43 protein-coding genes and 8 pseudogenes (1 of these 51 running past the window's edge) are annotated in these 57,671 nt (G+C 70.3%); 26 read left to right on the top strand and 25 right to left on the bottom strand.

The features are described 5' to 3' along the window. On the bottom strand, window positions 1–1,349 hold the 5' portion of the coding sequence (locus tag OTB20_RS22955; protein WP_267820197.1) for a nucleobase:cation symporter-2 family protein. The gene continues 73 nt to the left of window position 1, outside the view; only the first 1,349 of its 1,422 coding nucleotides appear in the window; it begins with the start codon at window positions 1,347–1,349; the stop codon falls past the left edge of the window. Between the two features lie 906 nt (window positions 1,350–2,255). On the opposite strand from OTB20_RS22955, the gene OTB20_RS22950 reads away from it, so the two are divergent. The 3 genes from OTB20_RS22950 to OTB20_RS22940 all read left to right on the top strand — a co-directional run bounded on the left by OTB20_RS22950 (window position 2,256) and on the right by OTB20_RS22940 (window position 5,618). Continuing rightward, complete coding sequence (locus OTB20_RS22950) at window positions 2,256–3,533, top strand: Nramp family divalent metal transporter (protein ID WP_267820196.1); 1,278 nt, start codon at window positions 2,256–2,258, stop codon at window positions 3,531–3,533. Window positions 3,534–3,903: 370 nt separating this feature from the next. Next, the gene (locus OTB20_RS22945) at window positions 3,904–4,947 is read left to right on the top strand and encodes a sporulation protein (protein WP_267820195.1); all 1,044 of its coding nucleotides are present in this window, start codon (window positions 3,904–3,906) and stop codon (window positions 4,945–4,947) included. A gap of 266 nt (window positions 4,948–5,213) precedes the next feature. Further along, window positions 5,214–5,618, top strand: a complete 405-nt coding sequence (locus OTB20_RS22940) for an STAS domain-containing protein (protein WP_267820193.1) — start codon at window positions 5,214–5,216, stop codon at window positions 5,616–5,618. Window positions 5,619–5,911: 293 nt separating this feature from the next. On the opposite strand, the gene OTB20_RS22935 is transcribed toward OTB20_RS22940, so the two are convergent. From OTB20_RS22935 to OTB20_RS22925, 3 genes are all read right to left on the bottom strand, one after another. Further along, window positions 5,912–6,637 carry a peptidylprolyl isomerase gene (locus tag OTB20_RS22935; RefSeq protein ID WP_267820191.1) on the bottom strand — a complete coding sequence of 242 codons (726 nt, stop codon included), beginning with the start codon at window positions 6,635–6,637 and terminating at the stop codon, window positions 5,912–5,914. A gap of 494 nt (window positions 6,638–7,131) precedes the next feature. Next, window positions 7,132–7,986 carry an ABC transporter permease gene (locus OTB20_RS22930; protein ID WP_267820189.1) on the bottom strand — a complete coding sequence of 285 codons (855 nt, stop codon included), beginning with the start codon at window positions 7,984–7,986 and terminating at the stop codon, window positions 7,132–7,134. Beyond that, on the bottom strand, window positions 7,983–8,903 hold the full coding sequence (locus OTB20_RS22925; RefSeq protein ID WP_267820188.1) for an ATP-binding cassette domain-containing protein: 921 nt from the start codon (window positions 8,901–8,903) through the stop codon (window positions 7,983–7,985). Before OTB20_RS22925 ends, OTB20_RS22930 begins: the two co-directional genes overlap by 4 nt. Before the next feature lie 207 nt (window positions 8,904–9,110). Here OTB20_RS22925 and OTB20_RS22920 point away from each other — a divergent pair, with 207 nt between their 5' ends. The 3 genes from OTB20_RS22920 (at window position 9,111) to OTB20_RS22910 (ending at window position 11,702) form a co-directional block, all read left to right on the top strand. Continuing rightward, window positions 9,111–10,289, top strand: coding sequence for a sensor histidine kinase (locus OTB20_RS22920; protein WP_267820187.1), 1,179 nt, complete (start codon window positions 9,111–9,113; stop codon window positions 10,287–10,289). Continuing rightward, the gene (locus OTB20_RS22915; protein ID WP_267820185.1) at window positions 10,286–10,948 is read left to right on the top strand and encodes a response regulator; all 663 of its coding nucleotides are present in this window, start codon (window positions 10,286–10,288) and stop codon (window positions 10,946–10,948) included. The genes OTB20_RS22920 and OTB20_RS22915 overlap by 4 nt, the downstream gene beginning before the upstream one ends. A gap of 271 nt (window positions 10,949–11,219) precedes the next feature. Beyond that, complete coding sequence (locus OTB20_RS22910; protein ID WP_267820183.1) at window positions 11,220–11,702, top strand: GNAT family N-acetyltransferase; 483 nt, start codon at window positions 11,220–11,222, stop codon at window positions 11,700–11,702. Window positions 11,703–11,845: 143 nt separating this feature from the next. Here the strand turns inward: OTB20_RS22910 and OTB20_RS22905 are convergent. Together OTB20_RS22905 and OTB20_RS22900 are read right to left on the bottom strand one after the other, a co-directional pair. Then, a pseudogene (locus tag OTB20_RS22905) lies at window positions 11,846–12,043 on the bottom strand (hypothetical protein); the annotation flags it as partial. 36 nt (window positions 12,044–12,079) lie between these two features. Next, on the bottom strand, window positions 12,080–12,691 hold the full coding sequence (locus tag OTB20_RS22900) for a MepB family protein (RefSeq protein ID WP_267820181.1): 612 nt from the start codon (window positions 12,689–12,691) through the stop codon (window positions 12,080–12,082). Between the two features lie 122 nt (window positions 12,692–12,813). Here OTB20_RS22900 and OTB20_RS22895 point away from each other — a divergent pair, with 122 nt between their 5' ends. Together OTB20_RS22895 and OTB20_RS22890 are read left to right on the top strand one after the other, a co-directional pair. Further along, complete coding sequence (locus OTB20_RS22895) at window positions 12,814–13,455, top strand: IS982 family transposase (RefSeq protein ID WP_267820179.1); 642 nt, start codon at window positions 12,814–12,816, stop codon at window positions 13,453–13,455. Between the two features lie 257 nt (window positions 13,456–13,712). Then, the gene (locus tag OTB20_RS22890) at window positions 13,713–15,203 is read left to right on the top strand and encodes a dienelactone hydrolase family protein (RefSeq protein ID WP_267820178.1); all 1,491 of its coding nucleotides are present in this window, start codon (window positions 13,713–13,715) and stop codon (window positions 15,201–15,203) included. A gap of 429 nt (window positions 15,204–15,632) precedes the next feature. Here the strand turns inward: OTB20_RS22890 and OTB20_RS22885 are convergent, their stop codons facing one another. Together OTB20_RS22885 and OTB20_RS22880 are read right to left on the bottom strand one after the other, a co-directional pair. Then, window positions 15,633–16,064 carry a VOC family protein gene (locus tag OTB20_RS22885; protein WP_267820177.1) on the bottom strand — a complete coding sequence of 144 codons (432 nt, stop codon included), beginning with the start codon at window positions 16,062–16,064 and terminating at the stop codon, window positions 15,633–15,635. Window positions 16,065–16,203: 139 nt separating this feature from the next. Further along, window positions 16,204–17,181, bottom strand: coding sequence for an ArsR/SmtB family transcription factor (locus tag OTB20_RS22880; protein ID WP_267820175.1), 978 nt, complete (start codon window positions 17,179–17,181; stop codon window positions 16,204–16,206). A 110-nt stretch (window positions 17,182–17,291) separates the two neighbouring features. On the opposite strand from OTB20_RS22880, the gene OTB20_RS22875 reads away from it, so the two are divergent. Beyond that, entirely contained in the window at window positions 17,292–17,705 is a 414-nt protein-coding gene (locus OTB20_RS22875; RefSeq protein ID WP_267820173.1) for a hypothetical protein, read from the top strand. Between the two features lie 68 nt (window positions 17,706–17,773). On the opposite strand, the pseudogene OTB20_RS42845 reads toward OTB20_RS22875, so the two are convergent. Continuing rightward, a pseudogene (locus OTB20_RS42845) lies at window positions 17,774–18,152 on the bottom strand (hypothetical protein); the annotation flags it as partial. A 201-nt stretch (window positions 18,153–18,353) separates the two neighbouring features. Between OTB20_RS42845 and OTB20_RS22865 the strand changes: the two are divergent. From OTB20_RS22865 to OTB20_RS22850, 4 genes are all read left to right on the top strand, one after another. Continuing rightward, entirely contained in the window at window positions 18,354–24,626 is a 6,273-nt protein-coding gene (locus OTB20_RS22865; protein WP_267820171.1) for a DNRLRE domain-containing protein, read from the top strand. A 207-nt stretch (window positions 24,627–24,833) separates the two neighbouring features. Next, on the top strand, window positions 24,834–25,091 hold the full coding sequence (locus OTB20_RS22860; protein ID WP_267820169.1) for a hypothetical protein: 258 nt from the start codon (window positions 24,834–24,836) through the stop codon (window positions 25,089–25,091). Between the two features lie 295 nt (window positions 25,092–25,386). Continuing rightward, the gene (locus tag OTB20_RS22855; RefSeq protein WP_267820167.1) at window positions 25,387–26,883 is read left to right on the top strand and encodes an MFS transporter; all 1,497 of its coding nucleotides are present in this window, start codon (window positions 25,387–25,389) and stop codon (window positions 26,881–26,883) included. Window positions 26,884–28,336: 1,453 nt separating this feature from the next. Further along, window positions 28,337–28,543, top strand: coding sequence for a hypothetical protein (locus tag OTB20_RS22850; protein ID WP_267820166.1), 207 nt, complete (start codon window positions 28,337–28,339; stop codon window positions 28,541–28,543). 71 nt (window positions 28,544–28,614) lie between these two features. Here the strand turns inward: OTB20_RS22850 and OTB20_RS22845 are convergent, their stop codons facing one another. Next, entirely contained in the window at window positions 28,615–29,073 is a 459-nt protein-coding gene (locus tag OTB20_RS22845; protein WP_267820164.1) for an LIC_13387 family protein, read from the bottom strand. Between the two features lie 872 nt (window positions 29,074–29,945). On the opposite strand from OTB20_RS22845, the gene OTB20_RS22840 reads away from it, so the two are divergent. Beyond that, entirely contained in the window at window positions 29,946–30,080 is a 135-nt protein-coding gene (locus tag OTB20_RS22840; protein ID WP_267820162.1) for a hypothetical protein, read from the top strand. Window positions 30,081–30,250: 170 nt separating this feature from the next. Here OTB20_RS22840 and OTB20_RS22835 read toward each other — a convergent pair. Further along, window positions 30,251–31,482, bottom strand: a pseudogene (locus OTB20_RS22835) (carboxylesterase family protein); the annotation flags it as partial. 482 nt (window positions 31,483–31,964) lie between these two features. Further along, on the bottom strand, window positions 31,965–32,276 hold the full coding sequence (locus OTB20_RS42485; protein ID WP_324290407.1) for a hypothetical protein: 312 nt from the start codon (window positions 32,274–32,276) through the stop codon (window positions 31,965–31,967). Between OTB20_RS42485 and tpg the strand changes: the two are divergent. Beyond that, a pseudogene (tpg, locus tag OTB20_RS22825) lies at window positions 32,208–32,605 on the top strand (telomere-protecting terminal protein Tpg). The gene OTB20_RS42485 and the pseudogene tpg sit on opposite strands and share 69 nt — an antisense overlap. A gap of 125 nt (window positions 32,606–32,730) precedes the next feature. Here tpg and OTB20_RS22820 read toward each other — a convergent pair. After that, window positions 32,731–33,471 carry a class I SAM-dependent methyltransferase gene (locus OTB20_RS22820; protein WP_267820160.1) on the bottom strand — a complete coding sequence of 247 codons (741 nt, stop codon included), beginning with the start codon at window positions 33,469–33,471 and terminating at the stop codon, window positions 32,731–32,733. Window positions 33,472–33,872: 401 nt separating this feature from the next. Here OTB20_RS22820 and OTB20_RS22815 point away from each other — a divergent pair, with 401 nt between their 5' ends. The 3 genes and pseudogenes from OTB20_RS22815 (at window position 33,873) to OTB20_RS22805 (ending at window position 35,305) form a co-directional block, all read left to right on the top strand. Further along, window positions 33,873–34,373, top strand: coding sequence for a hypothetical protein (locus OTB20_RS22815; protein WP_267820158.1), 501 nt, complete (start codon window positions 33,873–33,875; stop codon window positions 34,371–34,373). Window positions 34,374–34,730: 357 nt separating this feature from the next. Beyond that, window positions 34,731–35,052 (top strand): annotated as a pseudogene (locus tag OTB20_RS22810) (transposase); the annotation flags it as partial. Between the two features lie 64 nt (window positions 35,053–35,116). After that, entirely contained in the window at window positions 35,117–35,305 is a 189-nt protein-coding gene (locus OTB20_RS22805; protein ID WP_267820156.1) for an AAA family ATPase, read from the top strand. A 669-nt stretch (window positions 35,306–35,974) separates the two neighbouring features. Here OTB20_RS22805 and OTB20_RS22800 read toward each other — a convergent pair. Both OTB20_RS22800 and OTB20_RS22795 read right to left on the bottom strand, forming a co-directional pair. After that, window positions 35,975–36,262: a chaplin gene (locus OTB20_RS22800; RefSeq protein ID WP_267820154.1), complete on the bottom strand. Its 288-nt coding sequence runs from the start codon at window positions 36,260–36,262 to the stop codon at window positions 35,975–35,977. A 154-nt stretch (window positions 36,263–36,416) separates the two neighbouring features. Continuing rightward, window positions 36,417–36,644: pseudogene (locus tag OTB20_RS22795) on the bottom strand (leucine zipper domain-containing protein); the annotation flags it as partial. Between the two features lie 126 nt (window positions 36,645–36,770). Here OTB20_RS22795 and OTB20_RS22790 point away from each other — a divergent pair. Further along, the gene (locus OTB20_RS22790; RefSeq protein WP_267820153.1) at window positions 36,771–37,418 is read left to right on the top strand and encodes a hypothetical protein; all 648 of its coding nucleotides are present in this window, start codon (window positions 36,771–36,773) and stop codon (window positions 37,416–37,418) included. 185 nt (window positions 37,419–37,603) lie between these two features. Then, window positions 37,604–37,874: pseudogene (locus tag OTB20_RS42840) on the top strand (IS5/IS1182 family transposase); the annotation flags it as partial. Here OTB20_RS42840 and OTB20_RS42835 read toward each other — a convergent pair. From OTB20_RS42835 to OTB20_RS22750, 7 genes are all read right to left on the bottom strand, one after another. Further along, window positions 37,814–38,200 (bottom strand): reverse transcriptase/maturase family protein, encoded by a 387-nt coding sequence (locus OTB20_RS42835; RefSeq protein WP_420716470.1) that lies wholly within the window; start codon window positions 38,198–38,200, stop codon window positions 37,814–37,816. The pseudogene OTB20_RS42840 and the gene OTB20_RS42835 sit on opposite strands and share 61 nt — an antisense overlap. Before the next feature lie 492 nt (window positions 38,201–38,692). Continuing rightward, window positions 38,693–41,263 carry an ABC transporter permease gene (locus tag OTB20_RS22775; RefSeq protein ID WP_267820151.1) on the bottom strand — a complete coding sequence of 857 codons (2,571 nt, stop codon included), beginning with the start codon at window positions 41,261–41,263 and terminating at the stop codon, window positions 38,693–38,695. Further along, window positions 41,260–42,042 carry an ABC transporter ATP-binding protein gene (locus OTB20_RS22770; protein WP_267820149.1) on the bottom strand — a complete coding sequence of 261 codons (783 nt, stop codon included), beginning with the start codon at window positions 42,040–42,042 and terminating at the stop codon, window positions 41,260–41,262. The genes OTB20_RS22775 and OTB20_RS22770 overlap by 4 nt, the downstream gene beginning before the upstream one ends. Continuing rightward, window positions 42,039–42,329, bottom strand: a complete 291-nt coding sequence (locus OTB20_RS22765) for an SHOCT domain-containing protein (protein WP_267820147.1) — start codon at window positions 42,327–42,329, stop codon at window positions 42,039–42,041. Before OTB20_RS22765 ends, OTB20_RS22770 begins: the two co-directional genes overlap by 4 nt. Before the next feature lie 147 nt (window positions 42,330–42,476). Next, window positions 42,477–43,142 carry a response regulator gene (locus OTB20_RS22760; protein ID WP_267820145.1) on the bottom strand — a complete coding sequence of 222 codons (666 nt, stop codon included), beginning with the start codon at window positions 43,140–43,142 and terminating at the stop codon, window positions 42,477–42,479. A gap of 8 nt (window positions 43,143–43,150) precedes the next feature. Beyond that, window positions 43,151–44,344, bottom strand: coding sequence for a sensor histidine kinase (locus tag OTB20_RS22755; protein WP_267820143.1), 1,194 nt, complete (start codon window positions 44,342–44,344; stop codon window positions 43,151–43,153). 233 nt (window positions 44,345–44,577) lie between these two features. Beyond that, entirely contained in the window at window positions 44,578–44,781 is a 204-nt protein-coding gene (locus OTB20_RS22750; protein ID WP_215030177.1) for a cold-shock protein, read from the bottom strand. A gap of 527 nt (window positions 44,782–45,308) precedes the next feature. Between OTB20_RS22750 and OTB20_RS22745 the strand changes: the two genes are divergently transcribed. Beyond that, complete coding sequence (locus tag OTB20_RS22745; protein ID WP_267820139.1) at window positions 45,309–47,429, top strand: SpoIIE family protein phosphatase; 2,121 nt, start codon at window positions 45,309–45,311, stop codon at window positions 47,427–47,429. 181 nt (window positions 47,430–47,610) lie between these two features. On the opposite strand, the gene OTB20_RS22740 is transcribed toward OTB20_RS22745, so the two are convergent. From OTB20_RS22740 to OTB20_RS22730, 3 genes are all read right to left on the bottom strand, one after another. Further along, window positions 47,611–48,033, bottom strand: coding sequence for an STAS domain-containing protein (locus OTB20_RS22740; RefSeq protein WP_267820137.1), 423 nt, complete (start codon window positions 48,031–48,033; stop codon window positions 47,611–47,613). A 673-nt stretch (window positions 48,034–48,706) separates the two neighbouring features. Further along, a complete protein-coding gene (locus OTB20_RS22735) occupies window positions 48,707–51,628 on the bottom strand; it encodes a tetratricopeptide repeat protein (protein ID WP_267820135.1) in 2,922 nt (973 codons plus the stop codon). Then, window positions 51,625–52,068, bottom strand: coding sequence for a hypothetical protein (locus tag OTB20_RS22730; RefSeq protein ID WP_267820133.1), 444 nt, complete (start codon window positions 52,066–52,068; stop codon window positions 51,625–51,627). The genes OTB20_RS22735 and OTB20_RS22730 overlap by 4 nt, the downstream gene beginning before the upstream one ends. Before the next feature lie 97 nt (window positions 52,069–52,165). Here OTB20_RS22730 and OTB20_RS22725 point away from each other — a divergent pair, with 97 nt between their 5' ends. The 5 genes and pseudogenes from OTB20_RS22725 to OTB20_RS22705 all read left to right on the top strand — a co-directional run bounded on the left by OTB20_RS22725 (window position 52,166) and on the right by OTB20_RS22705 (window position 57,633). Continuing rightward, window positions 52,166–53,527, top strand: coding sequence for a hypothetical protein (locus OTB20_RS22725; protein WP_267820131.1), 1,362 nt, complete (start codon window positions 52,166–52,168; stop codon window positions 53,525–53,527). Between the two features lie 250 nt (window positions 53,528–53,777). Continuing rightward, window positions 53,778–54,176, top strand: a pseudogene (locus tag OTB20_RS22720) (Scr1 family TA system antitoxin-like transcriptional regulator); the annotation flags it as partial. Window positions 54,177–54,399: 223 nt separating this feature from the next. Beyond that, window positions 54,400–56,391 (top strand): amino acid transporter, encoded by a 1,992-nt coding sequence (locus tag OTB20_RS22715; protein ID WP_267820129.1) that lies wholly within the window; start codon window positions 54,400–54,402, stop codon window positions 56,389–56,391. A 183-nt stretch (window positions 56,392–56,574) separates the two neighbouring features. Next, window positions 56,575–56,718, top strand: a complete 144-nt coding sequence (locus OTB20_RS22710) for a hypothetical protein (protein WP_267820127.1) — start codon at window positions 56,575–56,577, stop codon at window positions 56,716–56,718. A 129-nt stretch (window positions 56,719–56,847) separates the two neighbouring features. Next, window positions 56,848–57,633, top strand: a complete 786-nt coding sequence (locus tag OTB20_RS22705; protein ID WP_267820125.1) for an SDR family oxidoreductase — start codon at window positions 56,848–56,850, stop codon at window positions 57,631–57,633. The last annotated feature ends 38 nt before the right edge of the window (window positions 57,634–57,671 follow it).

The raw sequence follows: 57,671 nt of genomic DNA, 5'->3' as shown, positions 1-57,671 counted from the left end.
GCCCCGCGAGCGGCGGAGGCGTGGAAGAAGAGGTTCAGCAGTATGGCCGCGAGGCTGCCGAGCGTGATTCCGCTGCCGAGGACTGCGCGCACCTCGGTGGGCATGCGGTCGAAGAAGGGGCCGACGACGGTAGGCAGCATGGCGGCGCCGATGCTGACGGCCAGGATCAGGGCGTTGCGCTCATCGCGGAGGTCGGCCTTGGAGAGGATCTGGATGCCGACCGTGGCGATCATTCCGAACATCGCGACGGCCGCGCCGCCGAGCACGGGGTGCGGGACGGCGGCCACCACCGCGCCGGCCTTGGGTATCAGGCCCAGGAGGATCATGAAGAAGCCGGCCGCGACCACGACGAACCGGCTTGTGATCCGGGTGATCCGGACCAGTCCGATGTTCTCCGCGAAGGCAACGTACGGGAAGGAGTTGAAGATTCCGCCGAGTACGGTGGCCACGCCGTCGGCGCGCAGCGCCCGGCCGACCGTGTCGCCGTCCACCTCCCGGCCGGTGATCTCGCCCATGGCGTACACGTCCCCGGTGGTCTCCACCATGGTGATGAGCATGACGACGACCATCGCCAGCATCGGGAAGACGGAGAACTGGGGCATGCCGTAGTGGAACGGGGTGCTGACGCCGATCCAGTGCGCTTCGCCGGCCAGTCGGAAGTCGACGTCGCCGAGCAGCCAGGCGACCGCGGTACCTCCCACCAACCCGACGAGGACCGCGATGCTGCGCACGAAGGGAGGGCCGAAGCGGGTGAGCAGCAGGATGGACAGCAGGGTCCCGCCGGCGTATGCGAGGTTGCCCGGGTCCCCGTAGCTGGGACTGCCGACCAGGTCGGAGCCGCCGCCGACGTCCTGGAGCGCCACGGGGATCAGCACGATGCCGATGACCGTGAGGAGGGTACCGGTGACGATGGGAGGGAAGTACTTGGCCAGTCGCCCGACGAACGGGGCGAGGAGGTAGGTCGCGATGCCGCCGGTGATCACGGCTCCGTACACGACCAGCAGGCCGGCGGTGCCGCCGCCCGCGCCCTGGCCGATGGCGATCATCGGAGAGACAGCGGTGAAGGTCGCCCCCTGGACGAGCGGGAGGCGGGCGCCGATCCGCCAGAAGCCCCAGGCCTGGATGACGGTGGCGATGCCCGCCGTGACCAGGTCGGCGTTGATCAGGTAGATGAGTTCCTGCGGTGAGAGTCCGAGACTGTTGCCCAGGATGATGGGCACCAGGACAGCGCCGGCGTAGAACGCCAGGACGTGCTGGAAGCCGTAGAGGGTCAGCTTGGAGAGGGGGAGAACCTCGTCCACGGGATGCTGGCCGGCCGGGGTTCTTCGGCGCGAGGTCAGTGGTGCCATCTCTGCCTTGCCTTCGAGGTAGGTGAATGAGAGTGGGGATGCGACGGCGGGTCGCGAAGGGGGCCTCGGGGTGGGGGTGTCCGGGCGGCCGCGCGGATCAGGCGGCGCACGCACCGGCCGGCGGCACGGGGTTGCCGGTGCACGTCCAGACGCTGAGGCGGAACGGGGCCGACGGGCGGCCCGATCAGCACAGATACTCTCGGACCAGCCGCTGTTACGCAAGTATGAAAGCCATGTTTTTCGTTGTAGAACCAGGAGGTAACTTATGAATCCATGGCAGATGGCGTGACTGGCTGCGGATTTCGTTGCCTGTGTGGCCCGTTCGCCGGACGGCGGCCGGGGCCCTGGAGCCCTGGTGGCCGGCGTCCTCCTGCGCTCGCCTTCGATTCGCGTGCGTCGTGTTCCACCACCTGCCCTGGGTGGGCACCGGCGAGAACGCGCAGGACCGAGCGCCGTAGTTGGCGTACCCCGCAAACTGCGGGGTCTGACCGGTCCTGCGTGATGCCTACGCCATCCGCAGGACAGTGCCAGACGCCGAGCGGTTGCACCCCCCGCCGCCACTTCCTCCGCCGCTGGCGTTCCCGTCGGCACTTCCCCCGCTCCCTTGGATCAGGTGGACCTCGGCCGCGAGTGGGTCCACCCCGCCGGCCCGGTCGAGCGGCTGGACACCTGGGTGGCGCGTCAACTCCTGGCCGGCTGCCGGGCCGCAATGGACTGCCGCAATTCCCTCGCCCTCGGCGCCCGGGGGACCGGGTGGAGGGAGTCGGCGATCAGCGCAGACCGATGCCCTGGGCAGGGCGTCCCGGGGCGGCGCCGCGCACGGCGACTGCGCAGGCCCTCTTGCGCGAGGTCCGCCGAGCCGCTTCGGTAACCAGGTCACGCAGAGCGAACGGGAAGGTGACTGGGATGGCGGACGCTACTCAGGTCGGGACCGAACAGAGCGGCAAGCCGCCGACGAGGAAGGCGAGTTGGCGGCACATCGGACCGGGAATCGTTGTTGCCGCGACCGGTGTCGGCGCCGGCGACCTCGTCGCCACGCTCATCGCGGGCAGCAAGTTCGGCTACACCCTGCTGTGGGCGGCGGTGATCGGCTGCCTGGTCAAGATCTCGCTCGCCGAGGCCGCAGGCCGCTGGCACCTCGCCACCAGCCGCACCCTCTTCGACGGCTGGCGCAGCCTCGGCTCCTGGACCACCGTCTACTTCGCGGGATACGTAGTCGTCTGGGGCTTCGTCTACGGCGCCGCCGCGATGTCCTCCAGCGCCCTCCCGCTGGCCGCGCTCTTCCCGGACACGATGAACCTCAAGGGCTGGGCCGTCCTGTGCGGCCTGGTGGGGCTGGTCTTCGTATGGTTCAACCGGTACGCCGTCTTCGAGAAGGTCATGACGGTCATGGTCGGCGCCATGTTCCTGGTGACCGTGTACCTCGCGATCCGGGTCACGCCCCACCTCGGTGACGCCTTCGCCGGCCTCGCGCCCGTACTTCCGGAAGGTTCGCTGATCTACACGCTCGGGCTGATCGGCGGTGTCGGGGGCACCATCACGCTCGCCGCGTATGGCTACTGGGTCAACGCCAAGGGCTGGACGGATGCGGGCTGGATGAAGGTGATGCGCCTCGACAACCGCGTCGCCTACATCACCACCGGCGTCTTCGTCGTGGCCATGCTCTTCGTCGGCGCCGAGGTGCTGCACTCGTCGGGGCTGGCGATCGCGAAGGGAGACAAAGGCCTGCTCGATCTGAGCGGCATCCTGAAAGACCGCTACGGCACGGTGACTTCCAAGCTCTTCCTGGTCGGCTTCTTCGCCACGTCCTTCACTTCACTGATCGGCGTCTGGCACGGGGTGAGCCTGATGTTCGCCGACTTCATGACGAAGTACCGGCCGTCCCTGACCCCGGCCGGGACGAGTCGTGAGAAGTCACTGCCTTTCCGGGCGTACCTGCTCTGGCTCACTTTCCCGCCGATGACCCTGCTCTTCCTGGACCAGCCCTTCGGTCTCGTCATCGCGTACGGGGTCATCGGCGCCTTCTTCATGCCGTTCCTGGCCCTGACGCTGCTGTGGCTCCTCAACTCCTCGCGCACACCGGCCGACTGGCGCAACGGCTTGCTGAGCAACGTGATGCTGGCGGGGGCAGGGCTGCTCTTCGTACTGCTGTGCCTGCAGCAGGTGCGGGAGCTGCCCTGGTGAGAGCGCGTCGCCGATTCCGGACCGGGCGTCAACCCCGCAGCGGGCACTCTCAGATGTCAGGGCGCGGAGCCGATGATCCCGGCGATCGGGGTGGCGGGAGCTGCGGGTGCAGCCGACCTTGCGCCGTGTCCTGTTCCGCACCCGAGGTCATGACCGGTGAGCTGGGGTGCTGGGGGAGGAGGCGGGCAGACGCTTCCGAGATACCACCCTCGACCAGCTCCTGGCAAAGCGCTGGGCCAATGCCTGGGGCGGCCGGTCACCGTCACCGAGACGGCCATGAGCGCGGTGTCCGCACCGGCCTCTGGTCTCGGATTGGATTTCCCCCGAGACCCGGGCGTCGCACTGCGAGCCGCGGCCGAGCACTGGAGCCGTGGGCCGTCGTACCTTCCTGCAAGGCAGCTCGTGGTTCGCCATCGGCGCCTATGCCGTCCCCACCACCCGGTGGCTCGCTGTCCCCGACGACACCGGCCCCGCCCCCCGCATCAGCCACCCCGGCGCGCGCCGGGTCGGCCGCGCCGACCTGGCTGAACTGTGGGATGCCTCCCAGGAGGCCCGCGGCTGGGACTCCAAATTCGGCGGCGGGAACTGGAAAGCGGGCGCGGTCTCGGACTGTCTGCGCCACAAAGCCGTACCTTTGCTGCGAGGCACCTACACCGAACAGGTCGGACGCGACCTGTTCACCGCCGTCTCCGAACTCGCACGCGTCGCCGCTTGGTCCGCTTTCGACATGGGTCACCACCAGGCCGCTCAACGTGGCTTCGGCCAGTCCCTGCGCCTGGCCCGGGCCGCAGGCAGCATGGAGGCGGGCGCCTACACGCTGGCCACAATGAGCCTTCAGGCCACCCTGCGCGGCTACCAACAGGACGCCGTCGACATGGCTCAGGGCGCTTACGACCGCGCCCGGCACATCGCCGCCCCCCGCGTTCTGGCGTTCATCGAGCTCGCCGAGGCCCGGGCCCACGGCAAGGCCGCTGACACCCGCGCGGCGGCCACCGCGCTCGCAGCCTGCGAGGCACACCTCGGAGCAGTCCGATTTGGTTGCCGCGACCCCGAGTGGATCGCCTACCTCACCCACGGCCGGATCAGCGCCGACGGCACCGAAATCCACAGAGACCTCGGCAAACCCGCCGCAGTGCTGCGCTGGGACGCCGAGGCCGCGGTGATGCCATCCGGGGTGTTCCCCCGGGCTGTCGGCATCCGTGCCGCGGTGGTCGCCTCCGCCCACCTAGGAGCACGAGAGCTCGAACTCGGCCTCACCATGGGCGACCGCGCCGTCACCATCCTGAGCCAGGTCCGCTCCACCCGCGCCCACGACTACCTGTGCTCCCTCAACCACGAACTGACCCCATGGGCCTCAGAACCACGGGTCAACGACTTCCTGCACCGCTCCGGCCCAGTTCTCGCCGCCGCCTGAGCCGGCGGCGCGCACGGGCGGCCGGCCCTCAGCGACTCCTTCGGATTCGGCGGCCACAACGCCGCCCTTGCTCTCCGCCGCGCTGCCTGACGGCCCGGCCGGGCGTAGCCGGGGAAGACGCCCTGGCCTCTGTGCACATCTCTGGAACCGCCCACCATCAGAGCGAGCTGTTGAAGTGTCAGCGAGCCCCGCGCCCTCTCTCAGGAAGTCCGCGCCAGTATGGGGAGCCCCGAGGGCCTTCCTGCCCCGGGCGGGAGGAGAACGCATTGATCACTACGAACGTCCAGCGCTACGGCAGAGTCCTGGTCGCCGTCACCGGGACACTCGACGAGGACGCGGGCACCTTGCTCCAGCGGGCGCTGGACGGCGTCACCGCCGACGAGCGGGACCTCACGGTCGACGTGCACGGCATGGTGTCCATGGACTCAGGCGGCCTGCTCCACCTCCTGGCCCTGCACCGGCGTGCAGCAAACCTGGGCCTGCGCGTCCTGGTCGTCGGCTGGCAGGCCCAACCCCAGCAGCTCATGGCCGACATCGCGGGCATCCGCGGACGTGGCGCGGCCACCGGCGAACGGTACCCCGTGGCGGGCTTCCGCCGACTGGTCGAGGAACGCGCGCAGCGCACACGAGACCTCTCGGAATTCACTGACGGCTGGTTGCCCTGCGGCTAACGGCGCACGCGCGGTCCCGAACCAGGCTCTGGTTCGGGACCGGTGTACCTCGGCGGCTCTGGCTATGGGGTGAGGTCCAGGACCCGGACAGACTGGCCTTCCCACCGCTCAGGAGCGGTGGCGGCCACCACCGCACCGTCGGGGCGGTCTGCCGTCGGCTGCGCCGCGTGCCGGCTGTGGGCGGCCGCCGGCGAGCGCGACGGACCGGTGGCCGGGCGGGCGTGAGCGGGACGGATTGCCGGGGGCGGCCGTAGGCACGCACGCTCGTCGAGGACGTACCGACATCGCGGTCGTCAATGCCGGCAGGACGGCCGGACGCGGATCAGCTCGGTCCGCAGTACAGGCGGGCCGTCGACCGGCGCGGGGTCCTCCGCGGTGGGCTCGATACCTCCGGCGGCGACTTTGTCGAGTGTCGTCAGGCCATCGGCGCCGACCGTGCCGAACACCGTGTAGTTCGGTCGCAGCGCGGAGTCGCCGTAGACGACGAAGAACTGTGAGCCGTTTGTGTCCGGACCGGCGTTGGCCATCGCCAGCAAGCCACGGCCGTAGAGGCGGCGCGCGCCGGTCGGATCTGTCGGTGCCGGCGGCAGGTCCACCGGCAGCTCGTCCTTGTACTTGTATCCCGGCCCGCCCTCACCTGTGCCGGTCGGGTCGCCGCACTGCAGGACCTTCAGCGTCGGATACGCCGTCAGACGGTGGCACACCGTACGGTCGTAGAACCCATGCCGCGCCAGGTGCAGGAAACTCTGGACCGTGCACGGCGCCTTGGCGCGGTCCAAGCGCAGCGGGAGCGGGCCCTGGCTGGTCGGAACTGCCAAATCAACCGTGCCACGACTGGGGGTGCGCCGCGGGTCAGGCGGCAGCGGAACAGGGCGTGCCGGCGGCTCGTCCGGGGTTTGGGTGTACTGGCAAGGGCCGTGCGTGCTGCGCGACGGAGCGCCGTCGGAGGCGGTGGCGGCGCTCCCCCCGGACACGACTAACGCCACGGCCGCGAATGCGCTGATCAGTGCTCGGTTCATCCTGTGCCCTCCCGATGATCGCCAGGTTTCGGAGCGGTCGCAGTCTAGGGCGTGGGTCGGTCGGCGGGAACGGATAACGAAAGGAGGCCTCGATCAACGTTCGGGCGGCGGCCTGTACGGCGGCCGTCAGCGCTCGCTCGACTTACCCGGACGACTCCAGGGCGCCGAGGGTCGCGGCTCCGTCGATCAGGGACGCCAGCTGGAAGGCGAGGATCTCAGGGACGGCCGCTCGGGGCGGTGAGGGACACGGGCGGCAAGCCTTCGTCGAAGCCCTCTCAAACAGACGTTGGGCGACGTCCTCGTCCAGGCCATCGTGCTCCCGCTCCTCAGGCAGCCAGGCCCGCAGCGGCTGCGTTCAGGACCAGACCGAGCGCGCTGAGCTGACCGCCCGTCAGGGCCTGTCGAAGCTTCTGACAGCAACACCGGTTTCCTGGTCCGTTCCTACTCGGCCCCCCGTTCCTCCGGGGCGCGATATGCCCGTCTCGGAGGAACGTTCACACGTCGCGGTGCCGCACGACGACCACAGCGAGTACGACCGCGATCAGCGGCCAGAGCGCGTACACGGCCCAGGAGCCGGGGACGGTGGCGCTGTAGGCGAGCGAATGGGGATCCGGTGCCCAGTTCTGGACGAGACGCTTCCAGGCCGTGACTGGCATCGCATGGCTCATGGCGGCGGACCAATGTGCGCTCTGCGAGAAGACCGGCGGCAGCATCACCAGGGTAAAGGCGCTGGTGACCATAGTAGTGGCGCTGTGCCTGATCAGAGCCCCGAAGCCGAGGCCGATCAGTGCGCAGACCGGGGCCAGCAGGGCGGACGCCACCAGCGCCCGGAGCACTCCGGGATGGGTGAGCGGAACCCCGGCCTGCTGCCTGTTCAGGAGGGCTTGGGAGACCAGGAAGCAACCGGTGGAGATGACCGTGCCGACTGCGGTCCAGAGTGCGGCTGTGACGACCGCCTTGGCCAGCACCACCGCGCCACGGGCGGGGACGGCCACGGTGGTGGTGCGAATCAGGCCGCTGCTGTACTCGCTCACGACGGTGAGGGCGCCGACGCTGCCGGCGACGAGCATCAGTGTCATGTATCCGGGCGGGGGGAACGCGTCGAACACATGGAATCCCTGGTCGGCCCTCGCCGCCGCGCTCATCGTCCGGAGGTTGTTGATTTCCGCCAGTGCCGCTACAGCGGCGGACCCGATGACGAACAGAGTGGTGAGTGCGAGGGTCCACGGGGTGGAGCGCAGGGACCGTATTTTGATCCATTCGGAAACGAGCAGGTTGCGGAATCGGGCGGGCGGCTCGGCGGCAGTCACGGCCGAGATGGTCGGGGTGGCCGAGGAGAGTGTGGTCATCGGGGTTGTCCTGCCTGGTATTCGACGCTGTCGGCGGTGAGTTCCATGAAGGCCTCCTCCAGTGAGGCGGTTCGGGTGGTCAGCTCGTTCAGCAGGATCCGGTTTTCGAAGGCGAGCGCTGCGATCCGGTCCGCCGGCAGCCCGGTCACGGCGAGTTTCCCGGAGCCCGCCGAGCCCTCCGGCTCAACCGACGCCCCCGCGGCGGTCAGTACCGCCGTCAGCTCGGTGGCCTGCCGCGTGCCCACCACGACGCCGAGGCGGGTGCTGCGTGCCGCGAAGTCCCCTACCGACTCGGCGGCGATGAGCCGGCCCCGGCCGATGACGACGAGCTGGTCGGCGGTGTTTTCCATCTCCGACATGAGGTGGCTGGAGAGAAAGACCGTACGGCCCTCGGCCGCGAGGCGCCGGAAGAGGCGGCGCATCCAGAGCACACCTTCGGGGTCCATGCCGTTGACCGGCTCGTCGAACATCAGCACCGGCGGGTCGCCGAGCAGCGCGGTGGCGATCCCGAGCCGCTGCTTCATGCCGAGCGAGAAGCCGCCGATGCGGCGGGGCGCGGCCTCGGCCAGGCCCACCTCGCGCAGCACCTCGTCCACCCTGCGCGGGGAGATCCCGTTGCTATGGGCCAGGGCGGACAAGTGGGCCGCGGCGGTGCGTCCGCCGTGGACCTGGCCCGCGTCGAGGAGGGCGCCGACGTGCCGCAGTCCGCGCGGGTGGCTGCGGAAGGGGACGCCGCTGACGGTGGCGGCACCGCCGGTGGGCGCGTCCAGGCCGAGGATCATTCGCAGGGTGGTGGTCTTGCCTGCTCCGTTGGGGCCGAGGAATCCGGTGACCTGGCCCGGTCGCACGGCGAAGGACAACTGGTCGACGGCGGTCTTGCCACCGTAGCGCTTGGTGAGTTCGTTGACTTCGATCACAGGGACAACCCTGCCGGGAGGGACCCGCCCGGTCATGGGGCCTCGGGTGGCAATCGTGCGACCGCGTTCGCCTGTGGGCGTACGTCCGCGGGCGGATCCCGCAGGGGCGGTGGCTGGATAGCCTCGCGGGATGGACGTCATACCGAGCACCCCGTTGCACGCGCGCCTCGCACAGCGCGGTCTCTCGCTTGAGAGGTCGCACCACTGATGACGAGAACGAAGATCATGGCCTGGGTCGGAGGCGCCGTATATCTCCTCGCGGTGGGTCTGCTCATAGGAGGTGCGCCGCGGGCTTCGGGCACGGTCCACGGTATCGGGACATTGCTTGCCGCGAGTCTGCTCGTCGGTGTGCTGCGAAGCTCGCCGCTCCTGGCCCTGTCCCTAGCGCTCTTCGGGTCCACCGCCGTGGTGGTGGGTGTCCCCAGCTCCGCCCATGCGAACCTGTCGGCTTCGTACCAGGGCCAGTTCTTGTCGTATCTGGCCGTGGACGTGGTCCTGGGCTACATCGTCGCCACCTGCGCGCGGCGCGCTTCAACCGTCGCTGGGGCCGGATCCCTCCTCGTCCAGCTTCTGGTCATCGGTGGCTACTCGCACGGGGACAACGTGACCGTCAACCTCCTGATCGCCCTCCTGGCGATGGCCGCGGCCTGCATGGTCGGACTGCTGAGCCGCGAGCGCCGCGAGCACGCGGTGGCGCTGCGCTCACAAGAGGTGTCCGAGGCCGTGATCGCCGAACGGCTACGGATCGCACGGGAGTTGCACGACATGGTCGCGCACAGCATCGGCATCATCGCCATCCAGGCCGGGGCCGCGAGCCAAGTCATCCGGACCCGGCCCGTGGAGGCCGGTGAGGCACTGCGGGCCATCGAGGCCACCAGTAGGCAGACCCTGTCGGGCCTTCGGCGCACCTTGGTGGCACTGCGTCAGGCAGACCCAGGTGCGGCGACCGCGCGGGGGCCGGCAGCCCTCACGCCCTCGCCGGGTCTGGCGGACATCGAGCGGCTGGCGGCGGCGACGGCAGACGCAGGGGTACATGTGGATGTGCGCCGCACCGGGGAAGAGCGCCCCTTGCCGGCCGACATCGACCTGTCCGCGTTCCGTATCGTTCAGGAGGCGCTGACCAACGTGATCCGCCACGCGGGCACCGGACGCTGCCAGGTGCTCATCGAATACGGGGACGAGGAGCTGTGCGTGGAGGTCGTCGACGACGGGCGCGGTGCCACCGAGAACGGCTCGGGCCACGGCTTCGGCCTCGTGGGCATGCAGGAGCGGGTTGCCCTGCTGTACGGCGACCTCAGCGCCGGGCCGCGCCCAGAGGGGGGTTTCCGGGTGAGGGCCCGGCTGCCGCTGCCCGACCCCGTCAGAGTTCCGGTGGAGGCCCGATGACCGCCGGTCCTGTACGCGTCGTACTCGCCGACGACCAGCCACTGGTGCGGTCCGGCCTGCGCCTGGTCATGGCCGATCACCCCGACCTGGAGGTCGTCGGCGAAGCCGCAACCGGCGCCGAGGCGGTCCAACTGGTCAGGGACATCGGCCCCGACGTCGTGGTGATGGACATCCGGATGCCCGGCATGGACGGGATCGAGGCCACTCGCCTGATCACCGCCGGCCCGACCGCGACGCGCGTCCTCGTCCTGACCACGTTCGACGAGGACGACTACGTCTACGGCGCGCTGCGGGCCGGTGCGAGCGGCTTCGTGGTCAAGGACATGGCGCTGAACGACATCCTCGCGGCGATCCGCGTGGTCGCCGGCGGCGATGCGCTGATCGCGCCGGGGGTTACCCGCCGGCTGATCGCCGACTTCGTCGGGTGCCCCCCGCAGCGCTCCCCGCGGCCGGTCGCGGGCATCACCGAGCGGGAACGGGAAGTCCTGACTCTCATCGGGCGCGGCCGGACGAACACCGAGATCGCGCAGGACCTCTTCATCACGGTGGCCACCGCCAAGTCTCACGTGTCACGCCTGCTCACCAAACTGGGCGCCCGGGACCGGGTCCAGCTCGTGATCACCGCCTATGAGATGGGGCTCGTCACGCTGCCCGGCTGAACAAGCGCCATGGCTTCGGCCAGGGCCGGAACCGTGGCGCTTGCTGCCTCCCTCTGCGGAGTGCGCGGGCCGGGACCGTCGCCCGGACGGACAGGTCCAGACTGAGGCGGCCGTTCATGTCCAGCTCGAACCGGCCGTACGGATTCACAAGGGGCAGATGCCGCCGACACCGTCCGCCTCCGGGGTGCAGACAACACTCGCGCGGTGTAGGAATCGGCGCCCGAAAACTAGTCACTCCCGTCTTTCCCCCAAGGTCGTTAGGGTCGGGCCTATGGCTTCCACAGATGTCTTCCTGCGTCCCGTGCACCCCAGCGATCTGCCTGTGTTCTTCCGGCACATGAGCGACCCCGAGTCGAATCAGATGGCCGCCTTCACCTCCGAGGACCCGACGGACCGGCCCAACTTCGACGCGCACTGGAAGCGCATCCTCGCCTCGCCCGATGTCGTCACCCGCACCGTGCTCGCGGACGGCGACGTGGTCGGACACGCGGCCGTGTACGGCGAGCCGGGCGAGCGGGAGGTCACGTACTTCATCGATCGCTACTACTGGGGACGGGGCATCGCGACCGCAGCGCTGCGGGGGCTGCTCGCCGAGGTCCCCGAACGCCCCCTGCTCGCCCGCGCGGCCGCGGACAATACCGGATCGGTGCGGGTCCTGGAGAAGTGCGGCTTCAAGGTCGTCGGCGAGGACCGGGGCTTCGCGAACGCGCGGGGAGCGGAGATCGACGAGCTGGTGCTCCGGTTGGAAGGATAATCTTCCCCACCCCCCGTTAGGCGTACGCCTTCTCGTCGGCCGCCACGGACCAGGCTCTGGTTGGGGCCGATGTACCTCGAGGGCAGCCGAGCCCGGCTGGTCCCTCTACGCCCCGGCCTGCGCGCTCGTCGAAGCCCTGGACCTCACGCCGTGACCAGAGCCCCGGCCGGGCAACGGGCCGGCCTTCCGCCGATCCACCGCGCGTCCAGTTCATCGTCGAGCTCGCTCTGCCCGGCCGCGGTGGGCGCGTATCCGTTCCAGGCCCGCAGTGCGGCCTGCGCCCACTCGGCACGCCCGGCACGCTCGGCCGGGGTCGGCATCGTCTCGGCCAGCCGGGCTAGACGAGTCATTCCGATGTGATCGGTGGTCGTAGGTGATCAGCGATCGCGTGAGGGGCCGGCCGGTCTTGTCGTTGTGCCAGCGCCGTCCTGCGGGTGGTAGAGCTCTTGGGCGCAGGCCAGGTCGATAGGCCCGTCCTGGTGCAAGTGCAGGAAGAAGTCCAGCTGCCACGCCTGCGCACTGCCGGCCTGACGGTTGGTGGTGGTCACCCAGGGCGGGTAGACGCGGAAGGCTCGTTTCCCACCGGAGCCGTTTGCTGACACGACACCGTGTTGGCGGAGCGCGTCCATGGGAAAGACGAACTGGCCGAGGTGGTGATGGTCGCGGGTACTGATGACAAAGAGGTCGACGGGGTCGGTGGCGTCGAAGGGCTGGATGGGCCCGGCCGGGGACCTCTTCCAGACGGTGACGAATTGGCCGACCTTGGTGGGGGTCGTCTTGGCTGCGCGGAACCGGATGGAGAGGCCGTCAAGGGTGAATTCATGGGCGGCGTAAGCGGCACCCTCGGCTTCGGGCACTGGCTGCGAGCAGGTGAACCCGCAGGGGTCGTAGACGAGCGCCTTCGCCGCAATGAGATCTCCGTGGGCCGGGGCGGTGTCCGACCACGGTTTGGGGTGGAGACCGGATGAGTGCTCGCGGTTCGTCGTCATTCGTCCACCCTGTCACGGGTGCTTAACGCAGTCGGCTCGACTTGGGGGCATCGCTCTCGTCGAGGTGATCAGAATGCTGACGGTGTGTCCGGGAACGCAGGCAGGGCGTCCGAGATCGTTGTGTGACGAACAACCTGGACGCCCTGTTGGCAGCGCTTTACGTGAAGATGGACGACGAGATCGGAGGAACCCGACGGCTGGGCCGCCCACCACGGTCGACGGACTCCGAGCTGGTCACGCTTGCCGTTGCTCAAGCGATGCCCGGTTTCACCTCGGAGTCGCGGTGGCTTCGGTTCGTGGACTCCCGCCTGGGTGCGCTGTTCCCGTACGTGCCAAAGCAGCCGGGCTGGAACAAGCGGCTGAGGGCCGCTCTGCCGCTGGTCAAGAAGGTGATACGGGTGCTGGCCGTCGATACGGGCTTCTGGTTCGACACCACTGGATTGCTGATGATCTCGGACAAAGGCTTCGCCTCCAAGGAGTTCGAGGCCGACCCGGCCTTGCGGGGTGCCGAGTTGCTGAGGCCGTCGTTCAAGCGCGAGAAAAAGCGCAAGGATGAGAGTCTCCTGAAGTCGGTGCGGCAGCTGACCGAGTCGGTCGACGACACCCTCAAGGGCCGGCTCGACCTGGAACGACATGGAGGGCGGACCTCCGAAGGCCCAGCCGTCCGAGTGGCCCAGCGCATCTTCGCGACGGCCGCCGCGATCTGGCACAACCACAAGACAGGTCAGCCCATCACTCGGTCCTTGATCGCCTACGACCACTGATCACATCGGAATGACTCGTCTAGATCGCGCCGGGCACAACCACATGTGGACACCCCTCCACGAACTAACGCGGAGCAGCACCAGGTACGACCGCAGGAGGAGCCCCGCTACCTTTCGCGGTGACAAAGCGGTCTTCACCTCGCGTGCTCGATTGCGACTCCGGTTGCACGGGCAAGACGCCTGGATGCGACTCTGGTCGTACAAGGGACATGCCTCGGATTGCGACTTCGGTCGCATGCGATCGCGACCGGGAACCGATGTGGCATCGGGTTCCCCGCCCCGAGGATGGCCGGGTGACCGAGATCATCGCGGGGCTGTACATGTCCCCTCTGGAGTTTTTTGCCTTGCTGGGTGGCGTCGCACTGGTGGTGGCGCGCTGGCTTCCACCTGCTGTCCGCCCACGCGTCACGATCGCGGCGGGGGTGGTCTTCGTACTGTCCGCGATCGTGCTGAGTGTGGTGGGGATCCGCTGGCAGATGCTGCCGGTACTGGCAGGCGCTGCCGTCGCGTTGCCGTTCGCCCTCTCTCCCCTGCTGCGACGCCGTACCGGCCGGCCGGCGTGGCGGGCCCGATGGTGGCTGGCGATGCCGGGGTCAGTGGCATGCGTCGGCCTGCTTGCCACGGCTCCGGTGGCCGCCTGGGCCTTTCCTGTACCCGTGTTCCCCGAGCCGTCCGGCCGTTTCGCGGTCGGCGCCCGCGTGGAGCAGTGGACCGACCCACGCCGCCCTGAGAACTTCACCGCCGATCCGCACGACCGGCGCACGGTCGTTGTCCAGCTCTGGTATCCCGCGCAGAAGAGCCCCGCAGGCGCGCAGCGGGCCCAGTACCTCGGACGCACGGAGCACGAGGCTCGTACCGTTTCCGATGCTCTCGCCCGCCAAGTTGGCTTGCCTGGCTTCCTGGTCGACGGCGTCCCGCGTGCTCACACCCATTCGGTCTTCAACGCCCCGGTGGCCGGCGGGGGCGAACGGTTCCCGGTCGTACTGTTCTCTCCCGGGTCGGGCGGAGTGCGTACCCAAAACACCGCCTGGGCGGAGGAACTGGCCAGCCACGGCTATGTGGTCGCCGCCCTCGACCACCCGTACGACTCCGCCGTCGTCGTCCTCGCCGACGGCAGAACGATCCATACCGAGATCGCCTCCACCGGAGACCGGGACAAGGACGAGAGGCTGGCGGTTGACTGGACGGCCGTTCGGGCCGCCGACCTCGGCTTCGTCCTCACCCAGCTGGACCATCTGGACCGGGGTGAGATGACCGGCCCGCTGACCGGACGTCTGGACACCAGTCGGGTCGCGGTCACCGGCCATTCCATGGGTGGCGCCGCCGCTCTGCAGGCAGCCCGGCAGGACCACCGGTTCGACGCCGTCATCGATCTGGACGGCTACCCCCACGGCCCCACCTCCCCGTCCCTCCACCAGCCGACACTCGCGCTCACCCAGGCCATCACCCCCGGAACCGACCCGCACTACATACCCCGCCTCACCGAGTCCCTGAAGCTCAGCACCGCGGCGAGCTACCGGCTCACCATCCCCGGCGCCGCACACCTCACCTTCATGGACGGCCCCCTGTACCTGCCGCCTGTGCCCTCGATCGTCGGCTCCCTGGGCCGAACCGAGGGCCCGCATGTCGTCGCAGCAACCACTCTCGCCTTCCTGGACACCACCCTGCGGCACAAACCCGGTGACCTGGCTCGCGTTCTGTCTGCCTACGGCGACCTCAGCGTCTACGACCCGGACAACAGCCGGTGATCAGCTGTGTCACGGCAACGCCGTCCTGGAAGCCGAGTCCTGTTAGCCCCGCAACCCCCGCCGGTTCGGTGGCCGGGGGCGCGGGACTGCAGCCCAGAGGAATGTGGCCGTCACCGAAGCAGACCGGGCTGCTGCCGTCATCAGCTGCCGGAAACAGCCTGAGGGGTCAGGCCAGGGCGCCGGCGATCTCAGGCCACCGGTGATGGCGGAACGACTCTGGAGTGCGTCGGCTTCCCGGGGGCCAGCACCAGGCCTGGCTTTGGATCCGAAACCCTTGGACCACAGATCCGGCGGCTGCGTAAAGCGGTGGGGCGGGGCATCGGTGCGCAGCAGCCTCACCGGGGGACGCAAGTGCCCGGCAGCGTCCGGGGGACTCATCCGCGTCGACCTCTGCGCGACCAGGGCGGGCTCGGGCGGTTGGGTGGCGCTTCAGCGCTCCGCGAGGTCTGAGGGGGCCTCCTGGATCGTCCAGCCGTTGCCGTCCGGGTCCTCGAAGGTCATGAACGAGTTCCAGGTGCCGCCCTTGCCCTCGGTCCAACCCGCCTCGCCGACGTGTCGGACGGGCGAGACGTCGACGCCCCGGCCCACCAGTTCCTCGCGGGCGGCCTCGATGTCTGTGACGCACAGCTGGAGGCCGTGCAGGCTGCCGGGGGACATCTGCTTCGTACCGGGCACGGCGGGCATTCCCTGGAGCATGGCGATCGAGCACCGTGAGCCGGACGGGGTCAGTTGGATGATGCGGACACCGGGCGCGACCTCGTCGTCCAGGTCCAGGTTGAAGCCGACCTTGGCGGCGTAGAACTCCTTCGCCCGGTCCATGTCGGTGACGGGGACCGGGACGACTTCGAGTGTCCAGTGCATGGGGAGGCTCCTCGGCGGCGTTTGCGGACGGCGACGGTTGTGGCAGGTTCCACCGTCGCTCACGGCGCGGTCGTCGCGCACGCCGAAACACCCGGGCCGCGCGGGTTTTCGGTCGGGTGGTCACCAGGTGCGCGGCCGGTCAGCCCCCGCCCGGGAGGAGGAGTTCCGTCGCCAGGGCCGTCCGCTGGTGCAGCATCCACCGGCCCGAGCGCCGCGAGGTGACGAGGTGGCAGCGGCGCAGCACGGCCAGGTGCTGGCTGACGGCCGCGCTGCTCACCCCCAGGTACGCGGCGAGTTGCGTGGTGGACACGGGCAGATCGAGGTGCACCAGCAGAGCCGCCCTGCTGCGGCCCATCAGTTCGGCCAGCGGTTGCGGCCCGGTGTCCCCGGGGGGCGACCACAACTGGCCGATACCGCGCGGCGAGTAGGTCAGCGTCGGCTGCCGCGGCGCGTTGTGCAGCACGAGGAGCCGCGGCCACGCGAAGACGCAGGGCACCAGGAGCAGTCCCGCGCCGGAGGCGGACCGCACCGCGTCGTGGCGGGGCTTGTCGATGCTCAGCTGCCCGGCGGCGTAGGTGACCTCGGGGTGGAGGTCCTCGAAGACCCGGTCCAGACCGCCGGCGGTGAGCTGGCGGGCCCGATGGGCGACGTCGGCGTCGCTGAGGGAACGCAGCCGCGGCCACACCGGTTTAACGGCCGCGCGCCAGTATGCGGCCATGGTCGCGACGAGACGCGGCAGTTCGCGTTCCGGGCGGTCGTAGAGGGGCCGCAGTGAATCCGGCAGACCCTGGCCGGTTCTCAGCTCTTCGAGGGAGTTCACCACCGCTTCGGCGGGGGTGGCGGCCACGGCGTCGAGCTCGTCGGTGAAGCGCCCGCTCATGGCCTCCGGCGGCGGTGCGAGGAAGTCCGCCACGAAGCGCGGCCCGGAGGTGAGCGCCGCGAGCACCCCGAGATCGAGGCCGGCGACCGCGGTCAGCGCTCGGGCCCGCCAGGGCCGGTGCACCATGTGCTGCCCGCTTCCCGTCAGCACGGGAACGCTGTGCACGAGTTCTTCCAGCGGGGACAGGGCGAACCGTATGCGGGCCAGGTCGTCCGGCCCCAGCAGAAGCTTGATCACGCCCGCGAGCGTAGCGGCGCCGTGGATTAAGCAGGGGCGAAATCGTGGTGCGGGGCGGCGCCTCGGGGCCAAGCTCGTGCTCACCAACCCGTCGCTACCAGGGGGAAAACATGTCGAAGTTACGCAGCCGGGTCCTGCAAGGCCTGCTCACCACCGCCCTGGCGGTGGGCACGCTCTTCGCCGCACCGGCCACGGCGTCCGCGTCCACGTGCGGGATCAATGCGGGCGGGCACCAGGGCTACTACATATGCGAGTACCCGCCGACCCTCGTGCAGTGGCCCGACGGGCACTACCAGTGGTTCGTCGTCGGGACCGACAATCATGTCTACGACTCGACGCAGCTGGGCGCGGGCAGCGCGAACTGGGGGGCCTGGTACGACCTGGGAGGTGTCGCGAAGAGTTCGGTGGAGGTCACCTACCTGACGTCGTCCAGGATCGACCTCAGGGTCTGGGGCACGTACAGCGGCTACTGGTGCAAGCGCTGGACCGGTACGGGCGGCTGGACCAACTGGTGGGACTACTGAGCCCGTTCCCCGCCGCGGGCGCCTGCTCGAAGGTGCCGCACCCCGAGGATGGCCCGGCACCCCCATTCTCATGAACCGCGGGACCGCCGTTCGCCGGACGGGTACGACAGGCCGTCCGGCGAACGGCACCGGCCCAGCCTGGTCGAACTCTGTCGGACCACCTGCGAAAACGCCGTGCGGAGGACCCGGTCACCCCGCCGCCCACCTGCTGGGCGAGATCCGGCAGATGGGCTGCACCAGCGGCGCGAATCTCCTGGCCCGAGACCGAGAGCGGTGCTGCCGGAGAAGAGGGAGCCGCCGCTGTCGCAGGGCTCGGCGCAGACGTTGGTCCGGATCATGCGGTAGGGGATGTCGCCGAGGCCGTGGTTGACGGTCGCGTTGAGACCGGTGACCGTCCCGCTGCGCTGGACGGACTTGGCCCACGGAGGAATTGCCTGCGGCCGTGATGTAAATCTGTCCTGGTTCACGGCTGATTCATGCCTTGAATGACTACTTGAAATGCGTCATGCCGAATCTCTTCAGGTGATATGGGTGTTTCGGGAAGTGGTGGATGTGACCTACGCAACGTGGTTCCTCCGGCGCGTTGTTGTCGCATTCGAGAAGTGCGAAGATCGTTTCGCCTTTACCATTACTTGAGAAAGGCACTCCGTGGACCAACCCTCCATACCTCCGGCGGCAGAGAGTTCCTCTCCGTTCGCCGTAGGGCGGGCGCCGTGGCGGCTCAAGGCCGTCGCCGGTGCCACGGCGGTGGTCCTGGCCGCCCAGACCGTTCTTGTTGCACAAGCGGCTGCAGCCCCCGCTGCCGGCCCAGCCCCCACCGTCGCTGCCAAGCCCTCCATCGGCCCCGCCGAGGCTCAGGACGCGGCCACCGCACACCTCCTCGCCCGCTTGCAGAAGCGCAACATCGAGATCCTGGACGAGCGCACCGACTCGACCACGTCCTACGCGGAGCCGAACGGCAGCACTTCAGTGCTGACGTACACCGGCCCCATCCGCGTCAAGGACGCCCAAGGCCTCTGGCAGTCGATCGACACCAGCCTCGTCGACGCGGGCGACGTCGTGCGCCCTAAGTCGGCCGCGGCCGACGTGGCGCTTTCGGACGGCGGGCCGGCCGGGACCCTCGTCAAGGTCGGCCGCGGACAGCACTCTCTCGGCATCGGCTGGGAGGGCAAGTTGCCCGCGCCCAAGCTGAAAGGCTCCACCGCGACGTACGAGAACGCCGTCACGGGTGGCGGCGACCTGGTCGTCACCGCTCTGAAGGAAGGTTTCTCCCACTCCGTCGTCCTCCACGAGGCGCCCAAGACGGCAGTGGAGTACCGAATTCCGGTCGAGGCGACGGGACTGAAGCTCACGGAGACCGCCGACAAGCGGCTGCGCTGGAACGACGCGGGGAACACGGCCAAGGCGACCGCGCCCGCCCCGGTCATGTGGGACTCCTCCTACGACCGCGCCTCCGGCGACGCCGAGCACATCGCGCCGGTCGAGGTGGAGATCGAAGAGAACAGGAACGGCAAGGGCCAGGTCCTGGTCCTCAAGCCGAGCCTTGAGTTCCTGCGCGACCCGAAGCTCACCTACCCGGTGACGATCGACCCGACTGACTCGCTGATGGGTCCGGTCACCGACACCTGGATCCAGTACGACGACTACCTGACCTCCCAGCGTGGCTCGACCGAGCTGAAGGCCGGTACGTACAACGGCGCCGAGAAGGCCCGCTCGTTCCTCCAGTTCAACGTCGATAAGTACAAGGGCAAGCAGATCCTGGATACGGACCTGCGGCTGTACTCGCACTATTCCTCCACCTGCTCGACGGCCAACTCGGGCAACCAGGTGAGCCGGATCACCGCCGCCTGGGACCCCTCCGCGATCACCTGGTCCAGTCAGCCCGCGACGACGACCGCCGGCGCGGTGACCTCCACCGCCGCCAAGGGCTACAGCTCCTCGTGCCCGGCCGGCCACGTCTCCTGGGACGTCGACGCGATTGTCCAGGCTTGGGCCGACGGCCAGCCGAACCACGGCATGCGCATCGCGGCCGTGAACGAGAGCGACGCCCTGACCTGGCGCCGCTACCACTCGGCGAACCAGACGGACGGGTCGCACAATGCGGCCTACGAGCCCTCGCTGACGGTCAACTACAACACCAAGCCGGGTGCGGCCGTCCCCGTGTCGCCGCTCTCCGGCGCCGCGACCGCCGACACGACGCCGACGCTGACCGCCAAGGCCAGCGACGCCGACGGCAACACCGTCCAGCTGAGCTACGAGATCTGGACGCCGACGGGCACCGCCGCCCTGCAGGCCGGCAAGTCCGTGTTCACCGCCTCCGGCGTGGCCGCACCCTGGACCCCGGCCACGGCCCTGGCGCCGGGCGGCTACAAGTGGCGTGCGGCCGCCTATGACGGTACGACGTGGAACGGCACCTGGTCCGCCTGGCAGACCTTCACCGTCGACACGGTCAAGCCGGGCAACACCGCCGTCTCCTCCACTGCCTTCCCCGCCGGCCAGTGGTCCGGCACGGCCGACGCGAACGGCGACTTCACCGGCTCGTTCACCTTCACCCCGCCTACCACCGACGTGAAGGACATCCAGTACAAGCTGGACTCCGGCGCGTGGGTGACCGTCCCGACGACCGGCGCCGCCTTGTCGAGGACGCTCACCGTCAAGGCGGGCCCGCACACCGTCACCGCGCACACCCGTGACGCGGCCGGCAACACCTCCGCCGACGTCACGTACGTCTTCTCGGCCGGCAAGGGTGCGGCCCTGATCTCTCCCGCCGAAGGAGACCGGCCCGCGCGCCGCGCCGTCCTGATGGCCGAGGGCAAGAGCACGTACACGGGCGTGCGCTACCAGTACCGCCACGGTGAGACCGACCCGTGGAAGGACGTGCCGGCACCCAACGTGCGGCGCAGCTCGGACGGCACCGCCATCACCGCCTGGCCCGTCGCCGTCACCGGCGGCAAGCCCGACTCGCTGTGGTGGAACGTCACCGACACCCTGAGCAACGACGGCTCCGTCAACGTGCGCGCGGTGTTCACCGACGGCACGCTGTCGGACGCCTCCCCGGAGGCCTCGGTCGTCGTCGACCGCAACGCGGGCGAGGCGCCCTCTGCCCAGGTCGGCCCCGGTTCCCTGAACCTGCTGACTGGTGACTACAAGCTCGGCGCCAAGGACGTCCAGGCCTTCGAGGTCTCCGTCAACCGGACCGCGTCCTCCCGGGCCAACCCGGCGGACTCCGAGGGCCAGGCGGCCATCTTCGGTCCGGGCTGGGTTTCCTCCATCAGTGCCGAAACCTCCGGCAGCGGCTACACCCAGCTGCGCAAGACCTCGGCGACCTCCGTCGAGATCCTGACCGCCGCGGGCGACTCCACCGCGTTCACGGCCACGGCCAGCGGCGGCTGGCAGCCCGAGGCGGGTGCCGGCACGCTGAGCCTGAGCGGCTCGCCGACCGGCAACACCTTCACGCTGAAGGGCACGGACGCCACCGTCACCGTGTTCGCCAAGGCGGGTCCGGCGGCCACGACCTGGACCCTCGCGACCTCTGCGGCGGCCGCAGACGACTCGACGGTCACCGTCGCCTCGGAGACGGTCACTCAGGACACCGAGACGGTGGCCCGCCCGAAGTACCTGATCTCCCCGAGCGAGGCGGTCCCGGCCGCGACCTGCCAGGCCACGCCCTCCACCAAGGGCTGCCGTGTCGTGGAGTTCGTCTACGCGACGGCCACCACGGCCACCGGCTGGAGCTCGGCCGCGGAATTCGGCGACTTCGCCGGCCAGGTGAAGGAGATCAAGCTGTGGGCCGCCGACCCCGGTGCCTCCACCGCCCGTGACGAGGCGCTGTCGGCGTACCGCTACGACAAGGACGGCCGACTGCGCCAGCAGTGGAACCCGCACTACTCGCAGGGCACTCAGGTCCAGTACTCCTACGACACGGGCAACCGGGTCTTCTGGATGATGTCGGGTTCCGACCAGCCGCTGAACTTCCACTACGGCAAGGCGGGTTCCTCCCTCACCGCCGGCGAGGGCATGCTCCTCAAGGTGACCCGGGCGGCCCTCAAGCAGGGCACGGCGGACGTCACCGAGGGCACCGCGACGAGCACGGTGGTCTACGACGTCCCGCTGACCGGCGCCAAGGCGCCGCACCAGATGGGCTCCGCGGCGGTCAACACCTGGGCGCAGAACGAGGTCCCGGCCGATGCCACGGCGGTCTTCGCCGCCGACTCCGTTCCGGCCTCCTCCACCGGCGCTGACCTGACGGCGGACGGCTACGGCCGGGCGACGGTGACCTACGTCGACGCCAACGGCCGCGAGACCAACACGGCGACCTCGGGTGGCGGCCTCTCCACCACCGGGTTCGACGGCCACGGCAACACGGTCGGCTCCCTCAGCGCCGCCAATCGCGAACTCGCCCTGGGCACCGGCCCGGACGCCGCCGCCAAGCTCGCGGCGCTCGGTCTGACCGGCCAGTCCACGGCCGAGCGCGCCGAGCGGCTGTCCACGGCCTCCGTCTACACGGCCGACGGTCAGCGCATGACGCACGCGTACGGCCCGCTGCACCTGGTCACCCTCGGCAGTGCGGTCGCGGCCTCCGGCGCCAATCCGGCGCTGCCCGCGGGTGCGCAGGTGGCCGCCCGTTCGCACACCGTGTACCGACACGACGAAGGCCGTCCCGCCGAGGCCGCCGTCTCCGGGCAGGTCACCTCCGCGTCCACCGGCGCGGCGATCGAGGGCTACGCCCAGGACGCCGACGTCCGCACCACGCTCACCACGTACAACTGGGCGACCGGTGAAGAGATCGCGAACAAGGACACCCAGGGCACTCAGCTGGGTGCGACCCGTTCCACCTACCGGGCCGACGGCAGGCTGGCTTCCACCAGCCTCGCCTCCTCCAACGGCAGTGACGCGGGCACGCTGACCTACACCTACTACACGGCTGACGGTACCGGCGCGTGCGCCGCACGGCCCGAGTGGGCCGGCAAACTCTGCAAGACCGCTCCGGCGGGTGCCATCACCGGCGGCGGGGCGAACCCGGCCGAACTGGCCACCACCCTCTACCAGTACAACCGCTGGGGCGGTGTCACCTCGACGGCCAAGACGGCAAACGGCGTCACCCGCACCAGCACCGTCACCTACGACGACGCCGGCCGCCGCGTGAAGGCCTCGGTCACCGGGGGACTGGGCACCGCCACCCCGGAGACGACCTTCACCTTCGACGGGGACACCGGCCGTACGCTCACCCAGTCCTCCGGCGGGAAGACGGTGACCCACGCGTACGACACGCTGGGCCGCCTGGTCTCGTACAGCGACGGCTCGGGCAACACCACGACGACCGAGTACGACATCCTCGACCGTCCGGTGAAGTCGGCCGACTCCACCCAGTCCACCAGCGTCTACGGCTACACGGCCGAAGGCGACTTGGGTACCCTGACGGACTCCGCCGCGGGCACCTTCACCGCTCAGTACAACGCCGACGGCAGTCTTGCCTCGCAGACGCTGCCGGGAGGCTACAAGCTGAAGGTCACCACCGACCCGGTGGGCCGGGCGACCGCCCGCGAGTACACCGATGCGAGCGGCACCACCGTGCTCGCGGACGTGGCCGAGTACCGCATCACCGGCCAGCAGGTCGGCCGTACCCAGACCGACGGCACCACGGTGTCCACGGACTACGGTTACGACGCGACCGACCGGCTGACCCAGGCGATGGACACCACCGTCTCGGGCTGCACCACCCGCGGGTACGCCTTCGACGGCAACCGCAACCGCACCTCGAAGTCGGTAACCGGTGACGATTGCGACCCGGGCACCGCGGACACGGTGACCGCCGCCACGTCGTACACGTACGACAGCGGCGACCGCCTGGTCGGCTCCGGCCGGGTCTACGACGCGCTCGGCCGCACCACCCTCAAGGACGGCGCGACCCTGGAGTACTTCACCGGCGACGTGCTGCGCACCGAGACGGTCGGCACCCAGCGGCGCACCTGGGACCTCGACGCCGTCGGCCGCATGGCGGCCGCCACGACGCAGTCCCGAGCCGAGGGCGGCACCTGGTCGACCACCGGCACCGTCACCCAGCACTACGGTGACGAGTCGAGCAGCCCGGACTGGGCCGCGAACAGCGACGGTACCGTGACGCGTTTCGTCAACGACATCATCGGTTCGCTCGGCGCCGTCACCTCCGGCGGGGGCGTGGTGCTGCAGTTCTCAAACCTGCGCGGTGACGTCTCCGTCCAGCTGGACGTGGCCACTCCGGCGAACTCGATCGTGCAGCGCTACGACGAGTACGGTGTTCCGGTGGACGGCACGGGCGCGGCGCGCTACGGCTGGCAGGGCAGCGCACAGGTCTCCAGTGAGACGCTCAGCGGCCTCTCACTGACCGGCGTGCGTGTGTACGAGCCCGGCACGGGCAGGTTCCTCCAGGTCGACCCGCAGTACGCGGGCGGCTCGAACGCCTACTCGTACTGCGCTGGTGACCCGGTGGGCTGCCGTGACATCAGCGGCACCGCCAGCTACTACGTGTACTACGACCTGGGCCGGACAGGCGCCTCGGACAAGCAGGTCTTCAACTACTGGAAGAGCCACTTCAAGGCGGTCTTCCCGATCCCCGGACGCCCCAACAAGATCACGCGTGAGGGCCAGAAGTTCACGCTGTGGCCGGTGATGTGGGGCATTGAGATGTACTTCCCGGTGACCGTCAACAGTATCGGCAAGAGCTACCTCCAGCTCGGTGCCCGCATCGGACACCCGGACTGGCCGGGCGGCTGGGTCGGCTTCGACCTGTACAAGTCGAAGGGACGCATGAAGCTGGAGGTGCGCGGTCGCCTCGGCGGCCTGGCGGCCATCTGCAACCGGACTTGCAACGAGAAGGCGGGCAGGAAGTACTGGGACAAGCTCGGCGCGAACCTCCGCAAGGTGGTCCGCGACAAGTTCTAGACCGGTTTCGAGCCCTGGAGCCTGGCTCCAGCGCTGAACATGTTCAATAGTCAGCTGGGGCGGCCCGCGACCCCTTCAAGGGGCCGCGGGCCCGTCAGTATCCGACATACCGAAAGGCGGGCCCAGCAGATGAGCCCGAAGCGCCCCGCCCACCTGGCCCACCCCGGGCGCAGCGTGCGGTCCCTGGCCCTCTGTTATATCGGCCTCATGGCCGCCGCCGGCCTGGTCCGCGGCTTCGCCGGGGCCACCGGCGACGGCTACCTTGCTGTGCTCTACTTCTTGACCTTCCCGGGCTCCCTGCTGGTCACGGTGTTCGGAATCCTTCCGCTGAACGCCCTCCTGGGCAGCGCCACCACCGGGACCGCGAACCCCTTCGGACCTCTGGTCTACCTCGTGGGCGGCGCGGTGGTGAACGTCCTGCTCTTGTGGGCGGCCGCGAGGGTCTTCAGTCGCCTTCGCGGCTGAACCCGGCCCTGGGGGTCCGTGATCGCGGGGCGGTGGTGGCTGGGGTGCGAGAGCCGGAGTTTCCCCCGCCTACTGGGTGGCTGATGCCATGCCAATGGCGCGCCGGAGCCGCGTCGGGGCCACGGGGTCGAGGCTGCCGGTCGTCCTGGTCTGACGCTCCGCTGGTCCCTGGTCCCCGGTCCGCGGGGTCCGGAACGGTGTGATCCACATCGCATTCGGCCGTCCGGACCGTTTACGAGCACGATGATCGCGCAGACGGGATTGCTGGAGCACCCACCGAGGAGAGGACCGGCCCATGGTGACCCCCAATCCCCCCAAGGTGGCCGATCCCGAAGCGGTGAAGCGCCATCCCGTTCTCTTCCGTGTCATCAGGCAGCGCAGGAATCCCAGACTCCGCAGGACGGACATCACCGTCACGGACGAGGCGACGGTCATGCGCGCCGTCAAGGCGGCCTCGCTCGGCAACGCCATGGAGTGGTTCGACTTCGGCGTCTACTCCTACCTGGCCGTCACCCTCGGACACGTCTTCTTCCCGTCCGGGAACGACACCACCCAGCTGCTGTCCTCGTTCGCCACCTTCGCCGTGGCCTTCCTGGTACGGCCGCTGGGCGGGATGTTCTTCGGCCCGATGGGCGACCGCCTCGGCCGCAAGCGGGTCCTGGCACTCACCATGATCATGATGGCTGTGGGCACGTTCGCGATCGGGCTCATCCCCTCGCACGACACGATCGGCCTGTGGGCCCCCGCCCTGCTGATCCTCTTCCGCCTGATCCAGGGCTTCTCGACCGGCGGCGAGTACGGCGGCGCCTCCACCTTCATCGCCGAGTACGCGCCCGACAAGCGCCGCGGGTTCTTCGGCAGCTTCCTGGAGTTCGGCACCCTGGCCGGGTACGTCGGCGCGGCCGGCCTCGTCACCACGCTGTACGCCGTGCTCGACGACGGCCAGATGGAGGCCTGGGGCTGGCGCATCCCCTTCCTCGTTGCCGGGCCGCTGGGCCTGGTCGGCCTCTACCTGCGGCTGCGCCTGGACGAGACCCCTGCCTTCCTGAAGCTGGAGGGCGGCAAGGCGCTCGCCACGGAGGCCGCGGACGCCGTGGAGACCACCTCCAAGGGCGACCTCGCGACGATCTTCCGCGGCTACTGGCCGACGCTGGTCCTGTGCGTCTGCCTGGTCGGCGCGTACAACATCAACAACTACCTGGTGCTGTCGTACCTGCCGACCTACCTGTCGGACGAGCTGGGCTACAGCGAGACGCACGGTCTGCTCCTCCTGCTCGGCGTGATGGTCCTCCTGATGCTGGTGATCAGCCGGGTCGGCAAGCTCTCCGACCGCTTCGGCCGCAAGCCGGTGCTGATGACGGGCATGGCGGGGTTCTTTCTGCTCTCCCTGCCCGCGTTCCTCCTGATCCGCCAGGGCGGCGTCCTCGCGGTCGGGCTGGGCATGCTCGCGCTGGGGCTGTCGCTCGTATGCATGCTCGCGACGATGTCCGCCGCCCTGCCCGCCCTGTTCCCGACGCAGGTCCGGTACGGCTCCCTGTCGGTCGGCTACAACCTGTCGACCTCGCTCTTCGGCGGGACGACCCCGCTGGTGGTCACCGCCCTGATCAGCTGGAGCGGCTCGAACCTGATGCCCGCCTACTACTCGATGGGGGCGGCGCTGGTCGGCATCATCGCCGTGGCCTGCATGAAGGAGACCGCGCGCAAACCGCTCGACGGTTCCCCTCCCTCCGTCGAGACGCAGGAAGAGGCCGCGGAGCTGTGCGCAGCCCAGTCGCCGGCCCCGAAGTTCTGAGCGGCCTGCGGCTCAGAAGGGGTCGGCGCCGATCGACACCCGGCCGGTGGAGGGTCCGCCCGCCCTCCCCCGATGCCGCACGTACGACCGGCGTCTGGTCACCAGAGGGCGCGGACGACGGCGGTTGCGACGCTGGCGGCTCCGATGAACTGGCCCGCCCTGCGGGACGTACTTCGTCAGGTCGTCACTCAGTTGGGCATCGTGCCGTCCCAGTCCTGCCTGTTCCTGACCGACGCGCCCGACACCAAGGCCCTTTGGCGGTCGCTGCGGCTCAGGGGTGGGGCGCCCCGGCCTTCGTCACCGGCGCCGGGTCACAGCGGTCGAAGATCCCGCGTTTCTGCCCACAAGATCCCCCAGTAGGCGACTCCCGGAAGAAGCTCACAGAAAGACATCTTCTTTCCTCCGCTCCAACGCGAGCATGGCTCCCAGCCTCTGTCGCTGGAGTGCCACCGAAAATAGTCAGTCCAGACTTCACCACGGCTGATCGCGCGTACCTGATGCCGGGGGGCCGTTGACCATGGATGGGTCCGGCGTCGGCCGGGCGCAGGTCGGCGAGGACGGCGTTGTACTGGGGCCGGATCTTCTCGATGTAGATGCGTATTCAGCCGACGGCGGCCCGTTCTGGCCTTTCCGTGCCACAGGCGCGGGGCGGCACCTTGGCGTCTCTCGCGAGGGGTACCGTGGCCAGGGTTCGGCGGGATCCGTGACGCCAGAGCCCTGTTGCCGGGCTCCTTCCGCGCCTCATGCGCCCTCATTCAGCCCCCCGGTTGGGGGTCAGGACCCGGCCCCGATCGGCCTCCCCCCCCAGGCTGGTCGGGGCCCATCCTCTGTAGGCTTCGCCTCCGCTCCGGGGCGCTCTCGTAGACGACTGTGGTGGTGGGGCAGTCCTCGACGAGGCCGAAGGGCCTGGCGCTCGTTCTCGTCGATGGCCAGGTCCCAGCGCAGTTTGGTTCCGACCCAGACCGCGGCATAGACGGATTGGTAGGAGTCGTTCGATGGCAGCCACTCGGCAGGGTGGCCGCGGCGAAGCTCCCATACGGGCCGGCCGTGACCAGTAGGTCGGTTCCCCAGCCCAGAACGCGCAACCCCTGGACGCTGTCGAGGACGGTGCCGGTGCCGCAGGGGATGTAGAGGATGAGTTCCTGGCGGGCGTGGTCGGCGATGACGGTATGCCGGCCGTCGGGCGCCAGAGGCAGGGTGTCGAGGGCTTCGAGGCCCCGTCGGAGGGGTGCGATCGCGACGGCGTCCCACGCCCAACCGCATGCTGCCCACATGGTGGTGCCGGTGCGGAGGCCGCCGAGGGCTGCGGGGGCGGGGCCGAGGAGGGCAATTATGTCCGGGCGCCATGAGGAGAGTTGGCCATGATTCTCTCCGGCATCCCTGACGACCTCGTGGACGAGGCGGGGGAGAGGGAGGCGATGCGGGGGCGGTCCTGCACCGCCACGACATCGTCATGGGCACCCCGGGCCCAGCTGCTGCCATCCCGCTCCACGTGGAGACCCTGTGCCGCGCCGTCCACCACGCCTGGCGCCTCTTCCAATCCAGCGCCGCCTTCACCAGCCTCAGCGGCCGCATGCCCGCCCTGCTCGCCGACGCCACCCAGGCCGCTGCCCGCCACCAGGGCGACGACCGCTCGCCGCCTACCGCGCCCTGTCGATGACCCTCCAGCTCACCGAAGCCCTCGCCGTTCTTCGAACGCCCTGCAATCTCCTTCGTGAGCCTTACAGGCCCTCAGGGCGCTGCCCGGCGCAGGGACAGGGCGAAGGCGCAGCTGGTGGCGGTGAGGACGATGATCGGCGGCGGGGGCAGGAAGAGGACGGATATCGCCAGGCCGACGAGTGAGGCGGCGAGGAGTGTCCACCCGAAGGCGGTGCGCCGTTCGATCAAGGCCGGGGAGTGCTGGGCGGCGAACAGGGCGAGGAGTGCGCAGGATATGACGAACAGGGCCATGACGGAACTCATGCCATGGACGACTTCGAGGGTGGTGCGTTCCAGACCCAGCAGCGTCGTGCTCGTTGCCCGCATGGCTGCCGACGAGGCTTCTTGCTGCGGGGTCGGTTTGCCCCAGGCCGCTGCAGCGGCCAGGGCGAGGTGTCCCGTACCCAGGAGCAAGAAGCCGCCGACCCCCACCTTGAAGGGTCGCAGCGGCTCGGGCTTTTGTCTGAGGACTGAGGGGGTGGTCGCGCTCATCGTGACTCCTTGAGGATGGGGCAGATCATCCTCTACACATGTAGAGGATGTGGTTGAGCCTTACTCTACATCTGTAGAGGTCGCTCGGTGCGGGAAGGTCCGCACCGGCTACGCCGCGGCGCTCAGTTCGCGCGGCGCCGCCTGGGGAGCCGTCCGCTCCTTCTAACGCCGAGTCGAAACCTCCGCCGCCGGCGGCCCGGCCCGGTTCCGGAGCTCCCCGCCGAGCAGGACGAGACCAGAGTCGCGGCGCTGGGGGAGCGGACTCGGTATTACAGCTCGCGGTCGCTGGCGTGCAACTGGACGGCGACGTCGGCGAGGCCGGCCGCGAACGCTTCGGCCTCCTTCACCACATGGTGGAAGACCAGCGTGCGCCGTCCTCCGCGGATGCCTTCAGCAGGGCGGTCTGCGGGGCGGCGAAGCGTGCCCCGCGGAGCTTTGCCAGGTTCTTCAGACGATGACTGGGGACGGCATGCCTCTGCCCCCTGGAACACGGCCACGGACGAGTAGCTTGGAGTGTCACGAGGGCTTCGGCCATGAGTAGGCAGATGACCAAATGAACCGCTCACTGGGCTGAGCCGCTCAGTCGCAGGTGACCACTGCTGTGGCTGGGCGGTTCGTTCACTGGAGAGCGAACTCGTTGCTTCTCGCTGGCACCCGCGTGCGGAGCGGCGAAGACCTGCTGTGTGACTGTTCCGGTCAGGCGTCCCGTGATCCGCCGCAGGCGCGGGTCGTCGGAGCTGCCGAGACCGGCTTTGAACCCGAACCGGGCGCGAGTGTGGACGACCCACACCGCCCGCCTCGGCCGCAGCCCGCTGACGTGCACGGATCACCGGCTGCCAGCGGGCCCGCACGAGTTCCGCGATCCTCCGCTCGTGATGGTGGCTCGGGCGTCCCTGACCGAGCGCATCAACCGGTTTGGCGGATGTTCCACCCACGAACTCGGCATCCAGCCCGAGGCGTACGACCCCAAACTCGACGTCGACTTCACCCAGCTCCGCGACCAGTAGCTGCGCGCCGAGGGCTTCGGGACCGCGGCCTGTCTGGGCGAGGCCGGGTCTGTGCGGTCAGGCCGACGCCCGGGCACGTGCCGGTCGTTGAGCAGCTCATGGGACGGGACAAGGCGAATGCGCGCTGAGTGACTACTTCGGGCTTCGAGATGCCGGGGTGGTTCCCCAGTTCACGGACACAGGACTGGAAAGTCGGCCTTGACCCGAAGAGCGCGGATAGCGGCGGCCTTGTCATCGGCGGCGTCGTCCTCAGTGCTCCACATCTTGGCCCGGGCGGCGGAGTTGTTGACCGACGGCCGGCCCGGGTTCCCGGTGGCAGCGAAATCAGCCCAAGCGCGCACCATGCGGCGTGCCAGTCCGTGGTCTGCGGGTGTGGGTGCTCCGCCAATGAGGAATGCCAGGCAGTCGGTGTCGAGGTTGCCGAAGGCGAAGGGGATGTCCGCGCAGTGCCAGGCCCGCACGTCCCCGTTCGGGCCGGTGCGCCGACGATCGAAACGCGATAGGAACGCCCGGCCGCCGGCCTGGGCGTGAAGCTCGACGAGTCGGTTGCTGTACTCGCCGAATAGGAGATCCCCGAAAACGGCGAGATGGACGTCGAGCACCGGGGCGTGGGGCATCGCCGCGCGATAGCCGGCCACCAGGCCGTCAGGGAGGCGGAAGTCTTCGGCGAAGCGAGCCAGCTGTTCATCGGTGGTGATGTTCGCGCTGCTGCCGACGGCGTCGAGCAGCCAGTACTCCTCTGTGTTGTAGCAGACCAGCAGGTCCACTTCCCGGGTCGCACCAGCTGCCATTCCCGCGAGGGGGTCGGTGGGTAGGACGTCGCCGTCAAGGATGGGGGCGTAGAGCGAGGGGTCGTAATGTCGGGATCCGGAAACGGGGTCACGCCGGTAGTCGTCGACAAGCCGGTCGGAGGTGACGACCAGGGCCTGTGGAGTCGCCGATGTCAGGCCCGCGGCTGTGGCAGGGAAGCCCGCTGCCGCAGCGATCTCGCGGGTGGTGGCGGCAGCGATCTCGAGCGTGTAGCAGGGGCTAGCGGTGCTGTGGGCGATGGCACGGTGGAACAGGCCGCAGGCGCGATCATCGCCATCAGGCAGGCAACCGAAGCGGCCTCGGAGGATTGGTCGGCGACCGTGACGTTGCCAGGATCGCCACCGAAGGCAGCGATGTTTTCACGTACCCAGCGCAGGGCCGCGACCTGGTCGAGCAGACCGCGGTTGTCCGGGTAGGTGGTTGCTTCGGCGGCAGGGACGTGGCCGAAGCCTTCGAATCCGAGTCGGTAGTTGAGGGTGACCACGACCAGACCGGCGCGGGCCAGCGCGGTGCCGTCGAAGTCGGGTTGTGCTGAGGACCTGAAGGTGTAGGCGCCGTCGTGGATCCAGACCAGGACGGGAAGATGGCCGCCCGCCGCGGGTCAGGCGCCGGCCGAGGTAGCCCACACAGTCCTCGGGGGAGATGTCCCCGATGAGGATCTGGCGGCCGGTCCCGCTCGGGGCGGCGGTGGTGCGGGGGCCGGGCATGTCCTGGTCGACGAGGCCTGGCCAGGCCGTGGGCCCGGTCCAGTCGAGCTGGCCCTCCAGGGCTGGGTCGGCCCACTGTAGGCGGCGCGGCCGGTGATGATGAAGAAGGCGCCCCGGCATCAGCCGCACCAGGCGTTGCCGGAGCCGTTCGAGGTCCGGTGGGTACGGGTACCGGTGTCCTCGAAGGTGTCCAGCAGGATGACGGGCAGGACCTTCTTGTCGGCGGGGAGCTGGTCGATCTCCCAGGCGAGCAGGTGCGGGTAGTAGGAGAGCGTGTCGAGGGTGGGTTCGACGTCCAGGAGGTCGGCAAGGCGGGCGCAGCCGGCCAGGGCCCGAACGGTCTGGCGGCGTTCGCGGAGCGCTGTGGTCAGGGGCCGGTGAGCTGGCCGACGGCCGAGCCGACAGTGCCGGGCAGGAGCAGGGCCTGGGCGACATCGCCGAGCGCGGACTGCATCTGCTGCGGCAGTGCCTTCCCGAACTCCGAGGCCAGGCCGCCTCGGTGCAGGTACTCCTCCAGCGGCTCGCCGGGGTGCTGGTGTTCCCAGTAGCGGCGTAGCGCGATGTCGAAGGCGGGCAGCGGTCGGTTCAGGTGGCGGCGAGGCCGAGTCGGATGGGCAAGCTCGGGGACAGCCTGGACCAGGCGGTGGCGTTCACACGCCCCGCCGCCAAGTCGGCACAAGCCCAGATGAAGTACCTCGTCAAGCAGCTCAAGTCCACGAAAGCCGCCGCCACAAGCACCGGCTGATCGTTCAGACCCGCGCACGGTTCGGCTTCACCGCCGCCTCCGGCACCACCGGCGACGGCCGGCTGCGCCACCTCACCCAGGAGCTGCCCGCCACCTACGCCGCCCGCCTCTCCGAGGCCCAGGAGCAGGGCGCCACCGGGGAGCAGCTTCTGGCCATCGCGGCCAAGGGGTTCCAGGCGATCTACTTCAAGGACCGCGGCCGCCTCGCGGGCGGTCTCCTCGTCGAGTTCACCGACGTGCAGGAGATCGAGGTCACGCTGTAGTTCACCGCCGTACGCATGGAGCTCCGAACCACGGCGGTTCGGGGGTCCATGCGCGCTCCGGCTCCCGACCGCTGGTCTTGGCCTGACCGGCGAGGGGATGCCTTCACGTCTCGGCGCGGCGGAACTCACGGTTTGTGGGTTACCCAGAGCAGTTCCGCCGGCCAGCGGTGTGCCCAGTCGGGTGGGTCGGTTTCGTTGTAGCCGTTGGGTGTTCCGGGTTCGGGCCGCGGCTCGATGAGGTCGTCGATGATGAGACCCGCGCCGCGCAGGACCTTGACCCAGTCGCCGTAGGTGAGCTGATAGCTGGTCGCGCCGTCGTCTTCGGCGATGGTGTTCAGTCCGAAGTAGTCCTGCTGCAGCCTCGTGGTCACGCGGCTGGCGGCTTCGTCGTAGCAAGCTTCGAACCATGGGCTGGCGACGTTGAACACCAGGCGCCCGCCTCGGCCCAAGACGCGTGCGGCCTGCGGGACGGCCAGGTGCGGGGGCGCCCAGCTGAGCCCACCGAAGTCGCAGAACACCAGGTCGAAGCTGTCGGCGGCGAAGGGGAGTTGTTCGGCGGCGCCTTGCACCAGCGGGTAGCGGGCCGCTCCCATCGCGCCAGCCGCTGCGGCGAGTTGGGCTTCGGAGAGGTCGAGCCCGACCACGGTGGCGCCCTCGGCGGCGAGAGCCCTGGACCACTGGCCGGCGCCGCAGCCGAGTTCGAGGACGCGCTTGCCGGTGACGTCGCCCAGGGCGTCCAGGTGCGCGTCGGGGATGGAGTACATGCCCCACAGCCGGGGTGTGGCGCCGATTTGCGGGTCGTGCTTGTGCTGGTAGGCGCTGCTGATCTGGTTCCAGAGCCGCCGGTTGGCGGGGATGCTGTCCACGTGCCGACTCCAGCACTGCCTGCCGGGTGCGGTCAACACGATTAGGGTGCTGGCCGGCCCTCGCCTCGGTCGAGCCCTGGCTCGGCCCGTGATCCGCCGGACGAGCCCTAAACCGACCAGTGACCGGAAGGTGGGCCTTGTGCCGCGCAAGACGGGCAGAGCGCCCCGCACTACCCGTCGCAGGCATCCACTCACTCTCGTGCCGTGCCAGTAGCCCTCACTGCCAAGAAGTAGCCGATCACCGTGCCGGTCACCGGCAGGGGCTTCAACATCTCTTCTGGAATCACCGGGGTAGGGATCGAGCAGGACCGCAGCTGGTCCGCCTCCTGATCTGGCTGCGCCAACAGCCTCACAGCAAGTACTTCGATCAAGACGGCTATGGCGAACACACGGGCACGCCGGTGGAGGACGTCGAAGTCTTCGCCCACGCCCTGGAGCGTGACGGCCTGATCGATTCCCCGGGCACCTTCGGCGGGAACGCCTACAAGGTGAGCGCAGACGGGCGGGTAGAACTACGGTGGCTCGCCCAACTACGCAACGAACCCGCCGCCCGGCACCGCTACGCCACCGACGCCTGCGCTGGCTCTACGCCACCGCCCACGACCAGCGCCCCACCCGCCCAACGCTCTTCCTGGATACCACTGAATCGCACTTCGCTGGAGACGAGCTGTCCGGGACGGAACTCCACCTATGGCATGGAGCCCGCTCAGCAAGGCGAACTCATCCGCGACGCCGAAGTCCTCAGCGAGGAGGCCGACAGCGAGACCCCCCAGCCTGGACGCATCCGCGCCGCCTTCGACTCAGTGATGGGCGGACTCGCACAGATCGGCGCAGCATCCGCCGGCCTCACCACCACGATTCAGCAAGGCCAGCAGGCTTACAGCACGGTTTTCGGCGGCTAGATCCAGCGATGCGCGGGTGGCGGCTACCTTCCTGACCGCTACCCGTTCGGGTGTGGGCGGGTGCACCGTGCGCGGGTCGGACGGAGAATGGGCGCATATCCGCCAAGCGGATCGTCTACCCGCCGGACGCACAGGGCTGGCGCCGCGTCCGCTACGACGGCACCGCCATCGACGTCGCCCACCGCCCGGCCGACATCCGCGTCTTCCTTGCCGTGGCCGGGCTCGAGAACGCCGAGGACGTGGAGCTCACCGACCCTGACTTCGTGGAGTGGCGAGGCGCCGGCCCCGAGGAGGACGGTCGCTGCCTTCAACTCAGCCGTCATCCTCCAGATCCTGCCCGGCCGGCGCGGGCATAGGGACAACCTCTCCGCCCACAAGAAGCCGGCGCATCCGCCGCTGGGCGGCCAAGAACAAGGTCGAGCTGTGCTTCACCCCGACCAACGCCTCCTGGGCCAACCCCATCGAGGCACACTTCGGGCCCCTGCGGCAGTTCACCCTCGCCAACTCCAAGCACCCCAACCACACCGTCCAGACACGGGAACTGCACCGCTGCCTGCGCTGGCGCAACCAGAAGGCCCGCCAACCCGACGTCCTCGCAGCCCAGCGCCGTGAACGCGCCCGCGCGCGCAGCGAGAAGGGCATCCGCTGGGGTGGCCGACCGCTCACCACGGCGGCCTGAATGCCCCGGAACAGCGGTGTTCCCCGCAAGCTGGTCAGGAATCGGGCTGCGACACACTGGCGCCATGACCGGCAACGCCTTCGTGATCGTCTCCGGCCTGCCCGCCAGCGGCAAAAGCACCCTGGCCCACCAACTCGCCGCGGAACTGGGCTGGTCGGTTATCGGCGACGACATCCTGTTCACCCTCGCTGCCCAAGCCCGTCGCGCCGTGCTCGACAACTGGTGGCACCACGACACCGCCCCCAGCTGGTAGCTGATCCACTTCGCGATAAGGGCAGGGTCGCGCGGGTTCTTACGGAACAGCGACCTGGTTGCGAAATACCGGCTTGGTGTCGGTGGCTGTATGTCAGTGGTCATCGAGGCGGGCAGCCCGTCGTACGCCTGGTGGACGGCGACGCACGCCAGCTCGACCACGCGGGCGGTGGTGGCCGCATCTTCTGCGAGGAGGGTGAGCAGGGGGCCCTGGCAGCTGGTGCAGCCATCCATGGCAGTACCGACGACCTGTCCGAGGAGGCGGTTGTCGATCCGCCGGTTCTCGCTGCAGGGGTGTGTGGTGTCGTCGGGGATGCGCAAGTCCCCGTGTGCGTGGCTGTCCGCGGGCGGGATGGCGACCTGAGGGTTCCTGCCGGCCTTGTTTCTGCTTGTGCGGCTTGCCGGGCTTGTCTCGCCCCATCACGTCCTCCAAAGCGGTACGCGTACCCGCCGACGGTAGCGACGCCGCCGGGGCCGGCGTGGCACGTTGCGGGGACTGTCCCACCTCGGGGCTGCCGACTGTGCGCCGTGTCGGGTGGCGGTCCGGCCTCCCCAGGAGGTGGGGGGAGGCCGGACTGCTCAGGGGGTGTGCTTTGCGGCTGGTTCAGTGGATGGCACGCTTTGTTGACTCCGCCACTGTGGCTTCTGGCAGGTCAGGAGCCGGTGGTGCTCAGTTCTCGCCGTGGTGGTCGGCCTTGTGGTGGTTGCCCGTGCCACCGCTGGCGTTGACGCAGGTGTTGCCGAAGGCCGGGTTGAGGAAACCGACGACGTTGACGGTGTTGCCGCAGACGTTGATCGGGATGTGGATGGGCACCTGGAGGACGTTGCCGGACAGGACGCCGGGGGAGCCGATGGCAGCGCCCTCGGCCGTGGCGTCCGCGGCCGCCATGCCGGCGCCGCCGGCGAGGACGGCAGCGGCTGAGGCGGTGACCGCTACTGCCTTTGCGATACGCGACATCAAGATCTCCTAAATGAAGTGGACCTGCCGCAGGGAGTACGGCACGTGCTCCCCTTCAAACAGCACGGGCAGGTAGCCGGTTACGGCCGTTGGGCCGGACCAGTGACCTCAGGCCACCCCTTCAGTCCTGTCGGCAGGGAGGGTCGCGGTTCGGCCGGGGGCTGTGGTGCGGGCGCGCGGACCGGTCGCTCATGCCTGCCTCACCGAGGCTGCGGTAGCGGGTGGCCCACCGCCCGCCGGTGGTGGGTGAGACTTGGAAACGTTCTACGGCCGCCCGGCGAAGCGACCAGTCGTCCTCGACCACACAGCGGGCCAGGAGCGGCCGTCCGGTCTCGGTCGGGGGCCAGGTCGCCGTGCGAGGACCCGGCGCTTGGTCGCTCAGTCGGTGCCGCGCGGTGTACTCCCGGGGAAGTAGCCCGACGGCCGCTGGCCGTAGGACGATCGCCAGGGCTTGGGTCCGTAGCGTCCATGTCAACGCACCGATCCGTGTGATGACGAGGAGCAAGCCATGAGCACCGACGCCCACTTCGCCCCACCTGCTGCCGTTTCCCGCAGGGGAACCTCGGCAGCCCGTCGGGTGCTTCTCGCCGGAGTCGGCTTCGCCGTGCTCTTCATCGGCGGGGTGCTGCTGTCCAGCTTGTTGGGAACGGGTACCTACCCGTCGCCCCTCGACTCCGAGGCGGCGGCCGCGTCCTACTTCGCCGCCAACCGGGGCACGGTTCTGACCCAGGGCATCGCGCACGTACTGGCGGCCGTCCCGCTGGCGATGTTCGCGGGTGCGGTCGGCAACCGGCCGGCGCGTGCGGCGGGTTGGACTGCCGCAGCCGCGCTGGCCGCGTCGGGCCTGCTCAACGTGGCCATCGGGGCCCTGGACTTCACCGGTGACACCCTGCACACGCTGCACTACCTGACCTTCCTCGCCGGCGGTCAGCTCCATGTCCCGCTGCTCGGCATCCTGGTCGCCGCGGGGACCCGCGCCCGCGCCGCGACGGCTCCGCGCTGGACTACGGCACTGGGTCTGGTCGCCGCCGGGCTGGCCGTCCTGTCGCTCGTGTCGTTCGCCACCGAAGCGGCCATGCTGCTGCTCCCGCTGGGCCGCTTCACCGCGATCCTGTGGATCGTGATCACGGCGGTAAGGACGCGCCGGGGCAAGTGACCCCGACCGCCGCCCCCCAACCGCAGCCGTCGGTCGGGGGGCGGCGGCGCTCGTACACAGCAACCATGCCCGGCCCCGCAGCACTCGATCTGACGCTGAGTGACCGTCGGCGGGCCTGTGTGATGCCGGATCGGTTGCTGGGTTCTGTCCTCTCCGGGGGGGAATCCGGTAGGACATTGGTGGTCCTCAAGGAAGCCCTGCTCAGCAGATCCCGCGGCGGGCTGACCAGCAAGATTCATCTGGCCACGGACCGGCGATGCCGTCCGCATGCGTTCTTCCTGACCGCCGGGCAGGCCGCGGACAGTCCTCAATTCATCCCCGTACTCGGGAAGGTGCGCGTCCGTCTGGCCGTCGGCCGGCCCCGCACCTGGCCCGGCGGGTCGCCGCAACAAGGCCTACTCGTCCTGCGGCAACCGCTCCTGCCTGCGCAAACGCAACATCAAGGCGGCCCGCCCGTCAGCCACGATGTCGATCTCTAGGGGGCAACACCCGCTTGTCCCCGACCCGATTCGGACGCGGCCCATCAGGGCCGTGTGCGAGATCTCGTCGAAGCACGCCGTGATGTCGCCTTCCATCACCCATTCGCAGGAATGGCTGGCGAGGTAGCGTGTCTCGGCGATCGCGGCATGAGCCCGGCGATTCGGGCGGAATCCGTACGAGTACGGAAGAAGATCCGCTTCGAGCACCGGCTCCGGCATCAGTTTCAAGGATGCCTGGACCACCCGGTCCGCAACGTTCGGAATCCCGAGACGACGGAGCTTGCCGTTCGCCTTCGGGATCATCCGTTCCCGCACCGGGGCCGGCTGGAAGCTACCTTCTCTCAGTGAACCACGCGCGGCCCGCGCCCCCGTGTACACGACGTACGTGAGGACGCTCAGCGCGGCCGTAGCGAGCAGTGCCCCGCCCTGGCCCGCCCCGCGCAGCCCGTTGCCGCGCAACAGCCGGGCGACCCGCTCCCGTTGGAACACCGCGAGCGCGGCCACCCCGGCCGCCGGGCCGAACTGCGTCAGCTGCACCACCTCGGCGGGCACCCCGAGGGCGGGCTGCACCGGGCCCAGCCCACCGGACGCGGCAAAGGCGACCGCCAGGAACGCCCCGCCGTGCCCCACACCCGCCGTGGCCGCGCCTTCGCACCGATCACTTCGACATCCTCGACCGTCCCCATGTCCCGGTTCCGTCCCGCTCGTCGGCCGCTGTCTCTCACGGACGACGATGCCGGTCGGGACGGCCCGGGCCACTGCACCTGGCCACCGGGCAGGCGTGTACCCAGACACCTACTCCGTGGCGATGGCCCGCAGGATGTCCAGGCGCGCCGCGCGGCCGGCCGGACGCCAGCCGGCCAGGACGCCCGCCGCCACGCCGACCAGCGCGACCAGGCCCAACTGCACGGGCGGGACTGCGAACGCGAACGCGCTGTCCTGCGCGCCGCCCGCGGCCTTCACCAGGACCCAGCCGAGGATGCCGCCCAGGACCAGGCCGCCGGTGGTGCCGAAGGCGGCGACCAGCACCGACTCCCAGCGGACCATGGCCCGCAGCTGCGCCCCGCTCTGCCCGACGGCCCGCAGCAGGCCCAGTTCGCGGGTCCGCTCGTGCACGGCGAGGGTGAGCGTGTTGGCGATGCCGAGCAGGGCGATCAGCACCGCGAGGGCGAGCAGTGCGTAGACGAGGGTGAGCATCATGTCGATGCCGCCCGCCGAGGACCGCGCGTACGCCGCGCGCGTCTGCACCTCGGGGCCACCGTACTGCGCGGCCGTCCGCTCCACCGCCGCAATCCCGTCCGCGAGCGGTACGCCGTCCTTGAAGGTGACAGCCACCAGCGAGTCCGTATCCTGCGCCCGGTGCGGGGCCCATGCCGCGCGGGTGATGACGTAGTCGCCCGCGAGCTGCGACTCCTCGTAGACGGCACGGACCGTGAACCGCTGCTTCTGCCCGTCGGTGAAAGCGAGTTCTACGTTGCTGCCGGGCCGCCAGCCGTTCCGGGCGGCTTCCTTGCCCGCGACGGCGATCCCGTCCGTGCCGAGCGTATCGAGGCGTCCCTCGACGGCGCCGAGGTCCAGGCCGACCGCGAGCGCGGCCGGCTCGGTGACGGTGAGAGCCCGCCCGGAGCCGTCGACCTCCGCGACCCCCTTGCCGAGGCCGACCGCCCCGGCCACCTCGGGGAGCGAGGCCACCGCCGGGGCGAGGGCTGGGCTGAGGCCGCTGCCGCCCGACCCGAACGCGGGCGCGCTGATGGCGACATCACCGGCGAAGGACCGCGACACGGTCCGGTCCATGGTCGCCTTGAGTGAGGCGCCGAAGACCGTGAACAGCGAGACGACGGCGACGCCGATCATCAGCGCGGTCGCGGTCGATGCCGTCCGCTTGGGGCTGCGCCGTGCGTTGCGCCCGGCCAGGGCGCCCGTGACCCCGCGCAGTCGTTCCAGCGGCCGTGCGAGGATTCGTACGGCGACCGAGGAGGCCACCGGCCCCAGGACCACGAACGCGGCCGTGACCAGCACCGCACCTGCCCCGGACAGCCACAGGGATGGCACGGCAAGCACCCCGGTCACGATCACCGCGATGCCGGTGGCGCCCAGGGCGGCTCCGGTCGCGGTACGGGCCCGCGAGGCCCCGGACGGGTCCACGGCGCTCTCGCGCAGCGCGGCCAGCGGTGCGGTACGACCCGCCCGCGCGGCCGGAAGCAGGGCCGAGCCCAGACACACCACGACACCCACGGCAAGGGGCAGCAGCATCGACAGCCCGCTGATCACCAAGTTCCCCTCGGGGAAGGGGAACCCGATCACCGGGAACAGCGCCTGGAGTCCGGCGGCGATTGCGATGCCGGCGGCCAGTCCGGCCGCGGAGGCGAGGACCGCGACGACGACGGCCTCCGCCAGCGTGCCGCCGACCACCTGGCGGCGGGAGGCGCCCAGGGCGCGTAGCAGGGCGTTCTCGCGGGTGCGCTGGGCAACGACGATCGCGAAGGTGTTGTGGATGCTGAAGGTGGCAACCAGCACGGCGATGCCGGAGAAGACGAGGAGCAGGGTGGTGAAGAGGGTCAGGAACTGACCGGAGATCATGTCCGTGTTCTCCTGGGCCGAATCCCGGCCGGTGATCGCCTCGATGCCCTGCGGCAGCACCGGAGCCAGCGCGTCGACGAGCTGCTGCTGGCTGGTGCCCGGGGCGGCCCGCACCTGGAGGGAGGCCGCCTGGCCGGGGCCGGCCGTCAGGTACTTCTCCGCGTCCGCCTGGGTCATGCCCGTGTACGTGACCTGGGCCATGCCGTCCGCGCCGCCGAAGGTGGCCAGGCCGACGATCGTCACCCGGACAGGGTCGGGAGTGCGCAGCACCGTCGTGTCACCGATGTTCAGCCCGCCCTTCGCGGCGGTGCCCCGGTTGACGACGACCTCGCCGGAGCGCTCCGGTGCGCGGCCCTCCGCGAGCTTGTACGGGTTGAGCCGCGGGTCCGTGATCCAGTTGCCGGCGAGGGTGGGCGGGCCCTGGCCGCCGATCGGTTCGCCGTTGCGGCCGATGAGCTGCCCCGCGCCCTGGATGTTCGGGGCGGCGGCGTCCACGCCCGGGGTGCGCCCGATCCGGTCCACCAGGGCGGTGGGCACGGGCTGTCGGGTGCCCTGGGTCTGTCCCGGGACCGTGACCACGCGCGCGCTGCGCACGACAGCGTCGGTGCCGCTCGCCGCGCCCGCGAACATGGTGTCGAAGCTCGCGCGCAGGGTGTCGCCCATGACGAGGGTCCCGGCGAAGAACGCGACGCCGAGCAGCACGGCCGTGAAGGTTCCGGCGAAGCGCCGCTTGTGCGCGCGCAGTGCGGCCGTGCTCAGCCGCAGGGTGGTACGGGCCGCGTTCATGACTCCGCTCCCATCGTCACGGAGCGGGTGTCGAAGGCTTTGAGCCGGTCCAGGACGCGCTCGGCGGTCGGGGCCGCCATCCGGTCGACCAGGCGACCGTCGGCGAGGAAGACGACTTCGTCGGCGTGGGCGGCGGCCACCGGGTCGTGGGTGACCATGACGACCGTCCGGCCCATCTCGCGCACCGCCCGGCCCAGCAGGCCGAGCACCTCCTCGCCCGAGCGGGAGTCGAGATTGCCGGTCGGCTCGTCGGCGAAGACGACGTCGGGGCTGCCTGCGAGGGCGCGGGCGACGGCGACCCGCTGCTGCTGGCCGCCGGACAGCTCGGAGGGCCGGTGGTGCAGCCGGTCGCGCAGACCGACGACGTCGATGAGGCGTTGGAGCCAGGCGTCGTCGCCCCGGGTGCCGGCGAGGTCCTGCGGGAGGGTGATGTTCTCGGCCACCGTGAGGGTGGGCACCAGGTTGAAGGCCTGGAAGACGAAGCCGATGCGCTCGCGGCGCAGCAGCGTGAGCCTGCGGTCGTCGAGCGCACCTAGCTCCGTACCCCCGATGAAGGCGGATCCCGAGGTGAGCGAGTCGAGGCCGGCCGTGCAGTGCATCAGGGTGGACTTGCCGGAGCCGGACGGCCCCATGATGGCGGTGAAGCGGCTGGCCGGGAAGTCGACGCTCACGCCGTCCAGGGCCCGTACCTCGGTGTCGCCCCGGCCGTAGACCTTCAGGGCGTCGACGACCCGGGCGGCGACAGCGCCGCCGCCCGGCAGGGTGGTGACGGTGCTCATGCCGCACCGCCCTTGGAGGCAGGGCCGAACTGCTCGTCCAGTACCGACAGCCGCCGCCAGTACTCGTCCTCGTCGATCTCGCCGGAGGCGAAGCGCCGCCCCAGGATCGCGATCGGCGCGTGCTCGCCGTGAGCGGCCCCGCGCCCCTGCCACGGTCCGCGGCGGCCGCGCCACACCGTGCGCCGCAGTACGGTCACGGCGCCGATCACGACCGCCGCCCAGATCAGCGGGAAGAACAGGATCCACGGGCCGGGCCCGTCGTACGCGAGAGTGGTGAGGGTGTTCATCGCGGTTCAGCTCCTCGGAGTGGGTGGACGTTTCGTCTCACTCCGAGACTGGCTCCGGGAGGGGGTCCGGGTCGTCGTACGGCCGGCTGCACCGGGCCTACTTCCCCGGGCGTACGAGCCCCTCCGGGCACACGGGAGCGGTGCGGGTCAGCCGAGCCAGCCGGGGCGGACCAGCCCGGACTCGTAGGCAAGGACGACCAGTTGGGCCCGGTCGCGGACGCCCAGTTTGACCATCGAGCGGCTGACGTGGGTCTTCGCCGTGAGCGGGCTGACGACCAGGCGGCGGGCGATCTCCTCGTTGGACAGGCCCATGCCCACCAGCGCCATCACCTCCCGCTCCCGGTCCGTGAGACGGCCCAGCCCCGCTGCGGACGCGGGCTGCTTCGAACGGGCCGCGAACTCCGCGATCAGTCGGCGGGTCACGCCCGGGGACAGCAGGGCGTCACCCTCCACCACCGCCCGGACCGCGCGCAGCAGTTCCTCCGGTTCGGTGTCCTTGACCAGGAAGCCCGACGCGCCGGAGCGGATCGCCTCGAAGACGTACTCGTCGAGCTCGAAGGTGGTGAGCATGATGACCCGGACCTCGGCCAGCGCCTCGTCCTCGGTGATCCGCCGGGTGGCGGCGAGCCCGTCCAGCACCGGCATCCGGATGTCCATCAGCACCAGGTCGGGACGCAGATCCCGTACCAGCCGCACGGCCTCGTCGCCGTCGGAGGCCTCGCCCGCGACCTCGATGTCGGGCTGCGCGTCGAGCAGCGCCCGGAACCCCGCCCGGACGAGCAGCTGGTCGTCGGCGAGCAGTACGCGGATCACGGATCCTCCTAGGGGGCGAAACCCTTCAGCGGGAGCCTCGCGACCACCCGGAAGCCCCCGTCCAGACGGGGGCCGGCCTCGATGGTGCCACCCAGGGCCCCGGCCCGCTCGCTCATTCCGACAAGACCGTTGCCACTGCCGCCGGCGGCGCCCCCGGTGGCCGGGCCGTCGTCGTCCACGCGCAACTCCAGGGCTTCCGGCCGCCAGAGGAGGCCGATACGGGCGGTACGCGACCCGGAATGGCGGACCACATTGGTCAGCGACTCCTGAAGGATCCGGAAGGCGGCGAGGTCCGCGCCGGGCGGCAACGCCCGTGCCGTCCCCTCGGCCGCCACCTCCACGGCGAGCCCGGCCGCCGCGGCCTGCTCGACGAGCTCGGGAAGGCGGTCGAGACCGGGGGCGGGAGTGCGGGGCGCGTCACCGGGGGTGCGCAGGGTGTCGAGGACCTGCCGGACCTCGCCCAGGGCCTCCCTACTGGCGGCCTTGATCGTGGTCAGCGCCGTACGGGCCTGCTCGGGGTCGGAGTCGAGCAGGGCCAGCCCGACACCTGCCTGAACGTTGATCACCGAAATGCTGTGCGCGAGGACGTCGTGCAGCTCACGGGCGATGCGTAGCCGCTCCTCGTCCACCCGGCGCCGCTCGCCCGCCGCCCGCTCGACCCGCTCCCGGGCCCACTGCTCGCGGCGTACGCGGACCAGCTCCGAGACGGTGAGCATCGCCAGCACCCACGCGGTGATGCCCAGCTCCTGCCCCCAGGGCGCCGGGCCGTCTCCCGCGGGCGGCAGCCAGTGGTACAGCCAGTGCCCGATGAGCAGGTGCCCGGCCCAGAGCAGCCCGACGGCCCCCCAGGCGGCCCTGCGGTGACCGGCTACGACGGCCGCGAAACAGGCCAGGGCCAGACTGATGAACACCGGGCCGTACGGGTACCCGGCGCCGATGTACACCAGGGTGACCACGCTGACCCCGTACGCCACGGCCACCGGATACCGGTGCCGCAGCAGGAGCAGCGCGGGCCCCAGCAGCAGCAGAATCCGCGCAAAAGAGTCCAGCGCCACCCGCCCGGTCTGCTGCTGGGCGGCCCACCCGGCTCCGGCCTGCGCGAAGACGGCGACGAGCAGCGCCAAGCGCCAGCCCGGGCCCCGCCCGCTCCGATCCACCCATCGCCGCCACGGGGGATCCGGGCGCTCCCGCTGCTCATCCATACCCGCCACGCTAGTGCGCACCCGCCGTCACCCGCGTCACCCCGGCGTAGCGTTTGCCGCGTACTCCCCAGGTAGTACGCGCAGGCGGGATGCCCTCGGCCGGTCGTGGAGAAGCGTCCGGAGCCCCGGCCCCGCACCCGGACCACCGGATTGTGGCCCACGCGGCCCCACGTCCTGGCACGTGGCACGGCGAACGCCGCGAATACAGCGGCCTCCGTGCGGGAGGCGAAGGCTCACGCGGGGGTGATGTTCTCCGCCTGCGGGCCCTTCTGGCCCTGGGTGACGTCGAAGTTCACCTTCTGGCCTTCTTGAAGCTCGCGGAAGCCGGAGCTGGCGATGTTCGAGTAGTGGGCGAACACGTCCGGACCGCCGCCGTCCTGCTCGATGAAACCGAAGCCCTTTTCCGCGTTGAACCACTTCACGGTTCCGGTGGCCATGTGTCCTCCAAGGGACTCGAAATCGGTCCCGCACCGTGCGGGAGCCGGAGGTGATCGCCCTGGTCCTCAGAGACTGTGAACAGAAAAATCGCCCATGAATGTTGCGCTCACGAGCGACCGGTACTTCGGAACCATGACAGCTGGCCCTGACGCTACACGGACCCTCCTGCTCACACCACGCGAACACCCCTACGCCGTGTTCGCGGGCATTCAGACAGGGGGTCTCCCGCCGCTGCCGACGCAGAGGGTGAGACGGAGATTCGGGTTCGGGCGGAGCAGACCGGGTGGGCTTGGGGGCCGGGCCGCTCTTGACGCGCCACGTCCACCGGGCGGCGGCCTGCGCACGCCCCAGGCCCTGGGGCCCGTCCGCCCGGCGGCCCGGCGGCCCGGCGGCCCGGCGGCCCGGCGGCCGCTGGCGGAGGCCGGGCGGGCGGGCCCGGAGGAAGATGAGAGGACGACCGGCAGGGGCGGACGCAGGACCGGATGGTCGGACCCGAGCCGCCGCAGTGGGTGAAGGAGGTCCGGTCATGGTCGCGTCCGAGGCGTTTGGGGCCGGGCCCGGCTCCGTGGGAGTGGTTCCCTCCGAGCCCGGCGGTCTGCTGGATGTGCTGAGCGTGGCCGCGGTGGTCCTGGACGCCGAGGGACGGATCACGCTCTGGAGCCCTCAGGCCCAGGATCTGTTCGGCTGGTCAGCCCCGGAGGCGCTGGGCCGGTACGCGGCCAAACTGCTGGTCGCCGACGAGTACGTCGACGTGGTCCTTGAGCTGTTCGCCAAGGTCATGGCGGGGGGCGGTGCCTGGGCCGGGGTGTTCCCCGTGCGGCACAAGGACGGCTCCACGAGGCTGGTGGAGTTTCGCAACATGCGGCTGCTGGACGAGCACGGCGGCGTGTACGCCCTGGGGATCGCCTGCGACGAGGCCGTTCTGCGCGGTGTGGAGCGGGACCTGGCGCTGTCGGTGCGGCTGGTGGCGCAGTCCCCGCTCGGGCTGGCGGTGCTGGACACCGATCTGCGCTACGTCCTGGTCAACCCGACGCTGGAACGGATCAACGGCCTGCCGGCCGAGAAGCACCTGGGCCACACCGTCCGCGAGGCGCTGCCGTTCCTGGACACCGAGGTGATCGAAGCCTCCATGCGCCAGGTTCTGGAGACAGGCGTACCACTGCTGGACCAGTTCGCCATAGGGCGTACCCCCGCCGACCCGAACCGGGATCATGCCTGGTCGGGCTCGTACTACCGGCTGGAGGATCCCAGCGGGCGGGTGATCGGTCTCGCCCTGTCGGTGGTGGACGTCACCGACCGCCACCGCGCGGCCGCCGAGGCAGCCGAAGCCCGCCGGCGCCTGGACCTCATCGCCCGGGCGTCCGTCACCGTCGGCACCACCCTGGACCTGGAGCGCACCGCCCGCGAACTAGCCGCCCTCGTCGTCGCCGACCTGGCCGACGTCGCTACGGTCGACGTCCTCGACTCCGTCCTGGAGGGCAGCGCCCCCACAGCACCCGGCCCCGGCACGGAGCCGGCTCTCTTTCGGGCCCTGGCGATAGCGGCGGCCTACGAGACGGCCGCCGTCCACGCCGCCGACCCGGTGGGCGAACGCGCCAGCTATCCCGCCGAGCGCCTGGTCACTCGCTGCGTCAGCACCGGACGCCCCGTCCTGGTGGCACACGTCACCCGCCCCGATCTGGAGCACATCGCACGCGACGAAGCCGCCGCGGCCCTCCTCGCCCAGGAGGGCCTGCACTCCTACCTGGCCGTTCCGCTGACGGCCCGCGGCCAGCTCCTGGGCGTCCTGGGACTCCTGCGCACCCGCAATCCACTCCCCTTCAACCATGACGACGTCACTCTGGCCGGCGAACTGGCCACCCGCGCCGCCATCGCCATCGACAACGCCCGCTGGTACCAGCACGCCGCCGACACCGCCCTCACCCTCCAGCGCCACCTTCTCCCACACCCCCCACCCCAGGCCGCCGGCCTGGAAATCGCCTACCGCTACCAGCCCGCGGCAGCGGCCAGCGGGATCGGCGGCGACTGGTTCGACGCGATCCCCCAGGCCATGGACAAGACCGCTCTCGTGGTCGGCGACGTCATGGGACACGGGGTCCACGCCGCCGCCACCATGGGACAACTGCGCACCGCCACCCGCACGCTGGCTGAACTCGGCCTCGACCCGGCCCGTGTCCTGCGCCACCTCGACCACATCACCGCCGGACTGGACCAGACCATCGCGACCTGCGTCTGCGCCGCCTACGACCCGCACCGCTCCCGCTGCCGCGTAGCCCTCGCCGGCCACCTGCCCCCCGTCCTCATCCGGGCAGGACAGGCACCAGAACTGCTCGACCTGCCCACCGGCGTTCCGCTCGGCGCAGGCGGCCTCGGCGGCGGCCGGTTTGAGACCAGCGTCCTCGAGCTGATTCCAGGTGACCGGCTGGTCCTGTACACCGACGGCCTCGTCGAAACCCGCGACGACGCCCTGGACGACCGCCTCAACCTCCTCCTCAGCCTCCTCGCCGATCCCGGCCTCCCCCCGGAGGCGACCTGCGACCGGCTTCTGGCCGCGCTACGTCACCCCGACGCCGACGACGACGTCGCCCTCGTCATCGCGCACGTGAGACCCCACCCGCCCGCCGACGAGGCGACCGCGACGACCTGACCCCCTGTACTTGTCTACGCCGTGGAGCCTGGGGGCGGGGGCGCCAGGTGGCAGTGGATCACGGTCCTGCGGGGTGTGGCCCGGGGCGGCCCGCCGGGCCGACGGCGCCCTTTTTCGCGCGGCTCCCAGCGCAGAAGAAGGACGGCTGCGAGCATCGGGGTGCAGGTCAGGAGTACGAACGTCATGACGTGGCCGCCCTCAACGGGGTCGGCCGGGCCGGCAGCCGCTGTACCGACTCGGCGGCGTGCAGAAGACGCATCACTGCCCGGGAGCGGTTCGTGAGCCTGAGGCGACGTCCGTGCCGGGGCCACCACTCGATGACGGCCAGGAAGGCCGAGTCGCAGAACGTGACCCGGGAGGTGTCCAGGACGAGGCCGGTGCAGCCGTCGGCAGCCGCCGAAGCCAGAAAAGCCCGTAGCGGGGCGGCGCTGAAGTGGTCGATCTCCCCGGCGAGGTGAACGACCAGGGTTACGCCGAGGGTGGTGCACGAGTGGACGACTATGACCCCGGGCTCGGTGTCCGCGCCCCAGTCGTGCACGGCAGGAGGGGCAACCAGCGGCGCGAGGTCGGCGGGCAGTATCGGGGCGGTGCTTGCGGTACTCACATCCCCATCAACGCCTCCCGCCCCGTTGTGGGAAACGAGCCACGCCACCCTTTCACCCTATCTGACCAGCACAGATCCCCGGTAGAGGGAAAGAATCCACCCGGATGAGGCAGCCAGAGGTCTCCGGGTCGACCGTTTGTTCACCGTGAGAGGGCCGCGCCGGCCCAGGTCCTACTCGTCGCGTTCGAAGACGGCCGCCTCGGCGCCGAGCCAGTACGCGAGGATCGTGAGCGTACGGGTGTTCTTCCGGTAGTCCGGCCGTGTATCCGGTCGGTGGCGGGTGAAGTCGTCGACGAAGCGGCGGGCGGTTTCGGTGAGCGGCGGCCCACGGGCATGCTTCGCAGACGCGCCAGCACCGGGGCCAGTCTCGCCGGACGGTGAACAGCGGCTCCTGCCCGCGGCTCGTATGCAGGGCGGGCCGCCGCTCGTCATGGTCCGGGACCTCGCTGTCACCGACCGGAATCGCCTCGAAGGGGCCGCCCTTGCCGGTCGGCAGCGGATGCCGTGTGACCTGGCTCACGACTGCGGTGGACGGCGCGAATGCCGCGGCCGCTTCGGGGCGGCTGGACGTGGCGGCGATGGCCCTGGCCGTGCCGGTCCTCCTCAACACCGGCCAGGCAAAGGAGCACACCCCCGCGGGCGCCAGGCGGCCCCCTTCAGGCCCGCTCCGGGATCACCGCTCGCGGGCGTGCCGCCGCGCCGCTCGCCGCACCGTCCGCGCGTCCCGGCGGCGCCCGACCGCCTTCAGCCAAGTGGCCAGGTCGTCGGCGTACCGGACGAAGCGGTCGCGGTACGTCCCGGGTACTTCCGTGTCGAGCGCACGGGCGAGCTCGACCGCCTGTTCCAACATCCCCACGGCCTCCTCGTGCCGTCCCGCCCACCACAGCTCCCACGCGAACTGCCACATCTCGTGGAGGTGGACCGGCTCGTACGTCACGGGGTCGGCGTCGGCGAGCCGGCGACCGACCTCCAGGGCCTCGGCCAGGAACCCCGGCTCCCGGCTCCCCGCGCGCGGAGCCCGCAGCAGCACCACGAGGTGAGGGCCGTGGACCGTCACCTCGGAGGCGGCGAGATAGCGGTACAGACCGAGCACCACCTCGTCGACGACGTGCCCCGTGCCGTGCTCCACGAGTTCCGGTGCGGTCCGCGGCAGCCTGCGGGGGTCCACGTTCCTTTCCAGGCCGTCCGCCTCGTGACCGCTCACGCGTGCCTCGTCCCGCAGCCCCACGGCCTCCTGCACCTGGGCCAGCGACCGCAGCGCACCGGCCAGGTCGGTGGTGAGCGCCGCCGGATTCGCCCGTGCTCCGCCGCGGCGGATCTCCACGGCCTGTGTGGCGGCCGCCAGCGCCTCGGTACGCCATCCCCGCAGGCGCAGCAAGTCGTCGCCGGGTACGCCGCCCCCGCTGATCACCTGCGCGACAACGGCCTCGTTCCGCCGTCCCGCGCTCGCCAGCATGGCGGTCAGATTGGTGAGGCCCTGGGCCAGCATGCCCTCGTGCGCGGCCGGGGCGTCGCGTGCCCGCGTTCGCAGGACGGCCACTGCGCGCCGGGTGGCGGCCAGTGCGGCGTCGACACGCAGGACGCTGTGCAGGGAGCTGCCGATGTTGACGAGGGTGACGGCGAGATCGTGGTCGTACCTCTCGGGCCGCTCCGCCGCCACCTGGGCGTACAGCGTCAGGGACTCGCCGTTGGCCCTCAGGGCCTCGAGGCGCCGCCCCGCGTGCTGCAAGCGGATCGCATAGTTCGACAGCGACAACGCCAGGTCGGCGGTGTCGCTGTCGCGACCGGGTCGCAGCCGTCTCCTTCGGATCGCGATCGCCGACTCGATCGCGCTCAGCGCCTCGTCGCCGCGCTGCTCCCGGTCCAGCTCTGTGGCGAAATTGTTCAGGGCGCGGGCGAGGTCGGGCTCGTAACGCTCCGGATCGGCGTGGGCGGCCGCCTCGTAGAGCGCTACCGCGCGTCCCACCGAGGCCAGGCTCTCGTCGTAGCGGCCCGCTCCGGCGAGGTTCCAGCCGAGGTTGAGTTGTACGGCGGCCTGCGCCGCCGGGTCGTCGCTCGCCGCCATGCGGTGCTCCGCCAGCCGGACGGCCAGGGCGGCCGCGGCCGGATCGAGTACGGCGTCGTCACGACGCGGTAGATACGCCTCGATGGCTTCCAGCAGATCGATGTCGATGTCCTCCAGCGCGACCAGCGCACCGAACGGCGCGCCGCCGGCCGCGACGGCCAGCCAGGGCGCCTGCCGGAGCAGGGGATAGAGGTGCTGTCGGCCGACGTGCGGCCAGCGGCCGGCCGCACTGGCCAGAACCGTCATCGCGCGTGACAGCCAGGGCGCGGCCGGGGCGCCGACGGTTTGCGGTAGCAGAGCGTCCAGAGCGGCCGGCGCCCAGTCGTGCGCCGGGTAGTCGGCGGGGTGCCCCGGCAGGGTCAACGCGACGAACTCCTCGGCCAGCCGGTCCGGCGTCAGCGGTTCGAGCACCGTGGGCAGTGCTGGGTCCGCGGGGGGATAGCAGGCCCCGTGGTCGGCGAGCACGGTCCGGGCGGGAAGGCGCAGCCGCAGGGAGTCGACCGCGGCCGTCCCGGTACGGCGTTCGACCGCGCCGGTGAGGGCGGCTGCGAAGACCGCGCGGTTCATCACGGCGGGCGGCGTCACATAACCGGGCACGTCGGCCAGCCGTGCCCAGTGCCGTTGCTCCCTGTCCAGCAGGTACGTCGTCAGGCCCGCCGCGTCGGCGGGCGGGCGGCGGCCCGTCCGGCGGGCGTCCACGGCCGCCAGCGCCGCCATGTGCACGGTCAGCGTGAGACCGAACTCCGGTTCCACCAGGGCCACAGGCGGTCCGACCGCGCGCGGCGCCGGGAGCCCGTAGCGGTCGGCGAAGGCGTCCCGGGCCGCACGGAACATGGCGGCCCGGTCGCCGCCCTCCTCCCCGTCGTCGGCCAACGGCTCCAGTACCTGGCGTGAGGTGGCGGCCTCTACGTCCGCCAGCGTCGCGCGCACTGCGGGCCAGCTGGTGGCGTCACGGGCCAGCAGCAGGACCCGCGCGGGCAGTCCGGGCCGGTGCAGCAGCGCGTTGCTGAACAACCAGGCCAGGTCCGGCAACGGCCAGTGGTCCGCGTAGTCGACGATCACCAGGACCCCGGTCGCGCCCTCCGCCCGCAGGTCTTGGCTCCCGGGCGGGGGCAGCACCGTGCCGGATCCGTGCACGGCGACGACCACGAGCCAGCCCTCGGCCGAGGACTCGGCGCCAAGCCGCGCGGCGAGACGACTCTTGCCCTGCCCGCCGGGGCCGTGCAGCCAGCGGGCCGCGAGCCGACGTGGCGTGTCGCGCCACGTCCGCAGCGCGGCCACATCCCTTTCACGTCCGGTGAAGGGCACGACCTCGTGTCGGGTGCTCAGCATCCTGCTCGGCAACTCCAACAGCCACTCCGGATCGGCCGCGGGCGGTCCCGCCCGACTCCGCAGTACGTACACCGGCCGACCGTCGCCGAACACGTGGATGTCCGCGCCGATCACCCCGTACGCGAACCCGCCCTCCGCCCGCACCACCTGCCGTGCGAAGGGCCGGAGGCCGGAGCCGTCCGGCACGGGGCCGCTCACCGCTGGGGGCCATCCTGCGACGTGCCTCCCCGGTGGATGTGGACACTGCTGCCCGGACCCTGCGCCCCGATCGCCGTGCCGCTCCCGTGCGCCGTGACGTTCTGAGTCCAGTGCTGCTCGGTCCGGGGGAGCGCGGCCGCCACCTCCTCGACGGCCCGGCGCAGCTCCTCGGCGGCCTCGGGATGCTCCCGCAGCAGCGCTGCGAGCCGGCGGGCCCAGGGCCGCAGGAGGTCTTGGCGCGTGCCGTCGGCGTCCTCCTCGTCGGCGACCAGCCGCGCGTCGCCGTCCAACTGCGCCTCGATCGCAGCCACCCCGTCGTCACCGCGCCGCCGGAACACCTGCACCACCCGCTCGCGGGCGCCCTCCCACGCGCTGGTGGCCATGGCCACCACGATGCTGGTCGCTCCCGCCATCACGAGTTCCGACATCGGATCCGTCATCGCAGCCTCCCCGTATCCCCCGCGTCGAGGGTCCAGCGTAGTCCCGGGCGGGGGAGCGGAGCATCATGAAAGACCGCAGCGGCAAAGGGAGTTCGCCATGGACACGGTCCGGAGCGCGATGTGGGACGACGGCCCCGGGATCGACCGGCGGGCCGCCGCGCACCTGCGGGACAGGCATCGCAGCGTGCTCCGCGAGCTCATCACCTCAGTCCCGCTACCGGACGCGGTACGTCTGGCCAAGCGGTACGGCGACCGCTTCGCGGCCGACCACGACGGGACCCCGCTGCCCGCGCGTCTCACCGCCGCCGACGAGGGCCCACTCGCTCTTCTCGCCGCGGCCGACGAGGCCTTGGTCGTACGGGCAGCCGCCAGGGCCGCGCGGGCGTCGGTCTGCGTCCACCCGGTCGTCACCGGATCCGCCGCATGGCTGTCCTTCGGTGTCAGCGCCCCCGTGCTCACGCTCACCACCGTGGAACCGGACTACGCCACCCGGATCGCCATGCTGCGCGAGGGCGCCTGGCACGACGTCTACCGCGGCCCCCTCGACCACCACGCCGTCGCCTGCATCGACGAGGAGAACGTCGTCGCCGTCCGCGAGGATCCCGGCCACGGCCGGACCCTGGTGCACTACGCGCGCGGCAGCGTCCGCCCAGTCGCACAGGGAGCCGCCCTCACTGGGATGCAGCCCGTTGGTACGGCGGCCGGCTTCGCGGCGGGCAGCGCGTTGCAGCCGGCCGTGGTCGTCGCCGGCCCAGGGCTCGTCGCCGGGATCGTGGACCTGAGCCCGTTGGGGCTCGACGTCGCCCACCGCCTCGCCGTCGCCCCGGACGGCCACACGATCGCCTTCGGCGGCGAACGGGACATCGTCATCACCGACGCGAGAGCGGAGCGTCTGATCGCCCGCACCGTCGTCCCGGTGCCGCGCGGACCGGTACGTGAGCTGGTGTTCACCGGCCCCGACACGCTGGTGGCCTGCGGCGCGGGCGGCGGACTCAGCCGCTGGCGCAAGGAACCGCACGAGGCCCTGACCCTGGAGGCGGTCGGCCAGGCGCCACCCCTCGGCGGTCTCTGCGCCGTCCCCGCCTGGGGCGTGGTGGCCGGACACGCGGGGAGCGAGGGCCGGTACCGCTTCTTCGATCCGGTCACCCTCGGCCCGGCCTGCGTGCCGCGCCCGCTGACGGAGGCCGGCCACGAGCCCCGGACCGTCCGCGCCATCAGTGCCTCCGCCGACGGCCGGTTCGCCGCCGTGGGCGCCTACGGCGGTGTGGCCGACCCCACGCTGACCGTCCACGACTCCCACCACCCACAGGCTCCGCTACTGCGCCCACTGGCGTCCTTGACCGCGCACGACCTTGCGGCCTTGCAAGGAGCTGACGTCAGGTCCGCACCGCACGATCCGGAGGACCTGCAGACGCTCGCGCTGCTGCGGGACCTGGTGGCACACCGGTCGGGCGCCTGACACCAGCGGGGCGGCCTCCCCCGACGTTGCGGCGGGGGAGAGCGGTGCAGGGGCCGGAGCTCCCTGAACGTCCCATCGACCAGCTTGGCCGCACGGACTGGGTGGGTCGAGGGCGAGGAGGAGCGGGGAGAGCGGGGTCCGGCGACCGGCGCCGTGAACAGCACCCCGGGATGGAGTCCCTCGAACCAGGCGGGCCGCGGGCCGCGACCTCTGGTGAGGAACCTGATTTAGGGAGTCCGCACGAGATGCGGATGAGCGCACGACCGAGTTCGTGGAGAACCCGGTCGAGGTCCGGATGGCCCGAAAGAAGAGGATCACCGAAGAGGGCACGGAACTCGTCTGCATCATGGACGAGTCCGCACTGCGGAACATGGTCGGCAGCCCGCGCATCATGGTGGAGCAGTATGAGGAGATCGAGCAACTCGCCTCACTGAGCAACGTCGTCCAGGCTGCCGAGACGGCACACCATCGGCGTCTGGAGCTTCTCTCCTGCTTGGGCGGAAAGCCGACACACTGGTCAGTGGCCAAGCCGGAACGGTGCTACGAATCCCGTAACCGGGAAGGGCTCCACCGACCACCACCGACCGTGCGCAGAGCGCCGGCCAGGAAACGCCGAAGGGCTGCGCCAGTTCGGCTGAGACACCGCTGATGAGGTACGCGAAACTCCCGGCGCACAGCGGCCTCCGGGCTGGCAACTGGTGTGCCCAGGACAATCCTCGACCAGGTGGTACGCCTCGGCTCAAGGCAAGCGGAGTGAGGCCTCCTGTGTCGCCCTTGCCTCTCGGCTTGGTACAGGCAGGTCTCATGCCCGATCATCGGGCAGCTTGCGGGTATCTGGCTGGTGAGCTGCGCCGAGGGGACAGGGAAGGCTGATGGAGCATATGAAGGACGCGAACGAACTGCTCGTGCCGGAGGTGGTGGACAGTCCGGCTTTGCGGGCTGAGCCCAGTGGCCGTGTTGCGCGGTGGATGTTGCGGCATCAGGTGCAGCCGGTGGGGCCGGCAGCGGGTGAGGGACACGGCGAGCAGCACGCGTGGTGGAAGGTGATGTGTCTGACCGGCGTCGATTATTTCTCCAGCCTCGCGTACGTGCCGGCGATCGCCGCTTTGGCGGCCGGCGCGGTCTCACCTTTGGCGACGCTGTTGATCGTGGTCTTGACGCTGTTGGGCATGCTGCCGATGTACCGGAGGGTGGCGAAGGAGAGCCCGCATGGAGCTGGCTCGGTGGCGATGTTGGAGGACTTGCTGCCGTTTTGGCGGGGCAAGCTGTTTGTGTTGGTCCTGCTGGGTTTTGTCGCCACTTCGTGGATCATCACGATCACTCTGTCCACCGCGGACGCCTCCGTCCACGTGGTGGAGAACCCCTTCTTCCCCCAGGCCCTGCACGGCCACGAAGTCGCCCTCACCGTCGTGCTGCTGCTCATCCTTGGCGGAGTGTTCCTGCTGGGTTTCAGCGAAGCCGTCAAGGTGGCCATCCCGCTCGTGGCTGTCTTCCTCGTCCTGAACGCCGTGGTTATCGGTGTCGCTGTGGCGGACGTTTTCAACACGCCCGCTGCCGTTACAGCTTGGACTGACGCCCTCGGCGAAGGCGGTGGCGGCTTCGGTGACGTGGTCGGCCCTGCCCTGCTGGCATTCCCTCTGCTGGTGCTGGGTCTCTCCGGGTTCGAGACCGGGGTGAGCATGATGCCCCTCATCAAAGCCGACGGCGCCAACGCCGAACAGCGTCTGCACTCCCGCATCCGCAACACCCGCCGGATGCTCACCACCGCCGCGCTAGTCATGAGCGTCTACCTGCTGGCCGCCAGTTTCGTGACCACCGTCCTCATTCCCCACGAGCAGTTCGAGCCCGGCGGCGCGGCCAACGGTCGTGCCCTGGCCTGGCTCGCGCACGAACACGTGGGGGAGGCATTCGGCACCGTCTACGACATCAGCACCATCTTGATCCTCTGGTTCGCCGGCGCCTCCGCGATGGCCGGACTCGTCAACATCGTGCCCCGCTACCTGCCCGGCTACGGCATGGCCCCCGAATGGGGCCGCGCGGTGCGCCCCGTGGTGATCGTCTACACCGTCCTGTGCGTCATGATCACCATCGCCTTCGACGCGGACGTCGACAAGCAGGCCGGCGCCTACGCCACCGGCATCCTGGCCATGATGGTCTCCGGCGCCTTCGCCGTCACCGTCTCCGTCGCACACCGCCGCAAGCGCGCGACCGCCGTCGGCTTCGCACTGCTCACCGCGATCCTGGCCTATGCCCTGATCGCCAACATCATCGACAAGCCCGACGGCATCGCCATCTCCGGCATGTTCATCCTCGGCATCGTCATCGTCTCGCTGGTCTCACGCGTCTCACGCACCACCGAACTGCGCGCCGACCGCATCGTCTTCGACGCCGACGCCCGCCGATTCCTCACCGACACTTTGGCCCACGACCAGTCCATCAACATCATCGCCAACCGCCGCGAAGCCGGCGACGAAGCCGAATACGGGGCCAAGGAACAAGAACAGCGCGGCACCAACCCCGTCCCCGGCCGCGCCGACGTCCTGTTCCTCGAAATCGACGTGGTCGACCCCTCCGACTTCAGCGACACCCTCACCATTCATGGTGTCCAAGTCGGCCCCTATCGCGTCCTGCGCGCCGAGGCCCCCGCCGCCCCGAACGCCATCGCGACCATTCTGCTCGCACTGCGCGACACCACCGGCGTCAAGCCGCACTGCTACTTCGCCTGGGCCGAAGGCAGCCCCCTGGTCCACATGTTCCGCTACTTCCTCCTGGGCCGCGGTGACACCGCCCCCGTCACCCGCGAGATCATCCGCAGCCACGAACCCGACCCCACCCGCCGCCCCGGCATCCACGTCGGCGACTGACCAGGCAGAGGGCTTCTGAGCGGTGGACCGCCACCCGATGAGCCGACAGCATCCAAGGATTGCGTACGCACCAAGAGGAGGAGCCATGACCGCTCTGCATTTGCTCACGTCAGGGTTCGGGCTTGCCGCTTCAGGGCCCCTCTACAGCCGAGTGCGGGTATGACACCGCCGGGGCAGTGGGGGATGCGGCCCAGGATCATCGCCCTCACGCTCGGTGGCGGAACCCTGGTGGCAGGCGGCGCTGCCGCCGCATGGTGGTGGCTACTGGGCATCGGAGTGTGGATGATCATCGCCGCATTCCTGATGGAACTGATCTACCGCCCCTGATTCGCCCTCTCTGTGCTGCGCGACAGGCCCCACCCAGGCCAACGGCGAGGTATGTCCGCCCGGCTGCAGCAAGCAACGTTGGCGCGCCGCCTGCCCGCCCGAGGGATACGAGGCAGGCTCCCAGGTGCCGTGGGCAAGCCCCCGCTGTCGGCGGTGTCTGGAGACGAGGTGCCAGACCCGTCCTCGGGGTGGCTGAGGAGGATCGGTCGCAATGCAGCCGAGGACCTGATCTCGGACGGTCACGAGCTCGTCCTGCACGCCCGAAACGACCGGCGCGCGGACGCGCTCGACGACCTCGCCGCCAAGGGAGCACACGTCGTCGTCGGGGATCTGGCGCGCATGGACGACGTCCGGGCTGTCGCCGAAGGCGTGAACCGCCTGGGCAGGATGGACGCGGTGATCCATAACGCGGGCGTCGACCAGGGCGCATCGCTTCTCCCGGTGAACGTGGTGGCGCCGTACGTGCTGACCGCGCTCATCGAGCGGCCGGCACGGCTCGTGTATCTCAGCAGTGGAATGCACCGAGGCGGGCGGCCGGACCTCACCGACGTGGACTGGTCAGGCGCGCGCCGGACGCCCTCCTACTCCGACAGCAAGCTGCTCGTCACGGCGCTGGCGCTCTTCATCGCCCGCACGTGGCCGGACGTGTTCACCAACACTGTCGACCCGGGGTGGGTGCCCACCCGCATGGGCGGCGCAGCGGCAAGTGACGACCTCCGTCTCGGTCACGTCACCCAGGCATGGCTCGCTGGAAGCAACGACCTCGAGGCGCACGTCACCGGACGGTACTGGTTCCATCAAGCACGCCAGCAGCCGGCTCCGGCCACTCAGAGGACATTAAGTCCCTTTATTCATGTTTCGAGATCGCTCGATCGTGTGGTTGTTCGATGTACTGACGTGCTGGCCGGGATGTGAGTGATGTTGTGCGGATATGGAGAGACCGGCGTATCCGA

This window comes from Streptomyces sp. H27-H1, from assembly GCF_026627445.1.
Lineage (GTDB): Bacteria > Actinomycetota > Actinomycetes > Streptomycetales > Streptomycetaceae > Streptomyces.
The sequence above is the reverse complement of the archived record's forward strand: the minus strand, read 5'-3'. Positions and strand labels throughout refer to the sequence as shown.

What these genes read in the sequence shown, in the direction of transcription:
- OTB20_RS22875 (WP_267820173.1), top strand. Translation starts at nt 17,292, where the DNA reads ATGTCGAAGTTACGCAGCCGGGTCCTGCAAGGCCTGCTCACCACCGCC.
- OTB20_RS22800 (WP_267820154.1), bottom strand. Translation starts at nt 36,262, where the DNA reads ATGTCGCGTATCGCAAAGGCAGTAGCGGTCACCGCCTCAGCCGCTGCC.
- OTB20_RS22770 (WP_267820149.1), bottom strand. Translation starts at nt 42,042, where the DNA reads ATGAGCACCGTCACCACCCTGCCGGGCGGCGGCGCTGTCGCCGCCCGG.
- OTB20_RS22850 (WP_267820166.1), top strand. Translation starts at nt 28,337, where the DNA reads ATGGGCACCCCGGGCCCAGCTGCTGCCATCCCGCTCCACGTGGAGACC.
- OTB20_RS22910 (WP_267820183.1), top strand. Translation starts at nt 11,220, where the DNA reads ATGGCTTCCACAGATGTCTTCCTGCGTCCCGTGCACCCCAGCGATCTG.
- OTB20_RS22915 (WP_267820185.1), top strand. Translation starts at nt 10,286, where the DNA reads ATGACCGCCGGTCCTGTACGCGTCGTACTCGCCGACGACCAGCCACTG.
- OTB20_RS22935 (WP_267820191.1), bottom strand. Translation starts at nt 6,637, where the DNA reads ATGAACCGAGCACTGATCAGCGCATTCGCGGCCGTGGCGTTAGTCGTG.
- OTB20_RS22765 (WP_267820147.1), bottom strand. Translation starts at nt 42,329, where the DNA reads ATGAACACCCTCACCACTCTCGCGTACGACGGGCCCGGCCCGTGGATC.
- OTB20_RS22805 (WP_267820156.1), top strand. Translation starts at nt 35,117, where the DNA reads ATGACCGGCAACGCCTTCGTGATCGTCTCCGGCCTGCCCGCCAGCGGC.
- OTB20_RS22730 (WP_267820133.1), bottom strand. Translation starts at nt 52,068, where the DNA reads ATGACGGATCCGATGTCGGAACTCGTGATGGCGGGAGCGACCAGCATC.
- OTB20_RS22775 (WP_267820151.1), bottom strand. Translation starts at nt 41,263, where the DNA reads ATGAACGCGGCCCGTACCACCCTGCGGCTGAGCACGGCCGCACTGCGC.
- OTB20_RS42835 (WP_420716470.1), bottom strand. Translation starts at nt 38,200, where the DNA reads ATGATCCCGAAGGCGAACGGCAAGCTCCGTCGTCTCGGGATTCCGAAC.
- OTB20_RS22750 (WP_215030177.1), bottom strand. Translation starts at nt 44,781, where the DNA reads ATGGCCACCGGAACCGTGAAGTGGTTCAACGCGGAAAAGGGCTTCGGT.
- OTB20_RS22790 (WP_267820153.1), top strand. Translation starts at nt 36,771, where the DNA reads ATGAGCACCGACGCCCACTTCGCCCCACCTGCTGCCGTTTCCCGCAGG.
- OTB20_RS22745 (WP_267820139.1), top strand. Translation starts at nt 45,309, where the DNA reads ATGGTCGCGTCCGAGGCGTTTGGGGCCGGGCCCGGCTCCGTGGGAGTG.
- OTB20_RS22890 (WP_267820178.1), top strand. Translation starts at nt 13,713, where the DNA reads ATGTGGCATCGGGTTCCCCGCCCCGAGGATGGCCGGGTGACCGAGATC.
- OTB20_RS22885 (WP_267820177.1), bottom strand. Translation starts at nt 16,064, where the DNA reads ATGCACTGGACACTCGAAGTCGTCCCGGTCCCCGTCACCGACATGGAC.
- OTB20_RS22950 (WP_267820196.1), top strand. Translation starts at nt 2,256, where the DNA reads ATGGCGGACGCTACTCAGGTCGGGACCGAACAGAGCGGCAAGCCGCCG.
- OTB20_RS22710 (WP_267820127.1), top strand. Translation starts at nt 56,575, where the DNA reads ATGCGGCCCAGGATCATCGCCCTCACGCTCGGTGGCGGAACCCTGGTG.
- OTB20_RS22930 (WP_267820189.1), bottom strand. Translation starts at nt 7,986, where the DNA reads ATGACCACACTCTCCTCGGCCACCCCGACCATCTCGGCCGTGACTGCC.
- OTB20_RS22725 (WP_267820131.1), top strand. Translation starts at nt 52,166, where the DNA reads ATGGACACGGTCCGGAGCGCGATGTGGGACGACGGCCCCGGGATCGAC.
- OTB20_RS22900 (WP_267820181.1), bottom strand. Translation starts at nt 12,691, where the DNA reads ATGACGACGAACCGCGAGCACTCATCCGGTCTCCACCCCAAACCGTGG.
- OTB20_RS22715 (WP_267820129.1), top strand. Translation starts at nt 54,400, where the DNA reads ATGGAGCATATGAAGGACGCGAACGAACTGCTCGTGCCGGAGGTGGTG.
- OTB20_RS22855 (WP_267820167.1), top strand. Translation starts at nt 25,387, where the DNA reads ATGGTGACCCCCAATCCCCCCAAGGTGGCCGATCCCGAAGCGGTGAAG.
- OTB20_RS22920 (WP_267820187.1), top strand. Translation starts at nt 9,111, where the DNA reads ATGACGAGAACGAAGATCATGGCCTGGGTCGGAGGCGCCGTATATCTC.
- OTB20_RS22845 (WP_267820164.1), bottom strand. Translation starts at nt 29,073, where the DNA reads ATGAGCGCGACCACCCCCTCAGTCCTCAGACAAAAGCCCGAGCCGCTG.
- OTB20_RS22755 (WP_267820143.1), bottom strand. Translation starts at nt 44,344, where the DNA reads ATGGATGAGCAGCGGGAGCGCCCGGATCCCCCGTGGCGGCGATGGGTG.
- OTB20_RS22860 (WP_267820169.1), top strand. Translation starts at nt 24,834, where the DNA reads ATGGCCGCCGCCGGCCTGGTCCGCGGCTTCGCCGGGGCCACCGGCGAC.